A 47,348-nucleotide genomic window follows, 5' to 3' on the forward strand; every position below is an offset into this window, starting at 1 on the left:
TTCTGTCGCCGGAGACGTTGCGGAGGTGACGCATGATGCTTGATACCGCCCTCAGCCTCGAGCGGTTCGCGTGGTGTGCCGGCCGTCACGCTGACCTGTCGGTCCAGAACGTCGCTCTGGCCAGTGAGCCCGCCTATGTGTCGGTGCGCAACCGGTTCTCCGCCACCCTGACCGAGAGCGTCACGTGCGCCGAGGACGGCAGCTTCGTCACCTCGTGGGGCTATCGCCTCGGCACCGTCGACGACGTCGAGGGCGCGGCCGCGCGGCTCGCCTTCCTCCTCGCCGCCCTGCCCGCCTAGCTAGTCGCCGGGGCCGCCGCCCGCGAAGACGCTCACCGGGACGCCGGCCTCCCTGGCCGCGGCCGTGCGGGCGTGGGCGAGCAGGCGGGCGCCCGACAGGACGTCGGGATGCAGGGTGTAGCGGATGACCAGGCCGTCGAGCATGGCGTCGATCCGCTCGGCCGCGCCCTCCGGGTCGTCGCAGGCGAACTCGCCGGAGCCCGTGCCGTCGGCCAGCACCCGGCTCAGCGCCGTCAGCCAGGTCGTCTCCAGCTCCAGCATGATCTGGTTGACCGCGGGCTCGCGCAGGGCGGTGTTCCAGGCGTCGATCCAGAGGAGCCAGCTCTGGTCGGATCTCGACTCGGGGATGTAGTAGCGCAGCACCCTGTCGAGGCGCTCGACCGCCGTGCCCGGCCCCCCGACCAGCTCGTCGAGCTTGGCGCTCTCGACGTCGAGCGAGGCCCGGAGCATGGCGGTGATCAGCTCGTCCTTGGTGGCGAAGTGGTAGTGGACGAGGCCGCCGCTGACGTTGATGGACTTGGCGATGTCAGCGATCCGGGTGTTGGCCAGACCTCGTTCGAGGACCACCCTGCGGGTGGCCTCCAGCAGCTCCGCCCTGCGCTGGTCGGCCTGCTCGGCCCGGCTCGTACTCCGCACCGGGCAAGCCTATCCGCCTTCGGCGGCGTGGTCTCCGCGCCGTGGTGGTGGCGGTCATCGGGACGTCCTGCGGCTCGGGTGGAAGATCCACGCGCGCAACAGCAGGAAGCGCACCAGGGTGACGCACGCGTTCGCGATGACGACCGCGACCAGGCGCACCTCATGGGAGACGCCGTCGGGCAGCAGCGCCAGCCCGCCGGTGGTGAGCGCGAGCCCGACGAGAAACGCGATGAGCCCCTCGACCTGGTGCCGCAGCGCCCCGGCCGGGCCGCTCACGCCGAAGGTGAAGCGGCGGTTCGCGGCGGTGTTGGCCACGGCCGTCACGAGCAGCGCGACGGCGTTCGCGGCGAGCACCGGCATCACCGACCCCAGCAGCGAGAACAGCACCAGATAGGCGACGGTGCTGACCACCCCCACGATCGCGAACCTGGGCAACTGGTGCGCCATGCCGCGCGGCAGCCGGGCCTCGCGCACCCGGGTGGGCATGGGGAGGTTGGCGGCGCCGGACAGTGTCCTGCGGGCCACCCTGCTGAGGCCGCGTAAATCGTCCAGGGCGGTTCGCAGGATGTCGACGCGGCTGTCCGGATCGTCCACCCAGTCGACGGGCACCTCGTGGATGCGCAGCCCGTGCCGTTCGGCGAGCAGCAGCAACTCGGTGTCGAAGAACCACTGCTCGTCCTCGACGGCGGGCAGCAGCGCCTGCGCGATCTCGGTGCGCGCGGCCTTGAAGCCGCACTGCGCGTCGGAGAACCGCGCGCCCATCACGGAGCGGAGCAGCAGGTTGTACGAGCGGGAGATGAACTCACGCTTGGGGCCGCGCACCACCCGCGACGCCCTGGACAGCCGGGTGCCGATCGCCAGGTCGCTGTGGCCCGACAGGAGCGGCGCGACCAGCGGCAGGAACGCGTCCAGTTCGGTGGACAGGTCGACGTCCATGTAGCTGACGACGTCGGCGTCGCTGGCCGACCAGACCAGGCGCAGCGCCCTGCCCCGCCCCTTGGCGTCAAGATGGACGGCCGTCACGTTCGCCAGCTCGGCCGCCAGCTCCTCGGCGAGCCGCCAGGTGTCGTCGGTGCTGGCGTTGTCGGCGATCGTGATCCGGAAGCCGTACGGGAACGTGCTGGTGAGGTAGGCGTGCAAGCGGATGACGCTCGCGCGCAGGGCCCGCTGCTCGTTATAGACGGGAACGACTATCTCGACCAGGCGCGTCTTGACCGAAGATTCCATGCCCCCTACTCACGACCCTGGCCTCTAAGCGGACTTATCCGATTATGAGGGTGAAGTGAGATTCCCGGGAAGCGTGATCGTCGCGATCACACCGCCGTCCGGGGCGTTGGCCAGCCGTACGTCTCCCCCGGCCTCGGCCACGGCCTGCGCCACGATCGCCAGGCCGAGCCCCGACCCAGGCAGGCCACGCGCCGACGACGACCGCCAGAAGCGCTCGAAGACGTGCGGCAGATCCTCTTCGGGGATGCCCGGCCCGTGGTCGCGGACGGTCAGCGTGCCGCCGTGCAGGGCCACCTCGACCTGGCCGGGACCGAACTTCCCGGCGTTGTCGATGAGGTTGAGCACCGCCCGTTCGAGAGAGGCGGCGTTGCCGACGACGTACCAGGGTTCGAGGTCGGTGGTGACCTCCGCGCCGCGCAGCCTGGCCCGGTCGACGGCGGCCCGCACGACGTGGTGCAGGGCCACCTCGACGTGCGGCTCGTGGTCGGCGTCGCCCCGGGCCAGCTGCAACAGGTCGCCGACGAGCGTGGACAGCTCGGCGAACTGCGCCTTCACGTTGACCAGCAGCCGCTCCTTGGCGCCGGGATCGAGCTGCCGGCCGGTCTGCTCGCTGCGCAGCAGCAGGTCGATGTTGGTGCGCAGGGTGGTGAGAGGGGTGCGCAGCTCGTGGCCGGCGTCGGCGACGAGCTGGTGCTGCCGGTCGCGCGACCCGGCCAGGGAGGCGGTCATGGCGTTGAACGAGGCGCTCAGCCGGGCGATCTCGTCGGTGCCCTCGACCGGGATGCGGGTGTCGAGATCCTCGGTGTGGGCGATGTGCTCCACGGCCTTGGTCAGACGGCCCACGGGCGCCAGCCCGGCCCGCGCGACGGCCATCCCGGCCCACGCCGCTCCCAGGACGCCGAGCGCGGCCACGGCGCCCAGCAGCAGCGCGACGTTGCGCAGGGTGTCCTTCAGCTGGTCGATCCGCTTGGCGTCCATGACGGCCATGCCGGGGCCGACGTTCTCGGTGAGGATCCGCATCGGCGTGCCGTCCTCGGTGGTGCCGTTGTGCAGGTGGGACCGGCCGCCCTGGGCGGCGATGCGCAGGTCGTAGGGCGTGATCGTCAGAGCCGGTCCCATGTGGCAGGTGGGCCGCCCATCGCTGTAGATCACCTGGGTGGACTCGGGCGGGCGGTATCGGCCCGTCGGCTCCTCCGGCGAGGCGGTGCAGTGCTTCATCAGCCAGTTGAGGTCGTTCTGCTTCTGGTACGAGTTCTGCGCCTTGGCGGCAGACGGCACGAGCGAGCGGTCCACCTGGTCGTACAGCTGCTTGCGGACGATCATGAAGCACGCGCCGGCGCAGATCGCGATGGCCAGGGCCACCGCGACCGTGACCAGGAGCGTCAGCCTGGAGCGCAGGCTGCCCCATCTCATGGCGCCGCTCGCAACACGTACCCGACCCCGCGGATGGTGTGGATCACCCGCGGCCGGCCGCCCGCCTCGGTCTTGCGCCGCAGGTACATCACGTACACGTCGAGCGAGTTGGACGTCGGCTCGAAGTCGAACCCCCAGACCTCGCCGAGGATCTGGTCGCGCGTCAGCACCTGGCGCGGGTGCGCCAGGAACAGCTCCAGCAGGAGGTATTCGGTGCGGGTCAGGTCGAGCGGCCGCTCGCCCCGGGTGACCTCCCGGGTGGCCGGATCCATGCGCAGGTCGCCGTAGGACAGCACGCTCTCCGGAGCGCCGGTGCCGAGCGCGCTCCGCCGCAGCAGCGCGCGCACCCGCGCCAGCAACTCGTCCAGCTCGAACGGCTTGACCAGATAGTCGTCGGCCCCCGCGTCGAGGCCCGAGACCCGGTCGCCGACGGCGTCGCGGGCCGTCAGCATGAGCACCGGCACGTGGTTGCCCGTCGCGCGGAGCCGGCGGCAGGCGGTCAGCCCGTCGAGCCGGGGCATCATGACGTCGAGCAGCACCGCGTCATAGCTCTCGCCGGACAGCCGCTCCAGCGCCGCCAGCCCGTCGTTGGCGGTGGCGACCCGGTACCCCTCGAACTCCAGGCTCGACTGGAGAGCCTCGCGCAGCGCGGGCTCGTCGTCCACCACCAGCAACCGCGCCGACTCGCTCATGCTCACAAACCTAAGGGACCATCATGAGAACGCTATGAAGGCCTCTTGAGGTCTGCCGGGTCTGCCGGGTCTGCCGGGTCTGTCACGTCAGGAGCGCCATGGCCGCGTTGTGGCCGGGGATGCCGCTGACGCCGCCGCCCCGGCGGGCGCCGGCGCCGCACAGCAGGATCCGCTCGTACTCGGTCTCCACCCCCCAGCCGCCCTCGTCCGCGTACGGCCAGCTCAGGTCGCGGTGGAAGATGTGGCCGCCGGGCAACCCGGCCTCGTCCTCCAGATCGACGGGGGTCTTGGCCTCGACGCACAGGCTGCCGTCGGGGGCCCGCAGGAGACAGTCCTCGATGGGTTCGGCCAGAACCTGGTTGACGGAGTCCAGCGTGGCGCGCAGCGCCTCAGCCCGCGCCTTTTCCGGATTTTCCCGGAAAAGGCGGGCGGGCATGTGCAGGCCGAACAGCGTCATCGTCTCCGCCCGCCCCCGCAGCTCGGGCCCGAGGATGGACGGGTCGGTCAGCGAGTGGCAGTAGACCTCGGCGGGCGGCAGCTCGGGGATCCGGCCCGCGGCGGCCTGGGTGTAGGCCCGGGCCAACTGGTCGCGGCTCTCGTTGATGTGGAACGTCCCGCTGAACGCCGCCCGCGGGTCCACCGCCGCGTCCTTGAGCCGGGGCAGCCGGGTCAGCACCATGTTGACCTTGAGCTGTGCCCCCTCCGGCGTGCCCTCCGGTCTGCCGAGCACCCGGTCGAGCACCGCGGGCGGCAGGTTGACCAGCACGTGGCCGCCCGTGACCGTGTGCTCACCGTCCTCCGCCCGGAACGTCACCTCGCCCGAGGGCGAGATGCCGACGATCTCGGCTCCGGTCCTGATCTCCGCCCCGGCCTGCCTGGCCGCGGCCTCCAGTGCCCCGGAGACGGCGCCCATGCCGCCCACGGGGACGTTCCACTCGCCGGTGCCGTCGCCGATCACGTGGTAGAGGAAGCACCGGTTGGCCAGCAGGTCGGCGGCCGGGTCGGCGAACGTGCCGATCAGCGCGTCGGTCAGCACCACGCCGCGCACCGTATCGTCACCGAACCGCTCGTCCACCGTCTGGCCGATGGGCCGCCGGAACAGGTCCCGCCACGCCTCGGCGCCCACCAGCCGCTCGATCTCGCCGGCGGTCCTCAGGGGTTCGAGCAGGGTGGGCGCCAGGGTCCGCGCCACCTCGCCGGCCATCGCGTAGAACTCCTGCCAAGCCTGGTGGTCGGCGTCTCCCCCGGTGACCTCCCTGAACGAGGCCGCCGTACGGTCCGCGTCGCCGTTGTCGACGAGCAGCCCCGTGCCACCCGTGGGCGTGTAGGAGGCGTAGCGGCGGCGGCGCAGCTCCAGGTCGAGGCCCAGGTCCTGAACGATCTTCGTCGGCAGCAGGCTGACCAGGTAGGAGTAGCGCGACAGCCGCACGTCCACGCCGGGAAAGGCTTGGGCGGAGATCGCCAGCCCTCCGGTGTGGTCCAGTCGCTCCAGCACCAGCACCCGCCGCCCCGCCCTAGCCAGGTAGGCCGCGGCGACCAGCCCGTTGTGCCCGCCACCAGCAACGACGATGTCATAGATCCCCATATCGGCACAATACGGCCCAGAGCGCTACAACCACCGGCCGCCACGGCCACGAGCCCCGGCCAGTGACGCCAAGCCAGGGGCAGCCGGTCACCGGCCGCCGGATCAGGGGCGTGCGGATCAAGGGCGTGCGGATCAAGGGCGTGCGAATCAAGGGCGTGCGAATCAGGAGCGGCTGGATCAGGGGCGGCTGGCGATCGTGAGCAGGGTCGCGGCCGGGCCGGCGATGAGGCGGCCCCGCCGCCACACCGCGCGCAGGTTCCGCACGAGGTTGAGCCCGGCCAGCGGCACCTCCACCAGCCGTCCCGTGGCCAGCTCGGCCTCGACGGCGTAACCGCTGAGCACGGCAGGCGCCGACCCCGCCTGCGCCGCGCCCTTGACCGCCGCGTTGGACCCCAGCTCCAGACGCGGACTGGCCTGGCGCAAATCCCTGAACGCCACGTCGAGCGTCTCCCGCGTGCCCGATCCGGGCTCGCGGACGACGAGCGGGGTGGCGGCCAGCTCGGGCCCCCTGAGCACCGTACGGCGACGGGTCCAGGGATGACCGGGCGCCACCACGACCACCAGCCGGTCGGTGCCCACCACCCGTCCGGCGAGCCCGTCGGGCACGTTCGGCCCCTCGACGAAGCCCAGCTCGACCTCCTCGGCCAGCACCCGGCCGGCGACGTCGGCGGAGTTGACCACGTCCAGTCCCACCTGCACGTCGGGGTCGCGGTCCTGCAACTCGCCCAGCCAGCGCGGCATCAGGTATTCGGCCACCGTCATGCTCGACGCCACCCGCAGGTGGGCGGCCCCGCTGTGCCGTACGGCCTGCGCGGCCCGCGTGAGCTCCCGGGCCGCGGCCAGCACCCGCGTGGCCCAGCCCGCCACCATCCGGCCCTCGGCGGTGAGCGTGGAGCCGCGCGGTGTCCGCTCCAGCAACGGCAGGCCGAGCCGGCGCTCCAGCAGCGCGACCCGTTTGCTGGCCGACGGCTGCGTGATGCCCGCCGCCCTGGCCGCCCGCCCCAGGCTGCCCAGCTCGCCCACGTCGACCAGGAGCTGGAGCGAGTCCAGGTCGGGCAGTGCGCTCATAGCCTCAGGCTATGGCCTGCCAGGCAACCCACGGCTACCGGGACCGGCGGGGCCTCAGAAGACTCGGGGCATGCCCTTCGCCGATCGTCTGCCCGGTGTCGCCGCGGCCCTCGCGGCGGTGGTCTTCGCCCTGGCCGTCCACCGGTTCGTGCCCGGGTTCAGCCCCGCGATGGTCGCCGTCGTCGCCGGCGCGGTCGTGGCCAACCTGTGGGGGATCGGCGAGCGGCTGCTGCCCGGCCTGCGGTTCGTGGCCAGGCGGGTGCTGCGGGTCGCGATCGTGCTGCTCGGGCTGCAGATCGCGGTGCCGCACCTGCTCGCGCTGGGCTGGCAGGCACCGGCGATCATCATGGTCGCGACCGGGGTCACGTTCACCCTCACCCCGCTCGCCGGCCGCCGCCTCGGCCTGCCGCCCGGCACGTCACTGCTGGTCGCCGCCGGGGTGTCCATCTGCGGCGCCGCCGCGGTCGCCGCCATGCGCCAGAGCACCGACACCACCGACGACGACGCGGCCGCCGCGCTCAGCGTCGTGGTCCTGTACGGCAGCGCCGCCATCCTCGTGGTCCCCCTGGTGGCGACGTGGCTCGGACTGTCCGGCTCGCAGCTGGGAGTCTGGACGGGCGCGGCGGTCCACGAGGTAGCCCAGGTGGCGGCGATCGGCTCGGCCACCGGCGTCCTCGCCACGGCGGTCACCGTCAAGCTCGGCCGCGTCATCCTGCTGGCCCCGATCATCGCCCTGACCACCGCGCGGCGGCGGCACGCCGAGACCCCCGCCGTCAGCGGCACGGCGCGCACCGACGCCGGCACCGTGCGCGGGGCTCAGCCCGGGGGATCCACCGGCCCGCCGGTGGTCCCGTTGTTCGTGGCGGGGTTCCTGGCGATGGTCGCGCTGCGCGGCACCGGGCTGGTGCCGTCACAGGTCACGGCGCCGGCGCAAGAGGTGACGAACATCCTGATGGCCGCCGCCATGTTCGCCCTGGGCACCGGGATCGACGTCCGCAGGCTGGTCAGGGCCGGCCGGGTGCTGGCGCTCGGCGCGATCGCCACCGGATGCGTCGCCGCCGTCTCACTGGTGGGTGTCATGATCCTGGTCTGACACCTCCGCCTGACGGAGGGGGGTGCGACAGGATAGACGCGCGTATAAAACACGTGGCACGCCCGATTTCGCCACAAAATCCGTGAAATACACTGAAGCACGCCATTTACCTGGCTTCACAGCGGAATACACAAGGAGCACCGGACCCATATGCGCAGCACCGCAGATCCCATACTCCAGCAGTCCGACGAGGTCGCCGAGGCCCTGGCCGCGGGCGCGCCCGTGGTGGCGCTGGAGTCCACGATCATCTCCCACGGCCTGCCGCAGCCTCGCAACCTGGAGGTCGCCAGGGAGCTGGAGGGGATCGTCCGGGAGGCGGGCGCCGTGCCGGCCACGATCGCGGTGCTCGACGGCGTCGCCCGCGTCGGGCTGGACGAGACGGAGCTGGAGCGCGTCGCGACCGAGCCGGGTCTGCGCAAGCTGGGCCAGCGCGACCTGCCGGTGGCGGCGGCGCTGAAGGCGAGCGGCGCGACGACCGTCTCGGCCACCTCGTTCCTGGCCGCCCGCGCGGGCATCCGGATCTTCGCCACGGGCGGGCTCGGCGGCGTGCACCGCGGCTGGACCCAGGAGCAGGACGAGTCGGCCGACCTCGACACGCTGGCCCGCACCCGGATCACCGTGGTGTGCGCCGGCGTCAAGTCGATCCTCGACGTGCCCGCGACGCTGCAGCGCCTGGAGACCCGAGGCGTGACCGTGGCGGGCTACCGTACGGACACGTTCCCGGGCTTCTACCTGCACTCCTCCGGCGAGCCGGTCGACTGGCGGATCGAGTCGCCCGAGCAGGCCGCGGCCATCATGCGCGGCCAGGACGCGTTCGGCGGCCAGGAGAGCGCGCTGATCGTGGCCAATCCCGTCCCGGTGGACCAGCAGCTCGACCCCGTCCTGCACGACCACGTGCTGGCCGAGGCGCTCGCCGCAGCCGAGCGTGACGGCGTCACCGGGCAGGCGATCACCCCGTTCCTGCTCGGCTACCTGATGCGCGGCACGGGTGGCGCCTCGCTGGAGGCCAACCTGGCGGCGGTCCGCGGCAACACGGCCCTGGCGGCGCGTATCGCGCTCTGCTGGGCACAGCGGTGACCGGCGGGGGGCTGCTCGTCATCGGCGACGTCGTCACCGATGTGGTGGCGATCCACGGCGCCCCGGTGCTGGCGGGCACCGACACCGCCGCGGACATCGTGCTCCGGCCGGGCGGCTCGGGCGCCAACACCGCCGCCTGGGCCGCCCACCTGGGCGCCGACGTGCGACTGCTGGCCAGACTCGGCTACGACAGCAGCGAGTGGCACACGACGGAGCTGATCAGAACCGGGGTCCGGCCGCATGTCGAGGTGGACTCCGGCCATCCGACGGCCGTGGTCATCGCGATGGTCGACGGGTCGGGCGAACGCTCCATGCTCACCAACCGCGGCGCGGGCGGCCGCATCTCCGTCGACGACTGGGATCCTTCCCTGCTCGACGGGGTGAGCCGGTTGCACCTGTCGGGCTACCTCCTCTTCGCCGAACGGGGGCTGGAGCTGGCCCGGCTGGCCATGTCCGAGGCGGCCGCCGCGGGGGCCCGCATCAGCGTCGACCCGGCCTCGACCGGCCCGTTGCGCGAGTTCGGCGTGGACCGGTTCCTGCGCGAGACCGCCGCCGCCGACCTGATCATCCCCAACCTCGACGAGGCCCTTCTGCTCACCGGCGCCCCGTCGCCGGAGCGCGCCGCCGAGCTCCTCAGCGACAGGTACGGCACCGCCGTCGTGAAGCTGGGCTCCCGGGGCGCCGTGGTCGCGACAGGAGGGCGAATCCTGGCTACTGCCGAAGCGTCGCCCGCCAAGGTCGTAGACTCGACCGGAGCCGGAGACGCGTTCGCAGCCGGATATCTCTCAGCACTTCTCAAGGGCGCCAACGAAGCGGCAGCTCTGCAGGCGGGTTGTCAGGCAGGTGCCACATGCGTGGCCCTGGTGGGCGGTCGGCCACGATACGGTTTGGAAGTGAACCGTCTTTACCCTATTCACACCGATTGATAGCTTGCCGCGTAGGCTGCACCATTAGCCACATGCGTTTTTCCTAGCAACGCGGCTCACTCTGGGGAGGATAAGGTCCGCCGATGGACGTCGAGTCATCGATCTGCCTGAGCGACCTGGTCCCTGCCCTGCGCTGGAGCCGTCCCCAGCAGGTCGCGGAGGCCCTGGGCGATCCGCGGCTGCCGGTCGGCTGGTGGTCGTCGCTCGCGCTGTCGCGGGCCCTCGGCACGGCCGGGCTCGACTGGATCTGCGAGCGGCTGGCCCGCCTGGCCGCCTCCCGCTGGGACCACCTGCCGCTCGCCGACCTGCTTCCCGCGCTCACCGTTCACCAGATCGACCCGGCGCTGCCCGGCTGGCCCGAGGCCACCCGCACGGCGATCACCGGTCTGGGCGGCTGGCATCGGCTGCGCCGCCTGGCACCCGGCGACCTGGCCACGCCCTCGGCCACGCCCGAAGTGCTGATCGGCTCGGTGTTCCGCGAGGTGCTCGGCCAGCTCCAGCGCGACGCCGCCCGCCCCGCCGCAGTCTCGCCCGTCCCCGCGGGACACCCGGAGTCCACCCGCCCCCTGCTGCCGCGCGGCACCGTCCCAGGGCAGCGTGAGGGAGCCGCCGTCCAGCGCACGACGGGCCCGGCCCAACCCGAAGCCACGCCCGGTTCCTTCCCCGGCCAGCCCGGCGCCGCCTCTCCAGCGGCCGGGTTTCCGGCCCGGGGCGTCCCCCAGTCCGGTTCGTTCACCGCCCAGCCGTCCAGCGGCGGCTACCAGGCGCAGCCCGAGAGCGCACCCCGCACCGGCGGTTATCCCGGCCGGTCCGACACCCCGTCCCGGGCCGGCGGGCACGCCGCCCAGGCTCAGCCCGACGGCGGCCCCCAGACCGGCGGCTTGCCCGCCCTGCCCGGCACCACCGCCCAGCCCGGCGGCTTGCCCGCCCAGCCCAGCGCCGCCTCCCAGACCGGCTCCACGCCAGAGACCGGCGGCTATCCGGCGAAACCAGGCTCTGCCCCGCAAACCGGTGGATTTCCCGCCCAACCCACCTCGGGCCCGCAGACCGGCGGCTACTCGGCGCAGCCCGGCTCCAGCTCGCAGAGCGGATCCACGCCATCGACCGGATCCGGCTCGCGGATCGACTCCGCATCCCAGACCGGCGGATCCCAGACCGGCGGCCTCCCGCCCTTGCCCGGCTCCGCATCCCAGACCGGCGGGTTCCCGGCCCAGCCCGGCTCCGCACCCCAGACCGGCGGCTTTCCGGCCCAGCCCGGCTCCGCACCCCAGACCGGCGGGTTCCCGGCCCAGCCCGGCTCCGCATCTGGGACCGGTGCGTTCCGGGCGCAGGGTGAGGGAGGGGCCGCACGCCAGACCGGTTCCTTCCCCGCCCAGTCCAACGGCCTCCCGCAGCGTCCGACCGGCGACCGACCGAAGGCCGACCCGCTGGCCGGCGTGCCCAACGGGCTGTCCGGCGCGCCCCACACGGGCCCGCTGCCGAGCGTGAGCGGCGCAGGCGCCTACGGCGGGGGCGCCGAGCAGGCCGCCACGCCCCCGCTGTCCGACACGGACCACGCGATGGTCCGGGTCGTCGACAGCCTCTTCCTCAGCCTGGACAAACTCGAACTCGCCGTGGCCGTGCACCGGCTGTTCGCCGAGGACCCGATCAGCCTGCGCACGCTGGCGCACAAGATGCTCGTCGATCGGGACGTGCTCTCCCAGGCCCAGCGCACGGCGGAGGAGCGCGTGCTGCACTGGCTGCGCTCGTCGGAGTCGGCGCCGGTGACCGGGCACATGTTCCGGCTGACGGAGTGGCTGGGCACCGCCGCCACCGAGGAGCAGCTGATCGGCGCCGACCCGGCGCACCCGGTGATGGTGCCGTCGCTGCGCACCCCGCTGTGGCGGGTGCTCGTCACGCTCATGCCCGACCGCCGCCTGCAGGACGGCTGGCTGGTCATCGGAGACCTGCAGCGACTGCAGGCCCGCACCCGGCAGCTTCTCGCGACCCGTACGTCCGACACCGACGTGGTCGAGGTGCTGAGCGAGCTCGGCATCCGGGCCCACTCGGCCAAGGCGTGGCTCGACGCCCTGCCACCGGAGTCCGCGGCGCACCCCACGGCGTCCTCCGAGGCTCCGGCCCAGCCGCTCCCGCGCCGCACCCCCGGAGCCAACGGCCACCACCACCGCGGCGGCCAGCCCATCCCCGCGGCCCCTGCGGGGTCGATCGACCCGTCGGCGGCGCTGGCCACACTGTCGGCCCTGTCGGGCGGACGCTCGCCGATCCTTCCCAGCCTGGCCGGCGCCCCGTCCACCCCGCCGCCTCCGCTGCCGAGCCCGTCGTCCGATCCGCGCCGCTGGCAGCGCATCGAGGTCACGCCCGAGCATCTGCGTGGCGGCCCGGTGCCGGTGCCGGAGGGCTACGCCACCCAGCTCGGCATGCGTCCGGGCACCCTGTTGTCGGTGACGGGCCCGGGAGACAACGCGATCGTCCTGGTCTGGCAGGGGCACCAGCCGGTCTTCGACTCGCTGCAGCCGGTGCTGATGCGCCTCAACGCCCGCCCCGGCGACCAGGTGTACGTGACGGTCGACGGCTATCGCCTGGAAGCGCAGCTCACGGGCTGACCTCAGGCAAAACGGGCTGACCTCAAGCGAGACGAGCTGACCTCAAGCGAGACGAGCTGACCTCAAGCGAGACGAGCTGACCTCAGGCGAGATGGGCTGACCTCAGGCGAGCCCGCCGAGGTCCTCGAACAGGCGCAGGCGGTGCGCCGTGGCCGCGGCCTCGCCGCGTGAGGCGACACCGAGCTTGGCCAGGATGTTGGACACGTGCACGCTGACGGTCTTGATCGCGATGAACAGCTCACCGGCGATCTCCCGGTTGCTGTGCCCGGCCGCCACGTGACGCAGCACCTCCAGCTCGCGCGCGGTCAGCCCCAGCGGCGGGCCGTCGGGCGTGGCCCCATCGGCGCGGGCGATGCGGGCGCGCCGGGCCATGTCGTCGAGCTCGGCCAGCAGCGGCGTGGCGCCGAGTCGTTCGGCCGACTCGCGGGCCCGGGTCAGCCGGATGGCGGCCTGCTGCCGGTCTCCGCACGCCAGCGCCGCCCGAGCGGCGCCGGCCAGCGCGCGGGCCTCCGCGTACGGCTGGCGCAGCGCCGACCAGGCCGCCACGACCGCGTCCAGGGTCTTGAGCCGGTCGGCCGGCTCGTCCCCACCGGACGCCGTGCCGGCCAGGGCGGCGAAGGTCAGGCGCTGGGCCTGCTGAAGATCGCCCGCCACGGCGAGGCGATCGGCCAGCGACCGCAGCTCCGCGAGCAGCGGCCCGCCGAACTGGGCGAACGCTATGAGCAGCGGCCACGAGTAGCGCGGGCTGGCCATCAGGTCCTGCTCGCGCAGCGTGCGCTCGGCCAGCTCGCGGGCGTCGTCGGCCCGGTCACGCGCCAGCAGCAGCTCGAACTCCCTGCGCACGTGCGGCAGCACGCTCTGGTCGCGGAACGTGCCGCGCGACAGGACGGCGCGCGACTTCGCCCACAGCCGCTCGGCCGACTCGACCTGGCCGCGGGCCAGCGCGATGTCGCCGGCCAGCCCCTGCAGGCTCGACTGGATCGGCGGAGGTGGCATGAGGTCGAGTGCGTGGTCCACGACCTCCAGCGCCTCGTCCCAGTGCCCTAGCGACACCAGCGGCTCGGCCAGGTTGATCGCCAGGAACGCGCCCGAGGTGCGCGCCAGGCCGTGTCGCTCGGCTCCGGCGACGCCCTCGCGGGCCACCCGGGCCGCGTGCTCGTGGCGGCCGGCGCCCTCCAGCGCGTCGGACTCGGAGATCGCGCACCGCATCAGCGCGTTGTAGGAGCCGGACGCGGTCGCGATGCGCCGCGCCTCGGCGAACGCCTCGACCTGCTGGTCGATCTCGGCGTAACGGTAGCGTCCCCAGGCCAGCGTGATCAGCGCGTTGGCCTCGACCGGGGCGTCACCGGCCGTGTGGGCGAGCTCGGCGGCCTGGCCCGCCGCCTGAAGCTTCTCCGGCCAATCGCCCGGCGCGTGCAACATCCGGGCAAGGCTCTCCAGGACCTGGGCGCGGAGCCTGACGGGGGCTCCGTCGGGCAGCAGGGCGGCGGCCTCGCGCAGGTCGTCGATATAGCCGGGCCGGCTCAGGTCGTAGCGGACGAGGCCGCGCTGGCGCAGCAGCCTGGCGGCCCTGATCGGGTCGGTTGCGCGGTCGACCTCGGCCAGGGCGGCGCCGGCGAGGGCCAGCCCGCGCTCGAACTCGCCGGCGAGGTGGGCCACCGTGATCGCCTGGCGGAGCACGCCGACGTGGTCGATCCCGATGCGCCGCTCGGCGTCGGGCACCTGCCGCCACAGCTCCAGCACCCGGGACAGCATCCGGAGCTGCTCGCCGTAGGCGGTGGACCTGCGCGCCGCGGTGGCGGCGTGCCAGGCGCTGACCAGGGCCGAGTCGGCGTCGCGGGCGGCGTGCCAGTGGTGTGCCAGCTCGATCGCGCCACGCGGCGCGGGCAGCACGGACAGGTCGCGCTCCAGCGCCTGGGCGAAGCGGGTGTGCAGGCGGATGTGCTCGCCCGGCAGCAGGTCGTCGTGCAGGGCCTCGCGGATCAGGGCGTGGCGGAAGGAGTAGCCCTCGCCGTCGACCACCAGTACGTTGCCCGCCACCGCGGGCCGCAGCGCGCGAGAGAGCGCGGCCTCATCGAGGCCGGCCACGCCGGACAACAGGTCGTGCTCGATGTGCTGGCCCCCGGCGCTCGCGACCCGCATCAGCTCCTGGGTCTCCTCGGGCAGCCGCTCGACGCCGGCGAGCAGCAGGTCGCGCAGCGACTCGGGCAGTGACTCGTCGCCGCCGGCCTCGCTGAGGAGGGCCTCGACGAACAGCGGATTGCCCTCGCTGCGCGCGTAGATGAGGTCGATGGCGGTCGTCGACGGCTCGCGCTCCAGGATGCTGGCCGCCTGGGCGACGACCTCCCGGCGGGTGAGCCTGCGCAGCTCCAGCCTGGTCACCCAGTCGATGCGGCCCAGCTCGGCCAGCAGCGGGCGGAGCGGGTGGGTGCGGTGCAGCTCGTCGGACCGGTAGGTGACGGCGATCAGCAGGGCGGCGTCGGAGCGCTGGTAGCGCACCAGGAACGTGAGCAGGTCGCGGGTGGACCGGTCGGCCCAGTGGGCGTCCTCGACGACCAGGACCACCGGCCGGTCCTCGGCCAGCCGCTCCAGCAGGCCCAGCACCTGCTCGAACAGCCGGGCACGGGCATCGGAGCCGTCGCGGTCGGGCTCGCCGAACTCGGGCAGCAGCCGGGCCAGGCCGCGGGTGTCGCCGCCGGGCACCAGCGCGGCGACGCCGTCTCTGCCCAGCTCGCGCACGAGGCCGCGCAGCATGGCGGAGAAGGGCGCGAACGGCAGTCCTTCGGTGCCGAGTTCGAGACAGCCACCGGACAGGACCAGGGCGTCACCGGTGAGCGAGCCGAACTCCTTGATCAGGCGAGTCTTGCCGACACCCGCCTCGCCGCCGATGAGCACGGTGGAGGACGCACCCGCGCGGGCGGCGGCCAGCGCGTCGGCGAGCGCGGTGAGCTCACCGGACCGGCCGACGAACAGGGGGCTCACCGTGTGGATGGTCACGCCCCAAGGATGCCACCCGTCGTGGGGGGACGCGGCGCGCCCCTAACGCAGGACCTTGCGGAAGAACGTGGCCGACGCCTCGTAGCCGAGCGCGTGGTAGAACTCCGGCGCCCGCCGGGTCGCCATCGCGACGTAGCCGGCCTCGCGCGAGCGGGCCCATTTCTCGAACTCCTCCAGCAGCGACCGGCCGATCCCCTGCCTGCGCGACCCCGTCCGCACCATGGCCTCCTCCACCCAGGCGACCGGGCCGTTGGCGAACAGCGTCAGGTGCACGAACCCGAGCAGGTAACCGGTGACCTGGCCGCCGACCACGGCCGTGAGCAGCAGGGCGTCGTCGTTACGGAGCAGCTGGGGCAACGCCAGGTCGAACGCCTCGCGCTCGGGGCTGAACGTCAGCCCGAACTCCCTGGCCAGCGCGAAGACCTCGTCCGCGTCGGCCTTCTCAGCCCTCCTGATGAGAAGGTCGTCACACGTCATGACGTGTGACCCTGAATCCTGCTTCATGCCCCCTCCAATCCGGCTCAGCTCGTCAGCGCCTTGACCACTTCTTTCGCGATCTCCTCCGCGCCCTTCATGAGCACGTCTTCGGGCACCGGCCTGGTGTCGCCGCCACGGGCCAGGATCTCGCCGCCTTTGTTGTCGGTGCCGTGGTAGCGCACGGTGATCGTCGCGTTGCCCATGACGATGTGCGTCCAGACGTTCGTGGTGCCCTTGAGGTTGCCTGTGTACATGGCGTGAGCTTCGTCACCGACGCCCTCGAACGTCCTCATCTCACCGTACGTGCTCAGATACTGCAGGCCGGGATTCTCCTCTTTGGTGCCGGCCATGTCGCGCATCGAGCGGAAGTTGGACTCGGCGTCCTCCCTGGCGTCGTCGACCGTGGGCCAGACGTTGACGGCCAGGGAGATGCTGCGCCATTCGAGGTAGCCGTTCTTGATGTTCTTGCCTTGCGGGGTCCACTCGCAGCCCTTGCGGAGGGCCCCGTAGCCGTCCTTCTGGACTCCTGGCGCCGACTCGGTCTTGGGCGCGAGCCGCGAGGTCAGGCTCGCGGGGAGCAGGTCGCACACTTCGGGCACGGCTTTCAGCGCCGGGAAGGTCGAGGTGGCCGCCGGGGTCTCGGAGCCGGCCGACGTGGGCTGCTCGGAGGCGGTGGGCGGGCCGTCGGACGGCCGCTCGCTGGGCAGCGTGGAGGGCAGGTCCACCGTGGGCGGCGGCGTGGACAGCGCGACCGGCGGGCTGCCCTGACCGGCGTCGCGCACCGCGATGAGCCCGCCACCGAGCACCGCCACCGCGGCGGCGCCCGCCAGGATCCCCTTGGCCCACCCCGGCGTCTTCGACGTCGCGGGACGCTCGCCTCCCGCGTCCGGCCAGAAGGAGCCGGGTGGCACCGGCGGCGCCGGCGGAGCTCCTATCACGGCCACCCCCTATGTACGGCTATGACGAATGAGATGTCTGTTTCAGGTGTCAAGCACCGAAATATAGCGAACTCGGAGCGACAAACACTATGGTCTCCAGCGTGCCTGGACAGGGGGATTCAAAAATCGCAGGCCGCTACCGAGTGTTACGCGCGCTCGGCCAGGGAGGTATGGGGACGATCTGGCTGGCTCACGACGAGCTGCTCGATCGCCAGGTGGCCATCAAGGAAGTGCTGCTGCCCCCGTCTCTGGACGAGGCCGGGCGGGCGGAGGCGCTCCAGCGCGCCATGCGCGAGGCGATGGCGGCCGCCCAGCTGCGCCATCCCGGGATCATCACGATCCACGACGTGCTGCAGCAGGACGGCAGGCCGTGGATCGTCATGGAGCTGCTCAGGGGCCGCGACCTCAAGGAGGCCGTGGCCGCCGAGGGGCCCTGGCCGCCCGAGCGCGCCGCGCGGCTCGGCCTGCGGGTCCTGGAGGCGCTCTCGGTCGCGCACGCGCACGGCATCCAGCACCGGGACGTCAAACCGGCCAACGTGTTCCTGAACGACGACGGCCGGGTCATCCTCACCGACTTCGGCATCGCCCGCCTGGAGGACCAGGCGACGATCACGGAGTCGGGCCTGCTGATCGGCTCGCCCGGGTTCATCGCGCCCGAACGGCTGCGCGGCGAACGCGGCGGGCCCGAGTCCGACCTGTGGTCGCTGGCCGCCACGCTGTACGCCGCCGTCGAGGGCCAGGCGCCTTACACCGGCACCTCTCCGCTGTCGGTGCTGCGTGACGCGCTCACCCTGCCGCCGAGGCCACCGCAGCGAGCCGGTCATCTCGGCCCCGTGCTGATGGCGATGATGGCCCGCGAGCCGTACCAGAGGCCGGTCCCGCAGGCCGCGGAGCAGATGCTGCGGCGTGTCGCGGACGGCGGACAGGCGCTGGCCCCGCTCGCACCCGCCAAGCGGACCGGCCGGGCACCGATCCTGGCCGGCGCGGTGGTGGTCGTGGCCGCGGCGGCGGCCGTCGCGTTCGTCGCCCTGCGGCCGGACGAGCAGCCACCGGCGCCCCGGCAGGCGTCCACACCGGCCGCGGCCCCGACGATCGCCCCGACGAGCGCGCCGACCCCGGCGGAGACGACCTCGGCGCCCACGCCGGAACCCGAGCGGACCGCCAGGTTCACCTCAGCGCTCAACCTCTGCACTCTGCTCACGACCCGCCAGGCCGGGCAGTTCGTCCCGGGCGCGGGCAAGGGCAAGAGGGGCGGCGACTCCTGCGAGTGGACGACCCGCGGCAAGGGGCTCCAGGTCAGGGTGCTGTCCAACAGCCAGCTCCAGGACCAGTGGAGCGGGGCCGTCGAGGACGCCGAGGAGCAGTACGCCAACTCCCGCAACAGCCGCGGCAGGGAGGGATCCAGGATCACCTGGAGCTGGCCGGAGATCGGTCTGGCCAAATCCATCACGCAGCCCCGCCGCAACGTACAAGATCTGAAGGGGATCGGCGACGAGGCGTTCAGCTACGAACTCGTCAACCCCGACGGGCACCCCGAGCACATCACGCTGGTCTTCCGGCTGAGCAACATCAACGTCGAGGTCAGCCACGTCAACGCCGACAAGATCGGCAAGGACGCCGCACTGCGCGCGGCGACGCGCGACGCCGCGCGGCGACTCGCCAAAGCACTAGACGGCCAGGAGTGAGGCAATGAACCAACCACGACTCGTGGGCGGCCGCTACGAGCTGCTCGACCAACTGGGCCGGGGCGGCATGGGCATCGTCTGGCGCGCGCGTGACGTCACCATCGGCCGGGAGGTGGCCGTCAAGCAGGTGCTGCTCCCGCCCGGCCTCTCCCCCGCCGACCAGGCGGCGTTGCGCCATCGCCTGATCCACGAGGCCCGCACCGCTGCCGGGATCCGCCATCCCGCCGTGGTCGCCGTACACGACGTGGTCGAGGACGCCGGCGAGCCGTGGATCGTGATGGAGCTCGTCCGCGGCCGGTCGCTCGACCAGGTCGTCAAGACGGGCGGGCCGATGTCCCCGTCATGGGCGGCCTCGGTCGGGCTCTTCGTACTGTCGGCGCTGGCCTCCGCCCACGCGCGGGGGCTGCTGCACCGCGACGTCAAACCGGGCAACGTGCTGCTCGCCGACGACGGACGCATCCTGCTGTCCGACTTCGGCATCGCCGCCCCCGCCGGCACCGCCCAGCAGGGCGCCACGCCGGTGGGCACGGCCGGGTTCGCCGCGCCGGAGTGCCTGACGGATGGCGTCGTGCCCGGCCCTCCGTCCGACCTGTTCTCGCTCGGGGCGACGATCTACGCGGCGGTCGAGGGGGTGCAGCCGTTCCAGCGCAACACCGCGATGGCCACGCTGGGCGCGGTGATGACCGAGCCGCCCGCTCCGCCGCGACGGGCGGGCGCGCTCGCCCCGTTGCTGATGGCCCTGCTCGCGAAGGATCCGGCGCACCGGCCCGACGCGCGCACGGTCCGCCGGCTGCTGGAGAAGGCGACCGGGCAGCCGGTGGCGGCCGTGAGTTCGCCCGCGGCCGCGTGGGTGGTGCCGCGCGTGGCCGCGTTCGGCTCGGCCGCCGCCGTGGTGGTGGCGTTCGTGGCCGCCGTCACGCTCATCCTCACCACGTCGTCGTCGGCCACGCGGGCGGAGCCGGCACCGTCGGCGGCCGAACCGACGGCGAACCCGCGGACCGGCGACCCGGCCGGCGACCCCACTGACGCCCCCAGCGGCGACCCGACCGGTGCCGTGCCCACCGAGTCGGCCGGTCCCAGTGCCTCCCCGGCCGCCACGCTGCCCCCGGGCAAGTTCTCCAAGGTGCCGCGACCCTGCGTGCTGCTCACCAGGCAGCAGGCCACCCAGCTGGTCGGCCCGTACGTCACCTCGTCGACCGATCCGTCCTTCAAGTGCGCCTGGGGCACCACCGGGCTGCCCGCGAAGGGCAAGGAACTGGGCCTCTACCTCACGCTCTGGCTCTATCCGCAGCAGGGCGACGGCTACGAGAGCACCCTGGCCCAGGAGCACGTGGCCGGGGTCAGGAAGGCGGCCGAGGACAAGGCGGGCAGGGGCGGCTCCGGTGAGAAGCAGGGCGAGGTCTTCGAGATCTCCGGAGCCGGGGACGAGGCGATCGCCTACGAGCTGGCCAAGACCCGGTTCGGCAGCGGCAAGGAGTTCGAGGTGCATGTGACGTTCCGCACCGGCAACATGGTGGGCGAGTTCCGCTTCAACCGTGACGTGGCCAAGGACCCCGCCCTGCGGGACAAGGCCGCCCAGGCCGCCAAGTGGCTCGTCGCCGGCCTCGACGCCAAGGCCTCCTGACGCCATGAGAACGATCGCCGGACGCTACCTGCTGCTCGCGCCGCTCGGCGCGGGCGGCGCGGGCACGGTGTGGCGGGCCCGCGACGAGCTGCTGCACCGTGAGGTCGCGGTCAAGGAGGTACGCCTGCCGCCGGGCGAGGACCGGGGTCAGGCGCTGGTCGACACGTTGCGCGAGGCCCGCGCGGCGGCGTCGCTCAGCCATCCCTCGATCATCACCGTGCACGACGTGATCTCGGAGGACGGCCAACCGTGGATCATCATGGACCTGCTGGCCGGTCGCTCCCTGGGCGACCTGGTCAGGCAACACGGCCCGCTGCCGGTCGGCCAGGTGGCCACGGTCGGCCTGCGGGTGCTCGACGCGCTGGAGGCCGCGCACCGCCGGGGCATCCTGCACCGAGACGTCAAACCGGGCAACATCATGATCACCGACGCGGGCGAAGTGGTGCTGACCGACTTCGGCATCGCCGCGCACACCGCCGACGTGCCCGCCACCCACGCGGCGTCCGGCCACGTCCCCGGCTCTCCCGGCTACATCGCGCCCGAGCACCTGCGGGCGGAGCGGGCCGGCCCGGCCGCCGACCTGTGGTCGCTGGCCGCCGCCCTCTACCTGGCCGCCGAGGGCAGGCAGCCGTTCGACCGCGACTCGACGATGGCGGTCATCGCGGCCGTGCTCACCCAGCCACCACCGCCACCGGTCAACGCGGGCCCGCTCGGCGGCCTGCTGCTGGCCATGCTCGACAAGAACCCGGCCGCCCGGCCGCACCCGCACGCGGTCGCGGCGCACCTGCGGACGCTGGCCACGCCCCTGCCCGGCCGCCCTCGCGAGGCAGCCGCTGTCACGGTCCCGGTGCGGGCCCGCCCGCGACGTTCCCGCCTGCTGTTCGGCGGCCTGGCAGCCGGTACGGCGGCCACGGTCACGGCGGTCGTCCTGCTCAACGGCACCGGATCACCGGCCGCGACCACGGCCACCACCACGACCGTCACGCCTCCCTCCCTCACGGTGCCGGCCGGGCCGGCCACCCCGCCCCCGGCCACCGCCACGGCACCCCCGACGCCGGTGGCCAGGGGCGACGGCAGGTTCGCCGAGCCGCCCAGGGCCTGCAAGCTGCTCACCGAGGACCAAGCCGAGGACATCCTTCCCGGCGGCCGCTCCCGCCAGCCCCGTATGTACGACGAGAGCGAGTGCTACTGGTCCGCCGGCTCGCTCGGCCTGCTCGAGAACACCTCGATCATCCTCAAGGTCAAGCACACCGGCGAGATCGCGGCGGCCGAGCGGACGTTCGCCCAGACCGTGAAGTCGCGCGACGCGGCGGCCGGCAGCGCGGAGACCGTGACGGTCGGCCGCACCAGGCGCGTGTCCGCGGGCGACGAGGCCGCCGCCCAGGACAAGGAGGCGGGGATCACCACCACCTCGACCACCACCGTCTGGATGCGCGTCAGCAACGTGATCGTCCAGATCGAGGTCAGCCATCCCAAGCGTACGAAGGTGACCGAGGAACTCCGCGACACCGCAGTCACGACCGCCCGCGCGGTGGCCGACACCCTTCAGAAGGCGTCATGAACCCCAACCAGCGAGACCAGTCCCCGACCGTGGCCGTGCAGCGCACCGCTCCCACCCAGCAGTCCCGGCCGGGGCTGCGGGTGACGCCCGTGATGCTGGGCGCGGCCATGACCGTCGTCGTGCTCATGCTGTTCACCGTCGTGTTCCTGCTCACCCGCGAGCCCGAGCCGGCCGCCTCGGCCACTCCGGCCGCGACGCCGCCCGCACAGGCGGGAACGGCCGCGCCCGAGCCGTCGCCGAGCGAGCAGTCCCCGACGAGCGAACCCGCCCCGACCGGCCCCGCCACGATCACCAAGGAGGCCGACCCGTGCGCGCTGGCCGACGAGGACCTGGTCAAGAAGCTCACGCTCTATCCCGACGACAAGTCGCAGATCCGGGCGGACGAGTGCGAGTGGTCCACGCTGCCCCGGGGAGCCTCTCTGCCGGACAACATGTCGTTCCAGCTCAGGGTGTACGTGAAGGTCTTCCCGGGCGATGTGGCGGCGGCGCATGAGCAGCACGTGGCGCAGCGGCAGGAGGCCGTGCTGCTGGCCCGCGACTCCTCCCCCGCCGACCCGCCCATCGGCGACTCCTCCTGGACCACCCGCTTCACCATGCCCGGCGGCACCGGCAACGGCCCGACCACGGCGACCGTCGGCGTACGGGTCAGCAACGCCGTGATCCAGGTGGTCTACCAGCGACGCGTCCCCGAGGACCCGTCGGACAGGCTCACCAAGGGCGCGCTGGAGATGGCCACGGCGATCGCCACCAAGCTCGGCACCGGCGATTGACGGTCGCCGTCAGAGCGTCAGCCGCGGTGCCGGGAGAACCAGGCCGAAGAAGTCCCGCGCGGCGTTCGCGCCTCGCCGGTGGCGCCGGACCTCGAAGATGATGTGGAAGACTCCGATCATGACCTCAGAGACGATCAACGCGGCGCGCGCGGGCACCTGGCGGCTCGGCGACCTGACCGTCAACCGGATCGGCTTCGGCGCGATGCGCCTGACGGGCAGCGCCGCCTTCGACCTCGGCACGCCGAGCGACCGCGACCGGTCGATCAGGGTGCTGCGGCGCGCGATAGAGCTCGGCGTCAACCACATCGACACCGCCGCGTTCTACTTCTCCCCTTTGCGTTCCGCCAACGAACTGATCAATCGGGCGCTGGCCCCGTACCCTGACGATCTGGTCATCGCCACCAAGGTCGGCCCGAGCCGGGATTCTTCGGGTGCGTGGCTGCCCTGGGCCGCGCCGGAGCAGCTGCGCGGCCAGGTCGAGGAGAATCTACGCCAGCTCGGTCGTGACCACCTCGACGTGGTGAATCTGCGCCTCAGCGGACCCGGCCCGATCGCCGAGCATTTCGGCGCGCTGGCCGACCTGCGCGAGGCCGGGCTGATCCGGCACCTGGGCATCTCCAACGCCAGGCCGGAGCAGCTCGCGGAGGCGCAGTCCATCGCGCCGGTGGTCTGCGTGCAGAACCGGTACGGCCTCGACTCCCGCAGCGCCGGCGATGACGCGTTCCTGCGGGCGTGCGGCGAGCAGGGCATCGCGTTCGTGCCCTTCTTCGCGATCGCCGGTGAAGGGGGCGCGGCGGGCGCGAGCGGCACCGACAGTGAGGAGGTTCTCGCCGTCGCACGAGCCCACGGCGTCACGCCGGCGCAGGTCCGCCTTGCGTGGACGCTGCGGCGCGGGCCGCACGTGCTGGCCATCCCGGGCACCGGCAACCCCGATCACCTGGTCGCCAACGTGGCCGCCGGTGCGCTGCGGCTCTCGGAGGAAGACCTGGCCCGCCTTGACTCACTTCACCAAGGTGGAGACGCCGACTGACCGCATCGCGCGTCGAGGTGCATGAGCGAACCCGGACCAAAGAGTCCACACCACCCTGACCGCCGTGACCAGCGGTCTCCTGGTCCCGTCCAACTACTGGAGAGCAGCCGAGGTGATCACCTCCGTGGAGTCACTCAACGCTCCCGGCGGCAACGAGCTGCGCGACGCTTATCAGGAACTATGCGCGTCAGCACATTGATGTAAGGGCCATCGCCGCCACTGCGATGGCCGAATGAACAATGCACCGCGCGGGTCAGAGGTCGCCGAGGCCGAGTTGGCGGGCGATGAGCATGCGCTGGACCTCACAGGATCTCCGACACGAGGGATCACGGCCTGCGCCACCCAAGCCGCATGGCCACTGAGGGAATTTGCCATCGGGCGCCTTCCGTCATCTCTCGCGGATAAGTGTCCAGGTTCAATACCAGCACCGCTCGCTGGTTACGCCAGTCCGGTGCTGGTGGCGATCCGCCGCCGGATAGCAGCCAACGCACGATCCGCCTTGGAGAAGTCGATCCACGATCCCCTGCCGTCCTCGGTACTGACCTTCGTTGTCACCGTGAAACGGTCGCCAGGCACTATGAGGGTGAACCGCTCTGCCACGGTGTGTTTTTCCTCGGCATCGACGAAGGCGTAAGTAGGCTCGGCGTCCTCAGTCTTCTGAGCGCCCGGCGGAAGATCCAGCCGAACGGTCTTGACATTCACGGAGACGATGTCCCGATAACGGTATTCGCTCGTCTGTTCCTCGGGCTCACGCATGCCCGTGATAGAGTCCAAGGTCGTCCGATACGCCCCCAGCTTATAATCTGCCATACACACCACGAAGACCGTATAGCGAGAGGCGATGTAACGGTCTCCAACTCGGCGGTGCCGCACCAATTTGGTCTTCGGTGGGTTAGCAGGTCCCACTATAACGAGTGGGTCAGTGATGCGCCCTGTGTTGTGCAGCTCCTCCATCACGATGCCCAAACGGGTCAGGGCCCGATCTACGATGACCGCGACATCGTGCTTGAACCAGCGGGTTATCTGGGTTTCGTCGGGAAGGTTCTCCTCATAGAGGCGCTGCTGTTCTCGATACTCTCCCATGGCGCGACGGAAAAGTCGGCCCTGCCGCCAGTTGACGAATAGCGCCTTGAATGTCAGCCAGCCACCAAGGGAAACCGCACCGGCACCCAACATGCCGATATATGGAGCGGGTGACATCAGCGACCACCAAGGAGCCCCGTACCCTGCCAGCAGAGCGATGGCGACCCAGACGATGACACCGCCGCCAACTAGAGGAAGAAGGCCGAAGGCCGGGTTGAGACGTGGTTGCCGCACCGGTGTTGCCGGGACCGGGGTGAACAGTGTACGCATTCGATGTTCACGCTCTCCCCGCTCCTCTTCGCTGATCAAGGTCAGCATCGCAGTCGGCGTGGTGCCACCGGGGGTGACCCGTTGATCGAGAGTCTTCCAGGTCAGTGATTCGCGAACTGAGATCGCCGTCACGATCCGCCGCGCCCACCCAAGATCTAGGTTCTCACTCGCACGCTGTACCTCATCAGAGGAGTTCGTCTCGCGCAAAAACGCGTGATCGAGGTCTTCGTTGAAGATGGCCATGAGGACAGTGGCCGCTGCCGAGCCAGGATCGAGTTCGCAAGCCCGAGACAAGAGCGTGTGAACCTCGTTCTGGATGCGATCCGAAAGAGCACGAGGCCGTCTCCCCTGCAGTCTGGCCAGGGCGTTCTCTACCCGCACTTCGGCCATCTTCTCCGCCGTCGAGGCAGGTTCGGACTTCAGGTAATCCGCGTAATGCTCGCAGGCCTGTGTCCACCGCCTTTCCTCCAGGGTCCGGCGGGCCGTGTTGAGACGCTCCTCAGGCGGCCGATCTTCGCCGTAATAGTTCTCGATATTCTGCTGGTTACCGACCGGGGCGTGATTGTTAACGTGCATCTCGCTCTGGTCAGGCCCGACCGGAACCGTGTCATCGGCGAGATCCGTCATCTCACCCCCCGACGATCGCCGATATGGCGGTTATCGCACTGGCGACCTTGGCGACGTCGTCAGCGGACGCTCCGCCGACCGCGAGCAGGTCCCGCAGCCTCTGAAGTGCGCCTTTCAACCGGCCGGTAGGCTGGCCATTCGCCTCGTTCAAGCTCGCCTCGACTTCGGCGACCACCTCAGATCCCACGCTCTCTGGGATAACTCCGGCTTCGATCAGCTTCCTAAGATGCGCCACTCCGACTTGAAGATCGTCTCGCGAGAGGGCGACACTATGGTCGATATTGGTCTGGTTGGTTATTGATCCCAGATTGTTGACCTGCATGTTGTCCCTCGCTCGGTTCCATGACCGCCATCTCTGACGTCTGTGGTCGAGGAGCGGTTGCCCCCTCTCGGTAAATCGTTCCAGAGAGTTGGGATGTTGCAAGTTTCTTATAGGTCGCAGCCGGGACACCACTCACAAGGAGGGACTGCACCAGCTGCGGCACTTATATGCGAGCCTCATGCTCGCGGCCGCCGTCTCCGTCAAGGAACTGGCGAATACCTGGGACACGCGGATCCCGCCTGCACGCTCAATCAGAGGTCGCCGAGGCCGAGTTGGCGGGCGATGAGCATGCGCTGGACCTCGCTGGTGCCCTCGCCGATCTCGAGGATCTTGGCGTCGCGGTAAAAACGGCCGACCGGGAACTCGTTCATGAAGCCGTAACCGCCGAAGATCTGGGTGGCGTCGCGGGAGTTGTCCATGGCCGCGTTGGACGAGACGAGCTTGGCGATCGCCGCCTCCTTCTTGAACGGCACCCCGGCCAGCATCTTCGCGGCCGCGTGGTAGTAGGCCAGGCGGGCGGTGTGGGCGCGGGCCTCCATGTCTGCGATCTTGAACTGGATGGCCTGGTAGTGGCCGATCGGGTGACCGAACGCCTTCCTGTCCCTGACGTAGCGCAGGCACTCGTCGACGCAGCCCTGCGCGAGGCCGACACCGACGGCCGCGATGGCGACGCGGCCCTCGTCGAGGGTCTGCAGGAACTGCGCGTAGCCCCGGCCGCGCTCGCCGAGCAGGTTGGCGGCGGGCACGCGGCAGTCGGAGAACGACAGCTCACGGGTGTCGGAGGCGTTCCAGCCGACCTTGGAGTACTTCTTCGACACGGTGAACCCCGGGGTGCCGCTCGGCACGAGGATCGTGGAGATCTCCCGCTCACCGGTGAGGGCGGCTACGGCGACGAGGCCGGTGATGTCGGTGCCGGAGTTGGTGATGAACGCCTTCGTGCCGTTGATCACCCACTCGCCGCCGTCCAGCACGGCCGTGGTGCGCATGCCGCCCGGCACGTCGGAGCCGCCACCGGGCTCGGTCAGGCCGAACGCGCCGAGCATCTCGCCCGAGGTCAGCCGGGGCAGCCACTCCTCGCGCTGGGCGGGCGTGCCGTAGCGGTAGATGGGCATCGCGCCCAGCGACACCGCGGCCTCCACGGTGATCGACACGCTGGAGTCGACGCGGGCCAGTTCCTCCAGGGCCAGGCAGAGGGCGAAGGAGTCGCCGCCCATCCCGCCGTACTCCTCGGGGATGGGCAGCCCGAACAACCCCATCGCGCCCATCTGCCGCACGATGTCGTACGGGAACTCCTCGCGCTCGTAGTAGTCGCCGATCACCGGGGCGACGACGTCACGGGCGAACGCCTCGACGGTCTTGCGCAGCTCTTCGTACTCGCTGGTGAGCTCGCTGGTGAACATGGGTGTCAGCCTTTCGACAGGGCCTGGACGACGCGGGAGGGGCTGGGGCGGCCGAGCCGCTCGGCCAGCCAGGTGCTGGTGGCCACGAGCTTGCCGAGGTCGAGGCCGGTCTCGATGCCCAGGCCGCGCAGCATCCAGACGAGGTCTTCGGTGGCGAGGTTGCCGGTGGCCGACTCGGCGTAGGGGCAGCCGCCGATGCCGCCCGTGGAGGCGTCGACGGTGGTGACGCCGGCCTTGAGCGCGGCCAGCGTGTTGCCGAGCGCCTGGCCGTACGTGTCGTGGAAGTGCACGGCCAGCCGGTCGGGTTCGCGGAACGCCTCGATCAGGGCGGTCACGTGACCGGGCGTGCCGACGCCGATGGTGTCGCCGAGCGACAGCTCGTGGCAGCCGAGCCCGAGCAGCCGCTCGCCGACCGCGACGACCTGCGCGATCGGCGTCTGACCTTCCCAGGGGTCGCCGAAGCACATGGAGACGTACGCGCGGACCTTGACGCCGTTGTCCAGCGCCCTGGCGACGACCGGCTCGAACATGTCGAACTGGCTTTCCAGGCTGCGGTTGAGGTTCTTGGCGGCGAACGTCTCGGTGGCGCTGGCGAACACCGCGATCTCCTCGACGTCATGGGCCAGCGCCCGGTCGAGACCGCGTTCGTTGGGCACGAGCACCGGGTAGCGGATCCCCGGCCGCCGGTCGAGCCCGGTCAGCAGCTCCTCGGCGTCGGCCAGTTGCGGGACCCATCTCGGGTGCACGAAACTGGTCGCCTCGATCACCTTGTGCCCGGCGTCGGCGAGGCGGTCGATGAACTCCGCCTTCACCTCGACGGGGATGATCGCGGACTCGTTCTGCAGCCCGTCACGCGGCCCGACCTCGTAGACGGTGACGTGCTGGGGAAGCCCCGCCATCGGGTACGGCCGGCTCATGAGACCTCCTCGGGCGTGACCACGGCCAGGACGGCGTCCATGTCGACCGGCTGGCCCGCCTGCACGCGCAGCTCGGCGACCAGGCCGTCGAGGGGGGCCGTCACGGTGTGCTCCATCTTCATGGCCTCCACGATCAGCAGTGGCTGGCCCTCGCTGACCCGCTCGCCCTGCTGGGCCTTCACCACCAGGACGGTGCCGGGCATCGGGCTCCTGACCACGCCGTCACCGGCCCCGGCCGCGCCGGGACGGTCGCCCGGGTCGCCGATGCGGTGGCGGGTGACGGCCCAGGCCGCGCCGCCCCTGCCGAGCCAGAGCGTGTCGCCCCGGCGGACGTGGGCGTAGTGCTCGGCGCGGTCGCCGAGGGTGACGGTCAGCGTGTCGCCGTGGCGCCGGACCCGGGCGGGGACGCCCCGCCCGCCGCTGCCGGCACCCTCCGGAACGACGCCCTCGGCATCCGCGCCGGCCGAGGCCGGGACGCCGGGAAGGTCGTGGGGGCGTACTTCGGCCGCCCGCTCCGGCAGGCCGCGGACCTGGACGGCGTGCGGCCCGTCGCGGGCCTCCAGCCGCCAGGTGGTCCAGGCGGGCCGGCCGACCCGCCAGCCGTCGGTGGCGTCCCACGGGTCGCCGCTCTGCGGCATGGTGTGGAAGACGAGCGCGGCGGCGGCCAGCACCTCGGCGGGCACCTCGGCCGCCGGCAGCAGGCCGGGCAGGATCCGCTCGACCAGCCCGGTGTCGAGCCGGCCCGCCCGGACCTCCGGGTGCGTGACCAGGGCGCGCAGGAACGGGATGTTGGTGGTGACGCCGAGGATCGCGGTCTCGCCCAGCGCCCGGTCGAGCCGCCGCAGCGCGGCCTCCCGGTCGGGCGCCCAGGCCACGACCTTGGCCAGCATCGGGTCGAACTCACTGCCGACGACCCCGCCCTCCACCAACCCGGAGTCGACCCGGACGCCCTCGGGCTCGCGCAGCGCGAGGACCGGGCCGCCGGTGGGGAGGAAGCCGCGGGCGGGATCCTCGGCGTAGAGGCGGGCCTCGACGGCGTGTCCGTCAAGGCGTACCTGATCCTGGGTGAGCGGCAGCGGCTCGCCGGCGGCCGCCCGGAGCTGGAGCTCGACCAGGTCGAGGCCCGTGACCAGCTCGGTGACCGGGTGCTCCACCTGGAGGCGGGTGTTCATCTCCATGAAGTGGTGCTCGCCGGTCGTGCCGTCGACGATGAACTCGACCGTGCCCGCCCCGACGTAGCCCACCGCGCGGGCGGCCTCCACCGCGGCCGTGCCCATCCGGTCGCGCATCGCCGCGTCCACGAACGGGGACGGCGCCTCCTCGACGATCTTCTGGTGCCGTCGTTGCAGGCTGCACTCGCGTTCGCCCAGGTGCAGGACGTTGCCGTGGGTGTCGGCCAGCACCTGGATCTCGATGTGGCGTGGGTTCGCGACGTAGCGCTCGATCAGCAGGGTGCCGTCGCCGAACGCCGCGCGGGCCGTACGGCGGGCCGACTCCAGCGCGTCGGGCAGCTCGGCGGCGGACCTGACCAGCACCATGCCCTTGCCGCCGCCCCCTGCCGAGGGCTTGATCAGCGCGGGGAAGTCGGCCCAGGCGGTCAGCTCGTCGTCCGGCTCGGCGCCGCCCGGCACCACGGGGACCCCGGCGGCCGACACGGTGGCCTTGGCGCGGATCTTGTCGCCCATCGCGTCGATCGCCTCGGGCGGCGGGCCGACGAAGACCAGCCCGGCCTCGGCGCAGCGGCGGGCGAACTCGGCGTTCTCGGCGAGGAAGCCGTATCCGGGATGGACGGCCTGGGCGCCGGACTCGACGGCCGCCGCCACCATCGCCCCCATGTCCAGATATTTCGGGACCTGGAGGGCTATGTCGGCGTCGAGGACGTGGCGCGCGCCCGCGTCCGACGCGGTGTGGACGGCCACCGACGTGACGCCGAGCCGGCGCAGGGTGCGGATGATCCGGACCGCGATCTCACCCCGGTTGGCGATGAGCACCCGGTCGAACATGTGCGGTGAAGGAGCCATGCGATCACATCCGGAAGACGCCGTAGGCGACGGGGTCGAGCGGGGCGTTGGCCGCCGCGGAGAGGGCCAGGCCGAGCACGGTGCGGGTGTCGAGGGGGTCGATCACGCCGTCGTCCCAGAGCCTGGCGGTGGAGTAGTAGGGGTTGCCCTGGTGTTCGTACTGGGCGCGGATCGCGTCGCCGTCGGCGTCGCCCACGGTGGTGAGCACGTTGGCGGCCTGCTCACCGCCCATGACCGAGATGCGGGCGTTGGGCCACATCCACAGGAACCTGGGCGAGTAGGCCCGCCCGGCCATCGCGTAGTTGCCCGCGCCGAACGACCCGCCGATCACCACGGTGAACTTCGGCACCCGCGCGCACGAGACCGCCGTGACCATCTTGGCGCCGTGCTTGGCGATGCCACCCGCCTCGTACGCCTTGCCGACCATGAACCCGCTGATGTTCTGCAGGAACACCAGCGGGATCTTCCGCTGGTCGCACAGCTCGATGAAGTGGGCTCCCTTCATCGCCGACTCGCTGAACAGGATGCCGTTGTTGGCGACGATCCCGACCGGGTGGCCGTGCAGGTGGGCGAAGCCGGTGACCAGCGTGGCGCCGTACTCGGCCTTGAACTCCAGGAACCGCGACCCGTCGACGAGCCGGGCGATGACCTCGCGCACGTCGTAGGGCTGCCGGGTGTCGGCGGGCACGATGCCGTAGAGGTCGCGCGGATCGTGCGCGGGCTCCTCCGGCGGGATCGTGTGCCACGGCCGCTCGGCCCGGGGAGCCAGCGTGGAGACGATGCCGCGGACGATGGCCAGCGCGTGCGCGTCGTCCTCGGCCAGGTGGTCAGTGACGCCGCTGACCCGGGAGTGCAGGTCGCCGCCGCCGAGCTCCTCGGCCGTGACCTCCTCGCCGGTGGCCGCCTTCACCAGCGGCGGGCCGCCCAGGAAGATCGTGCCCTGGCCGCGCACGATGACCGCCTCGTCGCTCATCGCCGGCACGTACGCGCCGCCGGCCGTACAGGATCCGAGAACGGCGGCGATCTGCGGGATGCCCCGCGCGGACATCGTGGCCTGGTTGTAGAAGATCCGGCCGAAGTGCTCACGGTCGGGGAACACCTCGTCCTGGAGGGGCAGGAACGCGCCGCCGGAGTCGACGAGGTAGACGCACGGCAGCCGGTTGTGCAGCGCCACCTCCTGCGCGCGCAGGTGCTTCTTGACGGTGATCGGGTAGTAGGTGCCGCCCTTGACGGTGGCGTCGTTGGCCACGATCACGCACTCGCGCCCGGCGACCCTGCCGACGCCGGTGATGATGCCGGCGGCGGGCGCCTGGTCGTCGTAGAGCCCGCCGGCCGCCAGCGGGGACAGCTCCAGGAAGCGGGAGCCGGGGTCGAGCAGGCCGTCGACGCGGTCACGCGGCAGCAGCTTGCCCCGCTCGACGTGCCGCCGCCGCGACCGCTCGGGACCGCCCAGAGCCGCCGCGGTGAGCCGCTCCAGCAGCTCGGCGGCCAGCCGCTCGTTGAGCTCGGCGTTGCGCTTGAAGAGCTCGCCGCCGGGGTCGGCGGACGACTTCAGCACCGGCCAGTCGCTCATGACATCCCTTTCATCATGTGCGAGATGTTAGTCATCATTAACGAAACCGTCTAGCATGTGAGACGTGACGACTGCCCGGACACCTACCCGCAATCGCGGCAACCGGCGCACCGAAATCCTCGACGCCGCCGCGAGGCTGTTCGCCGCCCGCGGCTTCCACGGCGTCTCGATCGAGGACATCGGAGGGGCGGTCGGCATCTCCGGCCCCGCGCTCTACCGGCACTTCAGCGGCAAGGAGGCGCTGCTCGCCGAGATGCTGCTCGGCATCAGCTCGCGGCTGCGCGAGTCGGCGGTAGCCGTCGTGACCGCGTCCGGCGGGCCGGCCGAGACGCTCGACGCGCTGCTCAACACGCAGATCACGTTCGCCCTGGAGCAGCCCGCGCTGATCACCGTGCACGACCGCGAGCTGGGCAACGTGCCCGAGCCCGCCCGGCGGCAGATCAGGCGGCTGCAGCGGCTCTACGTCGAGGAGTGGGTGACCGTGCTGGCCGAGTTGCACCCGTCGTGCCCGGCGGCGCGGCTGCGCGCGGCCACGCACGCCGTCTTCGGCCTGCTCAACTCCACCCCGCACAGCGCCGGCGAGCTGCCGCCCGAGGCCATGCGGCCCCTGCTGCACGCGATGGCGCGGGCCGCGATCGAGGCCGCAGTTAACGCTCGCTAACACTCTCCGCATTCACCGAAAACGCCTTGTCGGCTCAACTATCTAGATATATCGTCAAGGTATCTCGATAGTTGGAGGTGTTGTTCATGCACGCTTGGGACGATCATCCGGGCTTCCCCCCGATCCCCCACGGCGCGACCGTTCCCCCGTTCCCCCATGGCTCGGTCGTTCCCCCGACGCCCTTCCCGCCGGTGCATCCACCGCCGCCACTCCCCCCTGCGGGCTGGGAGGGCGACGCGCCCCGCGTCCGGCGAGGTGACGTGCGGGCGGCGCTGCTGACCCTGCTCGCCGAGGAGCCGAAGAACGGCTACCAGATGATCCAGGACATCGAGGCCCGCAGCCGGGGCGTGTGGCGGCCGAGCCCCGGCTCGGTCTACCCCGCGCTCCAGCAGTTGGAGGACGAGGGCCTGGTGACCGGCGACGAGTCCGGCGGCACCCGCACCTACCGGCTGACCGAGCAGGGCCGCGCGCAGGCCGATCGGCAGCTCGGCGCCGAGGCCCCCTGGGACGAGGTGGCCCGCACGATCCCCGAGGACCGCCACGAGCTGCGCCTGCTGTGGGCCCAGCTCAACGAGGCGTTCACGCACCTGACGCGCACGGCCAACGACCAGCAGGTCGTCGCGGCCAAGCAGTTGCTCAGGCAGACACGTAGATCCGTTTTCCAGATCCTGGCGGAGGACTGATGCCCGACCAGACGGCGGTGACCGTACGGCGGTTATCCAAGAGCTATGGGAAGGTCGAGGCGGTCAAGGGCGTCGACTTCGAGGTGGCGCCCGGTGAGGTGTTCGGCTTCCTCGGCCCCAACGGCGCCGGCAAGACCACCACGATCAGCATGCTGTGCACGCTGGTCAACCCCACGGGCGGCAGCGCCACCGTCGCCGGCTACGACGTCGTCCGCCAACGCGATGACGTACGCCGCAACATCGGCCTGGTCTTCCAGGACCCGACCCTCGACGGCTACCTGAGCGCCGAGCAGAACCTGCGCTTCCACGCGGAGCTGTACGGCGTGCCGAAGAGCGTGGTCGGCGACCGGATCCGGCAGGTCATGGAGATGGTCGCGCTCTGGGACCGCAAGGACGCCAAGGTCATGACGTTCTCCGGCGGCATGAAGCGGCGGCTGGAGATCGCCCGCGGCCTGCTCCACTCGCCCCGGGTGCTGTTCCTGGACGAGCCGACCGTCGGGCTCGACCCGCAGACCCGCTCGGCCATCTGGGGCTACATCAACCAGCTGCGGCGCATGGAGGACATCACGATCTTCATGACCACGCACTACATGGAGGAGGCCGAATACTGCGACCGGATCGCGATCATCGACCACGGCGAGATCGTCGTCATCGACTCGCCGGAGGCGCTGAAGGCCAGCGTCGGCAAGGACCGGGTGCAGATCCAGACCGGTGACGACGCGCGCGCGATCGAGGCGCTCCGGGAGAGGTTCGGCCTCGACGCCGCCGTGCACGAGGGCGCGGTGACCTTCGCCGTGGCCTCGGGCGAGGAGTTCGTGCCCCGGCTGTTCGCCGAACTCGGCATGCCGATCACCTCGGTCAGCGTCTCGCGGCCCTCGCTCGACGACGTGTTCATGTCCTACACCGGCTCCACGATCCGCGACGCCGAAGCCGGTGACGACACGATGGCGTGGATGCGCACGATGGCGAGGCGATGACGATGGCGACCGAGACGATAGCCGTCCGGACACCCGCGCGCGGCGCGGGCCACGACCTCCGGGCGATCAAGGTGGTGCTGCATCGCGAGATGTTGCGCTTCGTCAACGACCGGACGCGCATGCTGTCGATGCTGCTGCAGCCGGTGCTCTGGCTCTTCGTCATGGGCACCGGGCTGGGTTCGCTGGTACAGGGCTCGATCCCGGGCGTCGACTTCCGTACGTTCATGTATCCCGGCATGATCTCGATGACCGTGATCATGACCGGTATGTTCTCCGCCGGCTCGATCGTGTGGGACCGCGAGTTCGGCTTCCTGCGCGAGATGCTCGTCGCCCCCGTCTCGCGAGGGGCGATCGTCGTGGGCAAGTGCCTCGGCGGCGCGCTGGTGGCCACCGGGCAGGGCGTCATCATCCTGGCCATGGCCGGGCTCGTGGGCATCCCCTACTCGCCGGCGCTGATGCTCACGCTGCTGGCCGAGATGTTCCTGGCCGCCTTCACGATCACCGCCTTCGGCGTGCTGCTGGCCGCCCGGATGAAGAACATGCAGACCTTCTTCGGGCTGATGCAGATGGCGATCATGCCGATGGTGTTCCTGTCGGGAGCGATGTTCCCGCTGGCCAACCTGCCGTCGTGGCTGCACTTCCTCACCGTGATCAACCCGATGACGTACGCGGTGGATCCGATGCGGCAGGCCGTCTTCTCCCACCTGGACGTCCCCGCCCAGGTGAACGCGGTGCTCAATCCCGGGGTCCAGTGGTTCGGCTACCAGGTGCCGGTGCCGCTGGAACTCGGCCTGGTGGCGGTGCTCGGCGGGGTGCTGCTGATGTTCGCGGTCGCGCAGTTCCGCCGGGCGGAGTGAAGGTTTCTCAGATCTGGCTGCGACGGCTCGATCACGGAGGGTAGGTTTCCCGATGTGCGGCCCCTCCCCCCGAAAGGATCGGACATGCTTGACCTCCAGCAGGGATTTCGTGACCTCGAGACCCGGGTCTCGGCCCTTGAGGCTCGTACAGTGAGTGGCGTGCCTGACATGAGCATCGCCGAGCGCTTCACCGCCCTGCACGATCGCGTGAGCGTCGTCGGGCAGAACATCCTCGCCAGGATCGACACCCGGATCGAAGAGGTCCGGATGGAGATGCGGGAAGGCTTCGCGCAAGTCGACCAGCGGTTCGAGCAGATCGACCAGCGGTTCGAGCGCGTCGAAGGGAGCTTGACCGAGATCAAGGCGCTGCTCGTGGGCATGGGCGCGCAGGCGCCCGACAGCCGGGTCAACTGAGTGGATGAGGCCCGGGGCGGGCGCCCCGGGCCTCGGTGTCGCGCTGGTGAGATGGTTACCGCTTGACGCGGACGTAGTCCCTGCGGCTGGTGTCGCCCCAGGTGTCGTCGTCACCGCGGAAGACGAGCTTCCACCAGCCCGACTTCCAGCCCTTGACCTTGGTGTAGACCTTGCCGCTGTCGTTGGACCAGGTCGACTTCACGTACTGCCATGTGCGCGAGCCGGCCGGCTTGAAGTAGAGCCGCACCTTGCCGGAGTAGCCCTCCCAGGAGCCCTCGTCGTCGACCTGCAGCTTGCCGCGGAACTTCACGTACTTGCCGCGCTTGACCGGCTCCGGGTAGGCGTTGAACTTGATCAGGCGGGTGTCGGCCTTGTCGACCTGCACCGGCGGCGGGGTGGGCTGGACGACGCGGACCCAGTCGGTGCCGCTGGCCGAGCCGTTGATCCCCTTGGTTCCGGCGTACTCCGCGCGCCACCAGCCCGAGGTCTCGGCCGTGGTGGAGGCCCAGAAGCGACCGTCGCGGCCGGTCACGTCACTGGTGACCCACTGCCAGCGGTCGGTTCCGTGTGCCTTGAACACGATGTTCACGCGCTGGCCGGGTAGTGAGCGCCAGCCCTCGGCCTGGAGGGCGCCGGTGAAGGTGAGCTTGTCGCCCTTGTCGACCGGGTCGGGATGGGCGTCGAACCCGACGATCCGGCTGTCGCGGTCGCGGCGCTTGACGTCGACCCGGTCGGTGTCGCTGACGGAGGACCTGGCGAACGCGTCGCCGCCGAACTCGGCCCGCCACCAGCCGGTGTCCTCGGCCTTCACGTGGGCGGAGAACCAGCCGTTGGCGGCGGTCGTCGCCTTGGTGACGTGCCGGTAGGCGTCGGTGCCCTTGGCCCGGAAGGTGATCGTCACCGACTTGCCGCCGTAGCCCTTGCCATCGGCGAGGAGCTGGGCGGAGACCCTGATCCGGTCGCCTCTGTCGACCAGGTCGGGGTTGGCGTCGAAGTCGACGATCTTGGTGTCGAGTGCCTTGCGGACCTCGAACGTGCCGTTGACGGACTTCTCACCGTCGCCGTGGGCGATGGCGAGGAAGCTCCACTGGCCGGCGTTCGCGGCCTCGAAGCTCTTGGTGCCGGTCCACTTGGTCCACTGGCCGAACGGCTTCGGCGTCAGCGCGACCTGGCTGCCGACGCTCGCGCCGGGCGGCTTGAGCTGGAGCTCGGCCTTGCCGGTGTCCTTCGTGGTGAACGAGAACGTCGCCGTGACCGGCTTGTCGAAGATGACGATCGGCGATGCGGGACTGATGGCTACGGGGGAGATGCTCGGCGCTTTGGCCGCGGCCGACGCGGGTGTCGCCAGGACGAGTGTCCCGGCGCCCATCGCCAGCACGAGGGCGGCCGCGCGCATGCGTTGTAACATGCGGGTTCCTTTCTGGAGACCCCAGGAGTTTCAACGCGGCATTGAGGGTGCCACGCGTATCTATCTCAGTAGACGTATAAATCCCGTCAATGGTTTAGAGATCTGACAAGCTGTTATTGATCGCTGTCAATCGGATCGGTCCAATTAACATGTGACCTCAGACCGGGAGACGTGGACCGCTCCAGGGAGACATAATCGGTTTTGTGGCGCGCGACACTGTTGAGACTCACTTCACCCAGGCCGTTGCGACGCTCAAGGCGGGCGCGGCCCGAGATCCCGGGCAGCCCCTTCGCGAGGGCGGTCCGCTGACCGGCGAGCAGTGCCGCACGTTGTTCCAGCGCCAGCTCGACAGCCGCATCCTCGACATCGCGGCCCGCTGGCTCCGCGAGCAGCAGCAGGGTCACTACACGATCGGCTCGGCCGGGCACGAGGGCAACGCGGCCGTGGCCGCCGCCCTCCGGCCGGACGATCCGGCGCTGCTCCACTACCGTTCGGGCGCCTTCTACCTGACCCGGTCCGAGCAGGCCGGGCGCCTGCCCGAGCAGGGCATCCGCGACGTCCTGCTGGGGCTGACCGCCTCGTCCGAGGAGCCGATCGCGGGCGGCCGGCACAAGGTGTTCGGCCATCCCGACCTGGCGATCATTCCGCAGACCTCGACGATCGCCAGCCACCTGCCCCGGGCCGTGGGCGTGGCCTTCGCCATCGAGCGGGCCCGCGCGCTCGGCGTCACCGCGGCCTGGCCCGGCGACGCGATCGCCGTGTGCAGCTTCGGCGACGCCTCGGTCAACCACGCGACCGCGCTGTCCGGCTTCAACACCGCCGCCTACGCCACCCACCAGGGTCAGGCGATGCCGATCCTGTTCGTGTGCGAGGACAACGGCCTCGGCATCAGCGTGCGCACGCCCAAGGGCTGGGTGGAGGCGGCGGCACGGCGTCCCGGCATCGCGTACTTCTCCGGCGACGGCTGCGACCTGGCCGACGCCTACGACGCGGCGGTGCGGGCGGTCCGCCACGTGCGCACCCACCGCTCCCCCGCGTTCCTGCACCTGAGCACGGTCCGGCTGATGGGCCACGCCGGGTCCGACGTCGAAACCGCCTACCGCAGCCAGCGGGAGATCCGCGCCGACCTCGAACGCGACCCGCTCATCGCCTCCGCCCGCCTGCTCGTCGAGGCCGGCCTGATCACGCCCGACGAGCTGCTCAGGAGATACGAGCTGTCGCGCGAGCACGTGCTGCGCATCGCTCTGGAGACCACCCGCACCCCGCGGCTCGGCTCGGCCAAGGAGATCATGGAGCCGCTGGCGCCACGCCGCGCCGACATGATCGCCAAGATCAGCCCGGTGGCCGCCGAGAGCACGGTCAGGGAGCGGGCGTTCGCCGGAGCGCCGCCCGAGGCGGAGCGGCCGTTGACGCTGTCGCAGTCGATCAACCGCACGCTGGCCGACGCGCTCGCCGTCTACCCCGAGATGATGGTCTTCGGCGAGGACGTCGGCCGCAAGGGCGGCGTCTACGGCGTGACCCGGGGCCTGCAGAAGCGGTTCGGCGGCAACCGGGTCTTCGACACGCTCCTCGACGAGCAGACCGTCCTCGGGCTGGCGCTCGGCGGCGGGGTGTCCGGGCTGCTGCCGGTGCCCGAGATCCAGTACCTCGCCTACCTGCACAACGCGCTCGACCAGATCCGTGGCGAGGCCGCGACGCTGTCGTTCTTCTCCCAGGGCTCGTACGTCAACCCGCTGGTGGTCCGGGTCGCCGGCTACGGCTACCAGAAGGGGTTCGGTGGCCACTTCCACAACGACAACGCGGTCGGCGCGCTGCGGGACATCCCCGGCCTGGTCATCGCCTCGCCGTCGCGCCCCGACGACGCGTCGGCCATGCTGCGCACCTGCCTGGCCGCCGCCCGCACCGAGGGGTCGGTGTGCGTGTTCCTGGAGCCGATCGCGCTCTACCACACGCGTGACCTGTTCGACGAGGGCGACGACGGCTGGCTGGCGCCCTACGCCCCGCCGGCGCGCTGGCGGGAGACCCATGTGCCGATCGGCCGCGCGCGCTCCTATGGCGACGGGCGCGACCTGACGATCGTGACGTTCGGCAACGGGCTGCGGATGAGCCTGCGGGCCGCGGTCCGGCTGACGCAGGAGGGCTACAGCTGCCGGGTCCTCGACCTGCGCTGGCTGGCGCCGCTGCCGGTCGAAGATCTGCTGCGGGCGGCCGAGCTGACGGGCACGGTGCTGATCGCCGACGAGACCCGCCACACCGGCGGCGTCTCGGAGGGCATCGTGGCCGAACTCGTCGACGCCGGCTTCACCGGGCAGATCGCACGGGTGACGTCGGCCGACAGTTTCATTCCGCTGGGCGCCGCCGCCGATCACGTACTGCTGTCGGAAGAAGAGATCGAACAGGCCGCTCGTAAACTACTCGGCTGATTATGCGACCTGTCGCATGATGACTGCATCTGTTAACAAAGCAGAAACGCTGATAGTTTAGGGAGCGCTCCCAATAGATCTTGGGCGAGGTGCATCGTGACCGATTTGCCCACGCTCGCACAGGTGGCAGCGGCAGCCGGTGTATCCCCGGCGACCGCCTCTCGCGTATTGACTGGCACGGTCAGGGTCAGCACCTCGACCCGCCGCCAGGTCTACGAGGCGATGTCGCGCCTGGGCTACGTGCGTCACCGGGCGCCCCGGGGTGCCCCCACCAGGCGGACGACCGGCGGCGTGGCCGTGGTGATCTGCGACCACCTCCACCGGCTGTTCTCCGACCCCTACTACGCGCGGTTCCTGTCGTCCGCCGGAGAGGTGCTGGCGGAGCACGGCGTGCCGCTCATGGTGACGACGGTGCCTCCGGCCGGCCCCGGCGCCATGCCCGCGCTCGCCGGGGCCGCCGACGGGGTGCTGCTGATCGGCGCGCGGGAGCGGCATCCGCTGGCGATCACGCTGTCCACCTCGGGCATCGCCGTACGCGGCATCGGCCGCCCGCCCGACGACGTGAAACTGCCGTACGCCGACGTCGACAACCACGACGGCGCCCGGCAGGCGGCCGAGCACCTGTTACTCGACGGGCGCCGGGCGGTGACCGTGATCGCGGGGCCGCCGCCGCTGCCCGCCGCGCAGGACCGGCTCGAAGGGTTCGTCCATATGCTCCGGCGGGCCGGGATCGGCGACGTGCCCGTGGCGTACGGCGACTTCAGCATGCCGTCGGGCACGCACGCGATGCAGTGGCTGCTGCGGCGCGCGCCCGCGCTCGACGCGGTGTTCGCGGCGTCCGACCTGATGGCGGCCGGGGCGATCCACGCGCTGAGACGGGCCGGGCGCAGAGTGCCGGACGACGTGGCGGTGATCGGGTTCGACGACGCGCCGGTGGCGCGGCGGACCGTGCCGACGCTGACGACCGTCCGCCAGCCCGTGGAGGAGCTCGCCGCGCTGGCCACCCGGCTGCTGCTGGCCGGCACCTCCTCGGTCAACCCGGTCCTGCCCGCGGAGCTGATCGTCCGTGAATCAGCATGAGCCGGGCGATGTCCTGGCCCGCCGGTACGTACTGCTCGAACGCATCGCCGCGGGCGGCACCTCGGTGCTGTGGCGGGCCCGCGACCAGTCGCTGGACCGGCTCGTCGCGGTGAAGGTGCTGCAGGACCAGCGCGAGCTGGCCCGCAAGGAGGCCAGGACGACGGCCCGGCTGGCCCACCCCGACGCGATCGAGGTCTATGACTACGGCGAGACCGTGACGGCGCAGGGCCGCGTGGCGGCCTTCGTGGTGCTGCGGCTGCTCGACGGGGAGCCGCTGGCGGAACGGCTGACGCGCGGGCCGCTGCCCTGGACCGAGGCCGCCGGCACGGCCGCCCGGATCGCCCGTGTGCTGGAGGCGGCGCACGCGCAGGGCATCGTGCACCGGGACGTCTCGGCCGAGAACGTGCTGCTGACCGAGGGCGGGCCGAAGCTCCTGGACTTCGGGATCGCGGCGCTCGCCGGGGATCCCGACGACGAGCGCGGCACGCCGCCGTACGTCGCGCCGGAGCGGCTCACGGGCGCCCCGGCCCATCCGGCGGTCGACGTGTACGCCCTGGGCGTGCTGTTCTACCAGATGCTCACCGGCGCGACCCCGTACCCGGAGACCACGTGGGAGCAGTTGGAGACGGCGCGCAGGTCCGGGCCCTGCCCGCGTCCGCCGGGCGTGCCGGGCGATCTGGCGCTGCTCTGCCAGCGCTGCCTCGACCCCGCGCCCTCGCGGCGGCCGAGCGCCCGTGAGGTGGCCGACCAGCTCGGGCAGACGCTGGGCCGGGCCAGGTTCCGGCACCGGGTGCGGCACGGCCTGGCGCTGATGGCGCTGGGCACGGTGGCGGCGGCGGTGCTGTGGGCCGGGCAGTCCGGCGACCAGGGGCGGCCGGCGAGCCCGGCGCTGCCCGAGCCACGGCGGACGGCCGCCGAGCTCGTGTCGCCCGCGCCGCTGGCCTCGGCCACGCCGCGGAACACCCGCGCGGCGAGCGCCGGCCCCGAAGTTCTCGACCGGTTCCGCGTCCAGCTGGCCGAGGCGGCGCGGGCCCAGCGGATCAGGTCGGACGTGGCGCTGGACCTGCGCCAGACGCTCGCCAACGGCACGACCCCGCAAGGGGTCGCCGACCTGCGGCGAAAGCTCGACGACCGGTTGCGGGAAGGGGCCGTCGAGCTTCGCCTGCACGGCGAGCTCGACGCGTTGCTGGCCGAGCTCGCCGTCGTCGTCCGGAACTGAGCTGTCGTCCGGAGCCGAGCTAACGTGCGGAACTGAACGAACGTGCGGAACTGGACGAACGTGCGGAACTGGACGAAGGTACGGCTACGGCGTGCGGGCGCACGACACGGCGGGCGCCGGGTTCGTGCCGTTCCAGGTGCCGAGGAACCCGAACGTGGTGCTCGCGCCGGGTGATAGAGCGCCGTTGTAGGTCTCGTTGGTGACCGTGTAGGGGCTGGCCGTCTGGCTGGTCCGGCCGTTCCAGACCTGGGTGACGGTCTGACCGCCGCCGAACGTCAGCGTCACCCGCCAGCCGGTGGTGGCCGTGGCGCCCGCGTTGGTCACGGTGACCTGGCCCTGGAACCCGCCGCCCCAGCTGCCCGTCTGGGTGTAGGCGGCCGTGCAGCCGCCTCCGCCGGTGCCTCCGGTGGTGGTCACGGTGACCGTGTTGGACACCGCCGAGACGTTGCCCGCCGCGTCACGCGCCCGCACCTGATAGCGGTACGTCGTGTTCGCCGACAACCCCGAATCACTGAACGACGTCGAACCCGACGTCCCGACCAACGCGAACGCGCCCGACGCACCGGCACGCAACACGTCGTAACCCGTCACGCCCACGTTGTCCGACGACGCCGACCACGACAGGCCGACTCCACTCGCCGTCACACCCGAGGCGGCCAGGCCGCCGGGAGCGCTCGGCGGGGTGGTGTCGCCGGGGTCGCCGCCGGTGCTGTAGCCGAAGGTGTCGACGGCGAGTCCGACGCCGCCGACCCACGGCTCGAACCCGGCCTGGACGCTGGTCAGGTACCACGACCGCTGGGCGTAGCCGCGGCTGACGGCGTCGCCGTAGAAGGTGTCCACGGCGAAGCCGATCGAGGTGGCGGGCGCGGTCCGGACGTAGGAGACGACGTTCCAGCCGATGTTGCCGAACCACACGTCCCACGTGCCGCCCGCCAGGTTGACCGTGGCCACCCGCGAGCCGACGGGCTGGACGGAGCCGGTGCGGTGCAGCCAGATCATCAGCTCTGCGCCGGTGTTCTGCCCGTCGGTGCGGGGCGTGGGGTCGAACCACAGATCGTAGGCGGCGTCGTACACGCCGGAGCTTGGATACCTGAAGGTCACGTTGGTCCGCACGCCGGCGAACCGGGCGTCGCTCGCCTGCATCGGCAGGCCGCTGCCGGTGGAGCAGACCGCGTAGTGGCAGCCCGCGAAGACGCTCGGGTAGGAGCCGGGGGCGCCGTTCTGCGGCTTGTCGTGCACGGCCTGCGTCACCGTGAAGCCGGTGTCGGTGACGTCGATGCACTGGGTGGTGTCGTCGCCCCAGTTGTTGTTCTGGACGACGTACCTGCCGCCCTGGATGGTGGTCGACCCCCACTTCTCGCAGATCACGACGTCGGCGTGGGCCGGGCCGGTGAGCATCGCCGTGGCGGCGGCGAGGGTGGCGAGCGCGGCCAGGATGCGCGCGATCATGACGTCCCCCTTTGACAGGTGTAGCCGGATGGCACGGAGGTGTCGCCGCCCGGGCGGGCGGCCTGGAAGCCGAAGCCGGCGGTGGCGTTCGGTGCGATCGTCCCGTTGTAGGAGAGGTTGCGCGCGGTGACGGTCTGCCCGCTCACCGAGACGGCGGCGTTCCACGAGCCGGTGACGGTGTGGCCGGCGGGGAGCGTGAAGGTCACGGTCCAGCCGTTCATCGCCGAGCCGCCCGTGTTGGTCACGGTCACCGGCTGCACCACGTAGCCGTTGCCCCACTGGCTCTGTACGGTCGCCGCGGCCGTGCAGCCGCCTCCGCCGGTGCCTCCGGTCGTGGTCACGGTGACCGTGTTGGACACCGCCGAGACGTTGCCCGCCGCGTCACGCGCCCGCACCTGATAGCGGTACGTCGTGTTCGCCGACAACCCCGAATCACTGAACGACGTCGAACCCGACGTCCCGACCAACGCGAACGCGCCCGACGCACCGGCACGCAACACGTCGTAACCCGTCACGCCCACGTTGTCCGACGACGCCGACCACGACAGGCCCACTCCACTCGCCGTCACACCCGAGGCCGCCAGGCCGCCGGGAGCGCTCGGCGGGGTGGTGTCGGAGGAGCCGCCGTAGACCGTGGCCTCGCGGGCCGTCGCCCGGATGCCGTTCGCGCCGTTGAACAGCCGCTGCCCCCACGAGGTGAGGTTGGCGGCGTTGAACGAGGTGACCTGGTCGAGGTACTCGACGCCGCCACCGTTGCCGCTCCACGACCAGCCGAGGTAGCCGACGCCCCGGCTCTGCGCCTGGGCCATGATCGTGTTCTCGTCGGGGTCGCCATCGGAGTGCATGTCGCCGAACTCACCGATGACCAGCGGCAGCCCGGCCGTCTGGAAGGCGTCCAGGTAGGCGATGATCTCGGCGGCCGTGTCGTAGACGCCGTACATGTGGATGGAGAAGACGGTGTTCTTCTGCGGGTCCGCGTTGAACACCGTGCTCGCGTCGCCGCGCATCACGCCCTGCCAGTCCTGGCCCCAGTTGGGCGCGTCGACCATGAGCAGGTGCTGGAACCCGGCGCTCCGCATCCGGGTGATGGCGGCGGAGGTGGCCTGCGTCCAGCCGGGCGTGACCGCGTTGTTGCCGACCGGCTCGTTGCCGATGTTGATCACGATGTGGTTCTCCTGGCCGGTCAGCACGCTCTGCAGGCCGATCCAGTACGTGACCGCCTGGTCCAGGGTGTAGGCGCCGCTCTGCTCGCCGTACCCGGTGGTGTCGTGGTTCTCCAGCACGCAGATGAGCCGGTTCTGCTTGCACAGGGAGACGACGCCCGCCACGTCGGCGGCCGAGTTGGCCGTCCACCTGCCGCCGCTGAGCACCACGCGGACGGTGTTGGCGCCGAGCGATTTGATGCCGGCGAAGGAACTCGTCTCGCCCGGATACCAGGTGTGCGCGTGGCTGGTGCCGCGCATGACGAAGGCGCTGCCGTTGGCCTCCAGGACGCGGGTGCCGCTGACCCGCAGGCCCACCGCGGCGGCGGCGGACTGCGGGACCAGCAACATGGCACCCACGAGGGCGAGCAGGGCCACGAATGATCTCATGGGCATGTGACGGTCATCCGTTCGGGAAGAGGCTGCCGTAGTCGGCGGCGGCCATGGCGATGTCGGCCTGGGCCCAGAAGCGGTGGTAACTGAAGGACGGCGCGGGGCCGGTGCCGTTCAGGTACGCCTGCACGGAACCCCAGGCGGGGTCGTTCTTGTAGAAGGACCTGATGTCGAGGAACGTCTTGCCGGAGCTGATGACGTCGCCGTTCGGCATGGTGCCGGAGTAGCCCGGAGGGACGTACAGGCCGGTGTCGGTGGCGTCGTTGTGCGGGTCGTCGAAGCGGTTGTAGTCCGCGCGGGTCTCGCTGACCGTGGCGCCCTTGGCGTCCTTGTGCGACAGGATGCCGTCGATCAGGTTCTTGGCGGCGGTCTTGGCGGCGGCGCTGCCGGACTTGGCGGCGTACCAGGTGAGCGTCCTGGCGTAGGCCGCGGCCACGCCGACGTCGTCGGTGTGGTTGGCGACGGTGACGTGCAGGCCCGGGTTGGCGGCCGGGCCGCTGCCGCCGCCCGAGTAACTGGCCGACGGGGCGCCGGACCAGGTCATGTCGTTGGGGATCTGGTAGCTGTTGTTCGCGCCGAACGTGGTGTTGGCCAGCGCCCACGGCACCCACTTGTCGAGGATGGCCTTGGCCTTGGCGCCGCCGGTCACGTAGTAGTACTCCGCGACCCGCTCCAGCGACCAGGCCTGGAACCCGAACCACCGGTTGCTCGGCGGGTCGTGGAAGACCGGCTGATGGTCGTAGGCCCAGCCGTGGAAGGTCGGCGTGCCGGCCGGAGGCGCCTGGTAGTCGCCGTTCCAGCTGTTGGTCGCGCCGCCCGCGATGCCGCCCTCGGCCGACTGCAGCCACAGGTAGGAGTCGAGCTGCCTGCCGAGGCTGGTCTGCCAGTCGGAGGCCGCCGTCGCCGACTGCGGGCGCAGCGACGACGGGCCGGCCGGCGACAGGACCCAGGCGGCCAGCGGGTTCTGGTAGCCCTGGTGCCAGGAGCTGGAGCCGATCCGCCACGCCCACGAGCCGCCGATGTCGCCGCCCCAGGAGTAGTACCAGGTCAGCATGTACGACGAGCTGCTCTTGCCGGTGCCCGGAGTGCAGGAGGTCGAGGTGCAGCCCGGGTTCTTGAAGTACTTGTCGTAGAAGGCGTACCTCAGGTAGTCGCCCATCTTGGCGGCCTTGGCCATGGTCGCGCTGACCTGCGACTGGTTGCCCTGGGCCGTCGCCCAGGTCAGCGCCCAGTAGGCGGCCTGCACGGCGCGGGCGTCGGCGTCGGGGGCGTTGGTGTAGCGCCACTGGTTGGCTCCGCCGCCCTGGATGAACAGCGGCGGGTAGCCGGCGCCCGGCTGCCCGAAACGCCCGGTCTCACACGACGGATGCGGCACGGTCTCCCACACCGACTCCTGCGGGCCGCGCTGGTAGGTGTTGATGTACGTGACGCGCTTGGTGTTGTCGCCGCACTCGCTCAGGCCGCTGCCCCTGCCGGTGCCGTAGCCGTACACGTCGTCCACGTCGAGCAGCCAGTGCATGCCGTACACGAGCCGGTTGCCGTACGTGCTCTGCAGCTCGTTCGCGAGCGGGTCCTGGCCGGCCACGACGCCGGTGTTGAGCGTGACCGGGTAGCCGCTGGGCTTGGACCGCTCGGGGGCGTAGTCGGCGGGGTCGCTCGGGTTGTAGGTGGTGGAGCCGCCCGGCTGCCCGGCCGCGGTCGGGATGATGTACTGCTCCATCACGTTCCAGGCGTTGTTGAACGGCGACCAGTTGCCGGTCACGCGGCCGTACTGCGCCTCCAGCCAGAGCCAGAAGCTGAACGCCTCCGAGGTGGTCTCGTGGCCATGGTCCGGGGCCTCGACCATGAGCGTCTCGACCGAGTGGTAGGGCACGCCCTCCGGCGAGAAGTAGCCGTTGGCCGGGTCCTTGAGCTTGTTGTACTGGGTGGTGAACTCGGTCAGGTAGCTGTTCTGGGGCGCGTCGTCGTCGGCTTCGGTGGCGGTGACGGTGACGCTGGTCAGGCCGGTGGAGGCCACGGTGATGGGCCGGGTGCCGTTGGTGGTGTCACTGTCCTGCGCCGCGGCGACGGTCACGTTCTGCGGGGTGTTCCAGTTGGCCGTGGTGAAGGTCAGCGACGCGCCGGAGGTGATGGTCAGGCTGGTGTCGCCGCTGCCCGCCGTCGAGGTGACCGTGACGTTACCGCTGGGCTGCGCGGCGAGGCGGACGGAGAACGGCGCGCTGGAGCCTTCGGGGACGGTCAGCGCGGTGGGGGTGACGACCAGGGCCTGCTGCGTGGAGCCGGTGACGGTGAACGACGTCGTGGGCGTGGTCGTGGTGAGCGCCGGGTTGCCGTTGTCCACGGCCCGGGCCTGCGCGGTGTGGCCGCCCGCGGCCAGTCCGGTGGCGCTGAAGGTGTAGGGCGAGGTGGTGTCGGTGCCCGCGAGGACGCCGTCGACGAGGAACTCGACGCGGGCCACCGCCCCGCCGGGGTCGCTCGCGGTGGCGGCCAGCGGCACGGCGCTGCCCGACGGGTAGGAGGCGCCGGCGCTCGGGCTGGTCAGGGTCACCGTGGGCGGGATGTTGGCACCGGTGCCGCCGCAGGTGACGCCGTTGATGGCGAAGGTGGCGGGGTTGGTGTTGGTCGTGGTGTAGGTGCCGTTGAAGCCGATGGTCCATTGGGCTCCGGT

At 71.4% G+C, this 47,348-nt stretch carries 38 protein-coding genes; 19 read left to right on the plus strand and 19 right to left on the minus strand.

What is annotated here, in order from left to right; translation table 11 throughout:
• Positions 1–32 precede the first annotated feature (32 nt).
• The gene (locus AB0I38_RS33210; protein ID WP_358489589.1) at positions 33–299 is read left to right on the plus strand and encodes a hypothetical protein; all 267 of its coding nucleotides are present in this window, start codon (positions 33–35) and stop codon (positions 297–299) included.
• Here the strand turns inward: AB0I38_RS33210 and AB0I38_RS33215 are convergent, their stop codons facing one another.
• The 6 genes from AB0I38_RS33215 to AB0I38_RS33240 form a co-directional block, all read right to left on the minus strand.
• Positions 300–935: a TetR/AcrR family transcriptional regulator gene (locus AB0I38_RS33215; RefSeq protein ID WP_358489599.1), complete on the minus strand. Its 636-nt coding sequence runs from the start codon at positions 933–935 to the stop codon at positions 300–302.
• A 54-nt stretch (positions 936–989) separates the two neighbouring features.
• The gene (locus AB0I38_RS33220) at positions 990–2,162 is read right to left on the minus strand and encodes a bifunctional glycosyltransferase family 2/GtrA family protein (RefSeq protein ID WP_358489604.1); all 1,173 of its coding nucleotides are present in this window, start codon (positions 2,160–2,162) and stop codon (positions 990–992) included.
• 42 nt (positions 2,163–2,204) lie between these two features.
• Positions 2,205–3,575: a sensor histidine kinase gene (locus AB0I38_RS33225; RefSeq protein WP_358489607.1), complete on the minus strand. Its 1,371-nt coding sequence runs from the start codon at positions 3,573–3,575 to the stop codon at positions 2,205–2,207.
• Positions 3,572–4,267, minus strand: coding sequence for a response regulator transcription factor (locus AB0I38_RS33230; protein ID WP_358489610.1), 696 nt, complete (start codon positions 4,265–4,267; stop codon positions 3,572–3,574). The genes AB0I38_RS33225 and AB0I38_RS33230 overlap by 4 nt, the downstream gene beginning before the upstream one ends.
• An 82-nt stretch (positions 4,268–4,349) precedes the next feature.
• Positions 4,350–5,852: a phytoene desaturase family protein gene (locus AB0I38_RS33235; RefSeq protein ID WP_358489612.1), complete on the minus strand. Its 1,503-nt coding sequence runs from the start codon at positions 5,850–5,852 to the stop codon at positions 4,350–4,352.
• Between the two features lie 177 nt (positions 5,853–6,029).
• Positions 6,030–6,920, minus strand: a complete 891-nt coding sequence (locus tag AB0I38_RS33240) for a LysR family transcriptional regulator (protein ID WP_358489615.1) — start codon at positions 6,918–6,920, stop codon at positions 6,030–6,032.
• Between the two features lie 70 nt (positions 6,921–6,990).
• On the opposite strand from AB0I38_RS33240, the gene AB0I38_RS33245 reads away from it, so the two are divergent.
• The 4 genes from AB0I38_RS33245 to AB0I38_RS33260 all read left to right on the plus strand — a co-directional run bounded on the left by AB0I38_RS33245 (position 6,991) and on the right by AB0I38_RS33260 (position 12,619).
• Positions 6,991–8,013, plus strand: a complete 1,023-nt coding sequence (locus AB0I38_RS33245) for a YeiH family protein (RefSeq protein ID WP_358489617.1) — start codon at positions 6,991–6,993, stop codon at positions 8,011–8,013.
• Between the two features lie 150 nt (positions 8,014–8,163).
• Positions 8,164–9,090: a pseudouridine-5'-phosphate glycosidase gene (locus tag AB0I38_RS33250; RefSeq protein WP_358489621.1), complete on the plus strand. Its 927-nt coding sequence runs from the start codon at positions 8,164–8,166 to the stop codon at positions 9,088–9,090.
• Complete coding sequence (locus tag AB0I38_RS33255; RefSeq protein ID WP_358489624.1) at positions 9,087–10,016, plus strand: carbohydrate kinase family protein; 930 nt, start codon at positions 9,087–9,089, stop codon at positions 10,014–10,016. The genes AB0I38_RS33250 and AB0I38_RS33255 overlap by 4 nt, the downstream gene beginning before the upstream one ends.
• Before the next feature lie 83 nt (positions 10,017–10,099).
• Positions 10,100–12,619, plus strand: coding sequence for a hypothetical protein (locus tag AB0I38_RS33260; RefSeq protein ID WP_358489626.1), 2,520 nt, complete (start codon positions 10,100–10,102; stop codon positions 12,617–12,619).
• A 102-nt stretch (positions 12,620–12,721) separates the two neighbouring features.
• Here the strand turns inward: AB0I38_RS33260 and AB0I38_RS33265 are convergent, their stop codons facing one another.
• Genes AB0I38_RS33265 through AB0I38_RS33275 form a run of 3 tightly spaced genes read right to left on the minus strand, consistent with a single transcriptional unit; the run spans position 12,722 to position 17,031 of the window.
• Entirely contained in the window at positions 12,722–15,616 is a 2,895-nt protein-coding gene (locus AB0I38_RS33265; protein ID WP_358489629.1) for an ATP-binding protein, read from the minus strand.
• Positions 15,617–15,658: 42 nt separating this feature from the next.
• Positions 15,659–16,120: a GNAT family N-acetyltransferase gene (locus AB0I38_RS33270; protein WP_358489633.1), complete on the minus strand. Its 462-nt coding sequence runs from the start codon at positions 16,118–16,120 to the stop codon at positions 15,659–15,661.
• Positions 16,121–16,137: 17 nt separating this feature from the next.
• Positions 16,138–17,031: a hypothetical protein gene (locus tag AB0I38_RS33275; protein WP_358489635.1), complete on the minus strand. Its 894-nt coding sequence runs from the start codon at positions 17,029–17,031 to the stop codon at positions 16,138–16,140.
• 89 nt (positions 17,032–17,120) lie between these two features.
• Between AB0I38_RS33275 and AB0I38_RS33280 the strand changes: the two genes are divergently transcribed.
• The 6 genes from AB0I38_RS33280 to AB0I38_RS33305 all read left to right on the plus strand — a co-directional run bounded on the left by AB0I38_RS33280 (position 17,121) and on the right by AB0I38_RS33305 (position 23,900).
• Entirely contained in the window at positions 17,121–18,716 is a 1,596-nt protein-coding gene (locus tag AB0I38_RS33280; protein WP_358489640.1) for a serine/threonine-protein kinase, read from the plus strand.
• 4 nt (positions 18,717–18,720) lie between these two features.
• Positions 18,721–20,340, plus strand: a complete 1,620-nt coding sequence (locus AB0I38_RS33285; protein ID WP_358489644.1) for a serine/threonine-protein kinase — start codon at positions 18,721–18,723, stop codon at positions 20,338–20,340.
• Positions 20,341–20,344: 4 nt separating this feature from the next.
• A complete protein-coding gene (locus AB0I38_RS33290) occupies positions 20,345–21,901 on the plus strand; it encodes a serine/threonine-protein kinase (RefSeq protein WP_358489647.1) in 1,557 nt (518 codons plus the stop codon).
• Positions 21,898–22,671, plus strand: a complete 774-nt coding sequence (locus AB0I38_RS33295) for a hypothetical protein (protein WP_358489649.1) — start codon at positions 21,898–21,900, stop codon at positions 22,669–22,671. Before AB0I38_RS33290 ends, AB0I38_RS33295 begins: the two co-directional genes overlap by 4 nt.
• Before the next feature lie 118 nt (positions 22,672–22,789).
• A complete protein-coding gene (locus AB0I38_RS33300; protein ID WP_358489651.1) occupies positions 22,790–23,701 on the plus strand; it encodes an oxidoreductase in 912 nt (303 codons plus the stop codon).
• A 64-nt stretch (positions 23,702–23,765) separates the two neighbouring features.
• Entirely contained in the window at positions 23,766–23,900 is a 135-nt protein-coding gene (locus AB0I38_RS33305; RefSeq protein WP_358489654.1) for a hypothetical protein, read from the plus strand.
• 239 nt (positions 23,901–24,139) lie between these two features.
• Here AB0I38_RS33305 and AB0I38_RS33310 read toward each other — a convergent pair whose 3' ends face one another.
• The 6 genes from AB0I38_RS33310 to AB0I38_RS33335 form a co-directional block, all read right to left on the minus strand.
• A complete protein-coding gene (locus AB0I38_RS33310) occupies positions 24,140–25,681 on the minus strand; it encodes a hypothetical protein (protein ID WP_358489656.1) in 1,542 nt (513 codons plus the stop codon).
• A gap of 1 nt (position 25,682) precedes the next feature.
• A complete protein-coding gene (locus AB0I38_RS33315) occupies positions 25,683–26,003 on the minus strand; it encodes a hypothetical protein (protein ID WP_358489659.1) in 321 nt (106 codons plus the stop codon).
• A 251-nt stretch (positions 26,004–26,254) separates the two neighbouring features.
• Positions 26,255–27,403 (minus strand): acyl-CoA dehydrogenase family protein, encoded by a 1,149-nt coding sequence (locus tag AB0I38_RS33320; protein WP_358489664.1) that lies wholly within the window; start codon positions 27,401–27,403, stop codon positions 26,255–26,257.
• 5 nt (positions 27,404–27,408) lie between these two features.
• Positions 27,409–28,320 (minus strand): hydroxymethylglutaryl-CoA lyase, encoded by a 912-nt coding sequence (locus AB0I38_RS33325; protein ID WP_358489666.1) that lies wholly within the window; start codon positions 28,318–28,320, stop codon positions 27,409–27,411.
• Positions 28,317–30,341: a biotin carboxylase N-terminal domain-containing protein gene (locus AB0I38_RS33330; RefSeq protein WP_358489671.1), complete on the minus strand. Its 2,025-nt coding sequence runs from the start codon at positions 30,339–30,341 to the stop codon at positions 28,317–28,319. The genes AB0I38_RS33325 and AB0I38_RS33330 overlap by 4 nt, the downstream gene beginning before the upstream one ends.
• Before the next feature lie 4 nt (positions 30,342–30,345).
• Complete coding sequence (locus AB0I38_RS33335) at positions 30,346–31,914, minus strand: carboxyl transferase domain-containing protein (RefSeq protein WP_358489675.1); 1,569 nt, start codon at positions 31,912–31,914, stop codon at positions 30,346–30,348.
• Between the two features lie 64 nt (positions 31,915–31,978).
• Between AB0I38_RS33335 and AB0I38_RS33340 the strand changes: the two genes are divergently transcribed.
• The 5 genes from AB0I38_RS33340 (at position 31,979) to AB0I38_RS33360 (ending at position 35,506) form a co-directional block, all read left to right on the plus strand.
• Positions 31,979–32,575: an SACE_7040 family transcriptional regulator gene (locus AB0I38_RS33340; RefSeq protein ID WP_358489676.1), complete on the plus strand. Its 597-nt coding sequence runs from the start codon at positions 31,979–31,981 to the stop codon at positions 32,573–32,575.
• An 86-nt stretch (positions 32,576–32,661) separates the two neighbouring features.
• Positions 32,662–33,258 carry a PadR family transcriptional regulator gene (locus AB0I38_RS33345; protein WP_358489678.1) on the plus strand — a complete coding sequence of 199 codons (597 nt, stop codon included), beginning with the start codon at positions 32,662–32,664 and terminating at the stop codon, positions 33,256–33,258.
• Entirely contained in the window at positions 33,258–34,235 is a 978-nt protein-coding gene (locus tag AB0I38_RS33350) for an ATP-binding cassette domain-containing protein (protein WP_358489683.1), read from the plus strand. The genes AB0I38_RS33345 and AB0I38_RS33350 overlap by 1 nt, the downstream gene beginning before the upstream one ends.
• Positions 34,208–35,092, plus strand: a complete 885-nt coding sequence (locus AB0I38_RS33355; RefSeq protein ID WP_358489686.1) for an ABC transporter permease — start codon at positions 34,208–34,210, stop codon at positions 35,090–35,092. The genes AB0I38_RS33350 and AB0I38_RS33355 overlap by 28 nt, the downstream gene beginning before the upstream one ends.
• Before the next feature lie 159 nt (positions 35,093–35,251).
• Positions 35,252–35,506: a hypothetical protein gene (locus tag AB0I38_RS33360; protein ID WP_358489688.1), complete on the plus strand. Its 255-nt coding sequence runs from the start codon at positions 35,252–35,254 to the stop codon at positions 35,504–35,506.
• Between the two features lie 55 nt (positions 35,507–35,561).
• Here AB0I38_RS33360 and AB0I38_RS33365 read toward each other — a convergent pair whose 3' ends face one another.
• Entirely contained in the window at positions 35,562–36,914 is a 1,353-nt protein-coding gene (locus AB0I38_RS33365) for a hypothetical protein (protein WP_358489691.1), read from the minus strand.
• A 203-nt stretch (positions 36,915–37,117) separates the two neighbouring features.
• On the opposite strand from AB0I38_RS33365, the gene AB0I38_RS33370 reads away from it, so the two are divergent.
• From AB0I38_RS33370 to AB0I38_RS33380, 3 genes are all read left to right on the plus strand, one after another.
• On the plus strand, positions 37,118–39,337 hold the full coding sequence (locus tag AB0I38_RS33370; protein ID WP_358489694.1) for a thiamine pyrophosphate-dependent enzyme: 2,220 nt from the start codon (positions 37,118–37,120) through the stop codon (positions 39,335–39,337).
• A 123-nt stretch (positions 39,338–39,460) separates the two neighbouring features.
• Entirely contained in the window at positions 39,461–40,417 is a 957-nt protein-coding gene (locus tag AB0I38_RS33375) for a LacI family DNA-binding transcriptional regulator (RefSeq protein WP_358489719.1), read from the plus strand.
• Positions 40,404–41,636, plus strand: a complete 1,233-nt coding sequence (locus tag AB0I38_RS33380; protein WP_358489697.1) for a serine/threonine-protein kinase — start codon at positions 40,404–40,406, stop codon at positions 41,634–41,636. The genes AB0I38_RS33375 and AB0I38_RS33380 overlap by 14 nt, the downstream gene beginning before the upstream one ends.
• A gap of 84 nt (positions 41,637–41,720) precedes the next feature.
• Here AB0I38_RS33380 and AB0I38_RS33385 read toward each other — a convergent pair whose 3' ends face one another.
• From AB0I38_RS33385 to AB0I38_RS33395, 3 genes are all read right to left on the minus strand, one after another.
• A complete protein-coding gene (locus AB0I38_RS33385) occupies positions 41,721–43,085 on the minus strand; it encodes a GH12 family glycosyl hydrolase domain-containing protein (RefSeq protein WP_358489701.1) in 1,365 nt (454 codons plus the stop codon).
• Positions 43,082–44,677, minus strand: a complete 1,596-nt coding sequence (locus tag AB0I38_RS33390; RefSeq protein WP_358489703.1) for a cellulase family glycosylhydrolase — start codon at positions 44,675–44,677, stop codon at positions 43,082–43,084. Before AB0I38_RS33390 ends, AB0I38_RS33385 begins: the two co-directional genes overlap by 4 nt.
• Positions 44,678–44,690: 13 nt before the next feature.
• Positions 44,691–47,348, minus strand: a 2,658-nt coding sequence (locus tag AB0I38_RS33395) for a glycoside hydrolase family 48 protein (RefSeq protein WP_358489707.1), incomplete at its 5' end; no start/stop codon positions are given.

The sequence above is a fragment of the Nonomuraea cavernae genome (assembly GCF_040655715.1).
In the GTDB taxonomy this organism is placed as follows: domain Bacteria; phylum Actinomycetota; class Actinomycetes; order Streptosporangiales; family Streptosporangiaceae; genus Nonomuraea; species Nonomuraea cavernae_A.

Excerpts from the sequence above, each read along its gene's own strand:
- AB0I38_RS33225 (WP_358489607.1), bottom strand. The coding sequence starts at position 3,575 with ATGAGATGGGGCAGCCTGCGCTCCAGGCTGACGCTCCTGGTCACGGTC.
- AB0I38_RS33335 (WP_358489675.1), bottom strand. The coding sequence starts at position 31,914 with ATGAGCGACTGGCCGGTGCTGAAGTCGTCCGCCGACCCCGGCGGCGAG.
- AB0I38_RS33285 (WP_358489644.1), top strand. The coding sequence starts at position 18,721 with ATGAACCAACCACGACTCGTGGGCGGCCGCTACGAGCTGCTCGACCAA.
- AB0I38_RS33350 (WP_358489683.1), top strand. The coding sequence starts at position 33,258 with ATGCCCGACCAGACGGCGGTGACCGTACGGCGGTTATCCAAGAGCTAT.
- AB0I38_RS33385 (WP_358489701.1), bottom strand. The coding sequence starts at position 43,085 with ATGATCGCGCGCATCCTGGCCGCGCTCGCCACCCTCGCCGCCGCCACG.
- AB0I38_RS33295 (WP_358489649.1), top strand. The coding sequence starts at position 21,898 with ATGAACCCCAACCAGCGAGACCAGTCCCCGACCGTGGCCGTGCAGCGC.
- AB0I38_RS33290 (WP_358489647.1), top strand. The coding sequence starts at position 20,345 with ATGAGAACGATCGCCGGACGCTACCTGCTGCTCGCGCCGCTCGGCGCG.
- AB0I38_RS33240 (WP_358489615.1), bottom strand. The coding sequence starts at position 6,920 with ATGAGCGCACTGCCCGACCTGGACTCGCTCCAGCTCCTGGTCGACGTG.
- AB0I38_RS33330 (WP_358489671.1), bottom strand. The coding sequence starts at position 30,341 with ATGGCTCCTTCACCGCACATGTTCGACCGGGTGCTCATCGCCAACCGG.
- AB0I38_RS33320 (WP_358489664.1), bottom strand. The coding sequence starts at position 27,403 with ATGTTCACCAGCGAGCTCACCAGCGAGTACGAAGAGCTGCGCAAGACC.
- AB0I38_RS33345 (WP_358489678.1), top strand. The coding sequence starts at position 32,662 with ATGCACGCTTGGGACGATCATCCGGGCTTCCCCCCGATCCCCCACGGC.
- AB0I38_RS33390 (WP_358489703.1), bottom strand. The coding sequence starts at position 44,677 with ATGAGATCATTCGTGGCCCTGCTCGCCCTCGTGGGTGCCATGTTGCTG.
- AB0I38_RS33210 (WP_358489589.1), top strand. The coding sequence starts at position 33 with ATGATGCTTGATACCGCCCTCAGCCTCGAGCGGTTCGCGTGGTGTGCC.
- AB0I38_RS33300 (WP_358489651.1), top strand. The coding sequence starts at position 22,790 with ATGACCTCAGAGACGATCAACGCGGCGCGCGCGGGCACCTGGCGGCTC.
- AB0I38_RS33250 (WP_358489621.1), top strand. The coding sequence starts at position 8,164 with ATGCGCAGCACCGCAGATCCCATACTCCAGCAGTCCGACGAGGTCGCC.
- AB0I38_RS33280 (WP_358489640.1), top strand. The coding sequence starts at position 17,121 with ATGGTCTCCAGCGTGCCTGGACAGGGGGATTCAAAAATCGCAGGCCGC.
- AB0I38_RS33365 (WP_358489691.1), bottom strand. The coding sequence starts at position 36,914 with ATGTTACAACGCATGCGCGCGGCCGCCCTCGTGCTGGCGATGGGCGCC.
- AB0I38_RS33235 (WP_358489612.1), bottom strand. The coding sequence starts at position 5,852 with ATGGGGATCTATGACATCGTCGTTGCTGGTGGCGGGCACAACGGGCTG.
- AB0I38_RS33260 (WP_358489626.1), top strand. The coding sequence starts at position 10,100 with ATGGACGTCGAGTCATCGATCTGCCTGAGCGACCTGGTCCCTGCCCTG.
- AB0I38_RS33230 (WP_358489610.1), bottom strand. The coding sequence starts at position 4,267 with ATGAGCGAGTCGGCGCGGTTGCTGGTGGTGGACGACGAGCCCGCGCTG.
- AB0I38_RS33270 (WP_358489633.1), bottom strand. The coding sequence starts at position 16,120 with ATGAAGCAGGATTCAGGGTCACACGTCATGACGTGTGACGACCTTCTC.
- AB0I38_RS33220 (WP_358489604.1), bottom strand. The coding sequence starts at position 2,162 with ATGGAATCTTCGGTCAAGACGCGCCTGGTCGAGATAGTCGTTCCCGTC.
- AB0I38_RS33310 (WP_358489656.1), bottom strand. The coding sequence starts at position 25,681 with ATGACGGATCTCGCCGATGACACGGTTCCGGTCGGGCCTGACCAGAGC.
- AB0I38_RS33315 (WP_358489659.1), bottom strand. The coding sequence starts at position 26,003 with ATGCAGGTCAACAATCTGGGATCAATAACCAACCAGACCAATATCGAC.
- AB0I38_RS33245 (WP_358489617.1), top strand. The coding sequence starts at position 6,991 with ATGCCCTTCGCCGATCGTCTGCCCGGTGTCGCCGCGGCCCTCGCGGCG.
- AB0I38_RS33325 (WP_358489666.1), bottom strand. The coding sequence starts at position 28,320 with ATGAGCCGGCCGTACCCGATGGCGGGGCTTCCCCAGCACGTCACCGTC.